The following is a 57671-nucleotide window of genomic DNA, read 5'->3' on the forward strand; positions in this document are numbered from 1 at the left end:
TGCCCACAGCAAGGGACTGAAGAACATCATGGTCTCCAACGGCTTCCAAAGCCCGGACTGCATTGAAGAACTGACCGGACTGATTGATGCTGCCAACATTGATCTCAAAGCCTTCAATGATGATTTCTACCGAAACACCTGCGGAGGCCGTTTAAATCCGGTCCTCGACAATCTCAAGCATATGAAGAAAAACGGCTGGTGGGTGGAGGTAACCACCCTGCTCATCCCCGGAAAGAACGATTCCCCGGACGAGCTGAAACAACTGGCCGCTTTCATAGCCGATGAACTGGGCAGGGAAGTGCCGTGGCACATCTCCCGTTTCCACCCGGATTACAAAATGCAGGATTGCCCGGTCACGCCCATGGAAGCCCTGCAAAAAGCAAGAAAAACCGGGACCAATGCCGGCCTTGAATACGTCTACATCGGCAATGTTCCGGGCAATGACAATTCAGCCACCCTCTGCCCGGACTGTAAAAAAGAACTAGTCAAGAGGTTCGGCTTTGAAATGACCAATGTGGGACTTGCTGACGGCATGTGCAAGTATTGCGGGTGCAAAATTAACGGTGTATTTTAAGTAGTTATATATATAAGCAGTGCAGATAATGAATTAAATTTCAAAAAAATAAATTTAGTTCTTGCCAAGCAAATACAATTCACGTAGTTCCCTTTCTGCACGAAACAAGTCGGAGCATGGCGCAGTCTGGTAGCGCGCTTGCTTTGGGAGCAAGATGCCGGGGGTTCAAATCCTCCTGCTCCGACCAGTAAATTCAAGCCCTTACGTTATACTTTACGTAAGGGCTTTTTCGTTGTTGGGGACTCAATTGGGGACTTTTTTGAAAATGTGAAACAAAACGTGATGAGATTGCCTAAGTATCGACGCAGGCCACACCACAATTTTAATACATATTTTCAGACAGATAGACTAAAACTGCATTTTCTATCTAAATACATTCTTGCCATCAGTAGACTTGGCTGAAGAGCAATATGCCGCATAAAGGAAAAAGCCAGCCTCGGGGAGGCTGGCTTCCGTTGTCTGAGATGTAACTAACCCAATTATTTACCTGACAATATTTCAGAAACCTTACGCAAGTTATCAAAATTACCTTTTGCAAAGGTTTCATCGTACTCTTCTATTCGATCTATGGCTGTAGGATCATTTAAAACTTCATTGATTAGCCGTAATTGTTTGTCAAGCTTGTCTTTTAAATGTGGTATAATCAATTCCTTCTCATGTATTTCGGCTAATATTTTTTCATTATCGCTCAAATCTTTTACAATTCTATCTTCGATAGTTTGAATCTCTTTCCACTCTCTTTCTGACAATTCTTCTGGCTTAGAACTTGGGAATGTAATTTTATATAATATGGCATCAAACAAACCAAGCATCTTATTATACTTAGTAGATTTTGAACTAGCTTCAACTATTGAATTTGCATGTTCCACCATCAATTTATGATCGCTGTCCTTTACCCATTCTTCTTTCTCTTCTTGTAAAAACTTCTTTGCTTTGTCATTAGAAAAATACACACCAAACTTACTCGAAAGCTGCAATCTGTAAGCTAAGTTTTGCAAACGATTCTTCGCATGCTCTTCAACACCTTTTAAATCATGACTATCTAAAAAAGACACGCTATTATATTCAACAAGTAAATCTCTTGCTAGTCTAGCGGCATATAAGTCACTCAACGAAGAAACAAGCCTACGTCTATCGCGTTCTGAAGATACCAAGGAAGTTTGAATACTTGTTTTTTCTCTAAGATTCATAGTATTGAGAAAGGATTGAGATGCTTCACTTATTAAGGCATCTACATATTGACCATCAAGTTTATCTTTAAATTCACTCCATTTTGTAGAGCTATAATTTTCTGGTTTATCCAATTTATACAACCTTTCTAATTGCCAAACAGAAAGTCCAGACTTCATAATTAAGAGTTCAAGAATACTACTAAATTCTTTTACTGCCGCATTGGAAAGGTTATTCCATTCATTTTCACTGAGAAACTCAAATTTTCCAGAATTTAATGCCAAATATACTTTTGATCTTTCAGCTGAAGACACATCATATATTGATTCATAATTAAAATACTCCTCAACTGCTTTCTCACGTAATTCAATCCACTTCTCAGTAGTTATAAACCATGGTTTTTTGTTTTTTTGAAGATCTCTATATTGCTTACAATACCAATCAATATACATAGAAAAACTTTGCCAAAGGATGAGAAGTAGATAAAATCCAAACGGAGACCAAAAAAGAATAAATTCAGCTAGACTAGGCCCACCATCCTGCCCAAAAGCCTTAATCGCTTGCCCATTTCGGTACGCAATATGAAGACTTGAATCATTTAAAGGTGAATCTGAACTTAAAACTATGGAAATTTTACCTTCTGGAGGTAACTCAGGATACACGATCTCGATTCCATTAGAATTTTCAAACGTCTTCTCAACATCCGACGAAGAATGCTTGTTTAATTGAAAATGCTGAATCTTACCATTTACCTTTATAATAATCTTTTCGGCATGCTTATTTCCGACGTTCACAACTTCAAGCTGTTGAATATTTGCAGTCTTCCCCGATGTAAAAAAACTTGTTGGAATGCTATCAGATAAAGTAAATCTTAACTCAGGCTCTTCTTTTTGATAGTCATAAATCACTATCCCAGCAACAACACTAACAATCAGAGTAATAACTGCACCCAAAATTTTATTCATCATAAATGATCTTTATCTAAATTAAACGGTTAGGTTTTAATATTTATTAAGCTAGTCCTACTAAACTAAAAAGAATATTTCGGTTTACTTCGTATCGCAACCTCAAGACTCTTTTTGAATGCATCACACATACACCCATACCGATTTAAAAGAAAATATGGAATACCGAGGGGGAGTCCCTGAAACTTACCTAAACCAGCACCCGCAAACCTAAGAATCACACCAAAATTTTCAGCACCCCAAACCAGCAGGGCCGGACTAAAGCACGGGGAACCATTCACCCCCAAAAATCCCTAAAAATACCGGAAAGAATGTCCCCAATGCGAAAATTTATTTAATTAATTCAATGGTTGCAACATTCGATAACGGCTTTGGGAGCAAGATGCCGGGGGTTCAAATCCTCCTGCTCCGACCACCTAAAATTCAAAGGCCTTACGTTTATAACGTAAGGCCTTTTTTGTTTGCGAAGGATATTGTGTCAACTTGGACACATATCACGCTAACTATACTTAGAATCGTTCTTCAACTTAACATTAACTAGAACAACTAACTATGGAAGAAGAGTAAGGCAATTTTTTTCCCACTTGGCATACGGAGTGAGAGATGGATGTGACTATTGGTGACTTAATAAGATTTAATGAGTTCCTAGATTCGACAATAGACCCCAAAAATTTAGATGAGGAATTCATTACCTTAAGACAAGTCGAACTAGAGGGCATATCAAAGAATTCCGATGTTAAACATTTTCCTCTGATTGCCTTAAGCTATGCGAAATTAATGGAACTGACCGTTTTATTAGCGGGAAAGTATGCCGACAATTGCCGAACCACGGATTTTGGGGATCTTGTGGTAAACCCCAGACACATAGACGTGTGCATCTTAAATACCAGATTGATAACAGAAGATTACGGCATTGCTGAAAGTATTCCACGCTGGTTCAAGACACAAGTACATGAGTGTACTGGTAGCCAATACTCTGAAGACCTGGGAAGAATGGTCGTTGACCCATCTTTGCTATCCCATTTTCTTGAAAGAGGCCTACTGCTGAGAATAGTAAAAAAAGAAAGGCATACAAGATTAAGTGATCAGTTCCGGGATTGCATTCCATATGATGCTCAGTCCGCTTTTTCAAAAGAAATCGCGGAATTTATCCCAGCCGCACACAACCCGGTAAAAGAGCTTGATCTCGACGACAGGATAGGCAAAGGCCTCGATGTTGCACCATGGCTTGCCCGCAACACAGTATTGAATATAGTTAAAAACACCTTAAAAACCGATCTTATGAATGTGTTACGTGAGGTCATGTCAGCTGACTACCTGACAACAATTAATCAAAAATTTGAAAAGGCACATAACTCCCTAGCCTATGTAAACATGGGAAGGAAAAATTTCGCTAATTTTCCATATGATGAAGAGGTGCCCTTAACAGAGTGGACTGAGATCAATCGCACCTTGTGCCATTTCAACCTAGACGGCTATGGTATGATTCAGTCAGAATTAGATAAGAGCCTTTCCAATCCATGCTACAAAAGCCCTTTCCTGAACAGGTTGTTGTATAGCGTCCCTAAAGCACAGGACACAAATGATCAGAGACATCACGTAAAGTTTCAGCATCATCTGACAAACCACCGCTGCCATAGCGAACTGGCAATATAAATTAATTAGCCTTCGGGGACACAATAATTAGGAAGCCCTCACGTTTTATGACGTAAGGGCTATTTTTGGGGACTTTTTAAAAACTTAGAATGGCGTTGTGGTGTGAGGGTACGGGCTGACACCCACCTATAACCTTAATGCTTGTGCTCAGGATAATACTCTTCCAGCGCCTTAACACTTGCTTTCAGTTTCTTCACTGTTGCCATATCGGCCTTTTGCTTAGCCTTCATAGCGTTGACAATAACAGCATGATGGCGCTTTAACCGTTCCACATAATCCTTTTGGGAAGCCTTGACTCGCTGCGTGAGAAAGTAGTTTGAGATGGTGGAGATAATGTTTTGAGCATGATGCTCCTTGTTCATCACCCAACGGATGAACTGCTGCCGGGACTGAACATCAGTCTTGTCAGCCAACTCCTGAAGCATATTTACAGCCTTCTTCACGGTCTTCACATCTTCAAGCATTGCCTCAACACGGGCATGGTCGTCATAAATGCCGCAGGGTACCTGACAATGGGCTGATGCCAATACGGGCAGCAGAATCAGAAATGTTAGAACGGATATGCCGGAAATGGTTTTATGCAACACAGTGATTCTCCTTGTTAAAAATTTGAACTTTAATAGTCCATACCATGTATTTGGACGCACAGACAATCACTTCGCTCAGACAAAGACTCCTGCTACATATAGAAATGCCAAAATAGAGCCGTTTCAGTTCAACTTCCGTTCGGCTTGAATCGCTTAATAAATTTCCTGTCGATATAGTCTTTGACCCAGAAAGCGAGCGGGCCTCCAAAGCTCAACCCGTTTTTGTGCAATATGCCTTTCCCGCCCCCGGTATTGAATATGAGAAGATAGGAACCGCCCGGGGCGAACGGGTTCAGACTGCGGCCTTCGAGTTGGGCCCGCACATTATGGAGGAGCACAGGGTTCTGGCGTACGGCATAAACGCCCACTTTATCCAGTGGGGTCGGTTCGAAGCAGATACAATCGCCTCCACCGAAAATTTCCGGATGGGAAATGGATTGCAGGTAGCGGTTGACCATTAGCCCGCCATCCTTTCCAACGGGCATGTTTGAAGCAGCGAAAACCTTGGAAGGATTCACACCTAAGGCTAGAAAAATAATGTCTTGTTCATAGTGTTGCCCGTTTTGCAATATGACGCTGCCAGTTGCCACACACTCCACGTAACTACCCTGAACAATGTCGATTCCGCGTTTGTTCAGACTTTTAACTGCAAGGTTACGCACCCTGTCCGGCAGGTTGCGCAAAAATGAACTGCCCGTGAAAATCTGGATTTTCGCACCGAAGCGGCCCTGCTCTTTGACCGCAGCCAAAGCGTTGCCAGCAACTTCAAGGGCCGCAGGACCACCACCGCATATACCGATGCGCACCGCCCGTTCCGACGCGATTTCCTGAATCCGCAAGCGGGCCTGCAAAAGATTTTGTATGGGTTTTACGGTATAGATATCAGTGCTGTCCTTATCCGCGAGACTACTGGATACGTAACTTCCAAGATTGCAGGAGAGCACGTCGTAGGGAACTGCCTGCCCCGATTCAAGAAGCACCTGCCGCTTATGCGGATCTATACGTGCAACCTTACCGAGAACAAAAGTACCGCCCCGGCTTTCCACCATAGACTTAACGGGAAAACTGATTTTGTCGGAACTGTAAACACCTCCAAGCAGCCCCGGGCCCATCCCCGAATAGTAATGACGCTCATCCGGGCCAATGACCGTAACCCGGTGTCCATCCGCACTGATGTCCGGAATGGCTTCCATGAGCATCATATGCGCGTGGCCGGCACCGGCAAGGACAAGTTCTCCCATAGTAACTCCTGAGATAACCAGTTTTGATTACAATGATTATTAGCTATGTTTTGATAAGGTTTTGTTTAAGCACATGGTAAAGCTTTTGATTTTGCACCTCACTTGACTTTGCTGAATAAATCAAGTCCTTTCATTAAATGCAATATAAAAACAAAACATTGCTTAAGTTAATATCTATTTTACTACTTTTATCCTGCCCTCTTATGTTTGGGAATACAGGATGTGGAAATGGGCAGATCTTTCCTGAAGAACAAGCCAAAGCCTTACAGTCTTCTCTTGATAAATCCAGAATTACCCTTGGATTTCCGGGTGGAATGCTCGGCGTAAAGCAAGTACAAGGTGCAATATGGATGGGCACCAGTGGAAACGCAAATCTAAGTGGCAATGTTGCTTACATCGAAGACAACAATATATTATTTAAAATTCTAAACTTGTTCGTATGCCCAGCATATGCCAGCAGCACACCTATAGTAATGAATACAAATATGTATACACGTATAGGGAGCGTTACAAAAACTTTTACGGCTGCACTTATCATGAAGCTTGCTGAAGAAGGCAAATTGAACCTTGACGATAAAGTGGAAGATTGGATGGGTGCCGGATACTACCCCCGCAGCAACATAGTAACAATCAGGCAATTGCTGAATATGACTTCCGGTTTTACTAATTACACGCAGACACCTAGCTACTTTGCGCAATACACAGCCACCCCGAAAGGAACTTTTCAGCCCGAAAATCTAGTTAATTACGCAAGAACCAGCGTAAAGCCAAACGAATTTTATCCCGGTACAGGCTGGCATTATTCAAATACAAACTACGTCATTCTAGGATTGATTGCCCAAAAAGCAGGAGAAGCAGACTTTAAAACCCTGATACAAGAAAAAATTCTAGACCACTTAGATTTACAGAACACATACGTCCCGGAGACTGATGACAACACAATACTGAATCCCCATGTAAACGGTTATGAAAAACAGGGAGGTTCATGGATGGACACCACCGACCACTCCCCCAGTGTTGCTTTTTCCGCAGGAAATATGATTTCAAAGTTATCGGACATGCTGAGCTGGATTGAATCCATCCACGAATACCAAATACTGACCAAAGAGTCAGTAGATCAGATGATGACCTTGGTTGCAATTCCGGGCGGGACTCCCTGGAATGGTGAAAATTTTGGATATGGACTCGGCATAATGTACAATAAAGGAGCCACAGGACACAACGGCGATATTGATGGCTACAAAATTTGCTTATACAAATACAAAGATCACTATTTTGCAGTAGTAATTAATACCGACACCGCACCTGCCGGTGATGCAGAGACCGTTTTCTGGAATGCAGTGCGGACGCTTTACCCCAACGACAACATATAATCCTTTTTCACTTTCTCTCTGATCATTTCACCACCTACACCAAGTAGACGGCAAACTATTTAACTGATCCAGAAACGGAGGATATTGATCTGGCAGGGAAAGGTAGAATTCATTCACCTCATCGGCCCAATAATCGGACAGAGTCAGCCTTAAGCTACCCCTCATCAACATCATAAACCCGAATCTTATTGCTGCGCGGAAATTCCTTCTTCAAAAGTTTCTTAAGCAGCTTTTTCAAGCCCTTGAAATCTTCCGTATAACGTTCATTATCGAATCCGTCCTCGATAACTAAAAATGAATCCTCGCCCTTGCGCAGAATGACCACGGACCGGTCACGCTTGTAGGTCCGTAAATCCAGCCCGCATCCGACCTGAATTTTCTTGAGCTTGCGCATGACATTTTCTATTGCTGAAGCCTTATCAATCATGCTTTTGATGATATGTCCGTCCGTAAATTAGTGTCAATGCGCTCCTCTCCCCAATCTGAATTAATAATACATTAAGAATTCCTTTTGGAAACGCTATGTGCTAATGCTTTAAAAACAAAATAAATCCAACCTTATCAATTAACCAGACCAAATAGATTCAAGAATTGTCGAGTATGGCGCACCAATACCCGAGAACATATACTTACATATTTATTTTCTGTGCCTTTCTGCTGCTCAGTTCGATACCTCTTTCCTTTGCAGCGAATGAAGCACAATCCATGGTAGACGGGTTCAATCCCGAAACCATCAAGAAAAAAATTACGCTTAATGAAGCAGAGCTTGCATGGCTCAAGCAGGATAGGACAGTCACAGTAAGGGTTGGCGACTGGCCGCCATTCATGATGACTGACAACGAAATTTCCGGAATATCAATTGATTACCTTGATCTAATCTCATCAATTCATGGGATCAAATTCAAATACGTAACCCAGAACGAAGTCTCATGGCCTGAGGCATTACAATCCATTCGCGCACATGATGGAATCGACATGGTTCCGGCCATTCAGCAATCCGAGGACCGCAAGGCTTTCATGTCCTTCAGTGTTCCCTACCAGACCCTGCCTTGGGTTATTATAACCCGCGATGACGCTGAATTCGTGGGAGGACTAAGCGACCTAGGGAACAAATCAGTCTCAATTCAAGACCGCTTCATCCTGCAAAAACAAATTGAAAAGCAATACCCGGATCTTAAACTCAAGATAGTAAAATCAAGAACCCCCACCCTTGATTCACTCAAAGATGTGGCAACGAAAGAGGCCTACGCTACGATCAATGCTCTTCCGGTAGTTGTCTACTTTATCAAGCACTATGGACTTTCAAATCTGAAGGTGGCAGCCCCTGCAAAATTCGATGCACTCACGCTGTCTATGGGAATCCGTAATGACTGGCCGGAGCTGGCTTCCATTATCTCCAAAACAATCCAAGCCATGTCACATAAGGATGTAGCAGCAATACATAACACATGGCTCTCTGTTCATTATGAACCGGGCATCAGCACTGTGGAAGCAGAGAGATATGCATTTCTCGGTTTAATGACCTTGGTCATCGTAATAATCCTGTTTGTGACCATAAATCGGACGCTGAAAAAGAAGATCGCTCAACGCACAGAAGCCCTGCGAACAGAACTGGATGAACGTAACCGCATCCAGAGAGACTTAAAAATAAGCGAAGAACGCTACGACATGGCCTTACGGGCTGTGAGTGACGGACTTTGGGACTGGAACTTGCAGACCAATGAAGTTTACTATAGCCCCCGCTATTTTGAGATGCTTGGCTATGATTCGGACGAACTTCCTCACGAATATAAGACATGGTTCCATTTAATGCATTCGGACGACAGGGACCGGGCTTCCGAAATCGTGACCGCTTATTTAAACGGATTTCCCGAAAGTGATAAAGACTCACTGTTTTCACTGGAATTCAGAATGCTGACTAAGGACGGGGACTGGAAATGGATATTATCGCGCGGGCGGGTTCCTGAATTTGACGAGCAAGGGAATCCGGTCAGACTGATCGGCACCCATATGGACATAACGGAGCGAAAAAAAACAGAACAATTAATGGTTCAGACAGAAAAAATGATGTCCATCGGCGGTCTGGCTGCAGGCATGGCCCATGAAATAAACAACCCTCTTGCCGGCATTCTGGGTCATAGCCAGAATATGAGCAACAGACTTTTCAGTCACACAAAAGCCAATATCCGGACAGCCGAAAAACATGGTATCAAACTGCAGCAGATTCAGGACTATATGAATGACCGTGATATCCCCAGGATGCTCGAAGGCATTCGAACAGCGGGTGGCCGGGCTGCCAAAATCGTCTCCAACATGCTCAGTTTCAGTCGGCAGAGTGAAAAAGAGTACTCTCTGCATGATATTACTAATCTTCTGGAGAAAGCCATTGATCTTTCCGCCAGTGACTACAATCTGGAGAAGCTATATGACTTCAGACAGATAGAAATAATCCGCGAATATGAATCCCAAATTCCGCCGGTTTATTGTGAAGGAACCGAGATACAACAGGTCTTCATGAATCTCCTGAAAAATGGGGCGGAAGCGATGATGGAGAAGGACTATGAGTATGAACAGGATTCTCCTCATTTCATCTGCCGGATACGTAAAACCCGGGAAGCTGCCATTATTGAAATTGAAGACAACGGTCCCGGTATAACACATGAAACCCGCTCCAGAATTTTTGAACCTTTCTACACAACCAAAGAAGTGGGCAAAGGCACCGGGCTAGGTCTTTCAGTTTCATACTTCATAATAACAAGCCACCACAACGGCAGCATGAGCGTGGACTCCAGTCCCGGAAACTGGACCCGCTTCACTATCAGAATTCCGTTTAAATAAGCTCACAGGCATACAAGCGGTAAAGCCTATTGATCAAAACCTATCCTTCTGCACAGGAAGGGTAATAGTGAACCGCGCGCCTCTTCCCGGAGCAGAACTGACCGTAAATGTTCCGCCATGATTCTGAGTGATGATGAAATACGAAACCGAAAGTCCCAAACCGGTTCCAACACCGGCAGGCTTGGTGGTAAAAAACGGCTCAAAAATCCTTTTCCGAACCTCGGGCTTTATTCCGGGTCCATTATCCTCAATCTCAATAATAACAGAATCTCCACGACTACGTGTTCGCACATAGATATGCGGCTTTGTACCGGAAAATCCATATTCACTCATGGCCTGTGCAGAATTTTTAAAAAGATTAAAAAAGACCTGTTCAATCTCGGTCTGCGAACAAATTATACTCGACACATCCGGGGAAAACTCACGCACGATATTGATATGCGTAAAGTCATATTTCCGCTTAAGATCATAATCCTTAGCTGAAAGCTCCAAAGATTCTTCAATCAAATCATGAACATTAACAGTTGTTACTACATCCTTCCCGGGCTTGCTGAATTCCAGCATGTTGGAAACAATTCTGGCTGCACGCATTCCGGAATCCTTAATCCCCCCAATAATGGAACGAATTTTCCGGGACTCAAGATATGCCTGCATGGCCTCAAGCGAACACCCGGCCTCATCTGCGGCAGTTATGTTGGCTTTTATTTCAGGGGAAAACTTACGTTCCAGATTCTGTGCCCCCTGCATTATTCCGCCGAGAGGATTATTGATTTCATGGGCCATTCCTGCGGCAAGGCCTCCCACGGACATCATCTTCTCGGTCTGGACCATAATCTCTTCCATGCGCACCCGGGACGTAACATCATCAATCCTGACCACCACCCCTTTGACTTCAAAACCACGTAAGGGGAAAGCCGTAATATCAAACATCTCTGATGAATCTTCACTGATTGCGGTCCGTTCAATAGTTTTGGGAGAATTGAACTGCTTTGCTTCAGCAATCACGTCAACAATATCTTCACGGCCGGAAAAAAAGACCTCAACGTTTTCAGGCTCAATTTCAGTTGTATCCAGATCGAACAACTCCAAAGCACGATTGTTACACTGGCAGACATCCATATCCTCATTAACCCAGATCAGGGCTGAGGGCATGGAATCAATAACACTCTGGAAATAGCTTTTCGAAACAATAAGATCATGCTCTCGATCACGAACCTGTTCAGCCATGGAATCAAAAACCCTGCCCAATTCATCCAGTTCAACAAATCCGCTCTCTTGTGAAGCTGATGTGGGATAGTCACCCTTGGCAACAGCAGATAACTTCCTGACATAGCCCACCAGCGGAGTCACCACATCTTCACGGAACTCCTTCTTCAAGGCAAAAAGAAGCACCATAAAGAAAAAGACTACCAACAGACCGATCAACAAGCCAAGAGCGATGACAGGCTGAAACAGGTAATAGGCCGTGCACCCGACCAGAAGCTTCCAGCCGGTTCCGGTTATATTCACAACACGGCCAAATGAAAGAGTGTTTTCTGCCCTGTAGAATTCCACCTCCTCAGGTGCCAGACTCTTTTTAAAAATATCCAGATTTCCAACATTAGCCTGTATCTTAACCAGCTCCCGGTTAGGGTGGACAATTAGATTACCATACGAATCTGCAAGAATTATTATCCTGTTGGAAGACAGGAAGCCGTAAATAAATTTCTGCAGGGCACCGAGATCAAGTTCGGCCACAAGTTTACCTCCCCCCTGAACCGGTATACTGACATAAACTACCAGCTTGCCTGAATGAGCAGAAATCATAGGTGAGGTCAATATACGTTTTGATTTTTCCGAACCGCTAAACCGGATTGGGAAATCGACCCCCTTAATGCCATGCGGAGCCACGGCTATGATGTTTTCATTTTTATCCAGCAGGATAAGACGGTCAAACTGCCCGAAACGGTCATGCAAACCGCTAAAATAAGTACGAAGGCTATGAACATCACCATCTCCGCTCATTATGGCCACAGAGCGCAGCACATCCTCCGCACCATCAATATAAAATTCCACATTGCGGGACAGGGATCTTGAAAGCTGCACGATCTCACGTTCCATGGTGTTAATCTGATTCAATCCCACAATAGAAACCAAAATGACAGTCATGATTAACCCGGGCACAAGTATCCATTGGACCAGCTTGCCCTGAAAAATTTCAACAACCGAATCCCTGCTCATTTCTCTCTCTTTGATACTGTGACAAAATGTCCATCTTTAACCGTCACAATATGTCCGTTACGCTTTACATCCCCGAACTCATTAATCTCAAAAGGCCCTATCAAACTATCATCAAAACTGATCCCCGGAACTACGGCGACCAACCCTTTTGTGCTCCCGCCATTCCTTTTTACAGCTTCCGCAAAAACCTGCACTGCCTGATAACCGAAAACAGCTGCAAAGTTGGGAGGCCAGCCAAAACGCTTAATAAACCTTTCTCTGAACTCCGCATATTCTCCTTCAGGCTCATCTTCAGCGAAATGGACCACAAAAAGTATCCCTTCCACACTTTTGCCGCCAGTCTGGACCAATTCTTTGGTATATCCCCACATACTGCTCATGATTGTCCAATCCGTCTTATTCAGGGTACAGAACTGGGCAAATACTGCCAGATCACGCGCAGAAGTGACCATTACCACTGCGTCAGGATTCATACTCTTCAGTTCATCGACAATTTTTTGCCAATCTACAGTTTTTTTTTGCTTGCCAATACTTATCTCGCCAACAAGATTTCCGCCTTTTTCTTCAAATTTTTCAATAAATACTTTTTTATAGGATTCGGAAAATGCCTGATTTGAAGTGTCCCAGACAACTGCCAGTTTCTTCTTGCCAAGCTTATCCACTGAGTATTCAGCAAGCCCTTTGGATAAATCCGTAAGAGTTGGGATTACCCTGAAAAAATTGTCTTTAATCCCCTGCAACAAAGGCGTTGAGGTAGTGGGAGCAATATAAACGACTCCGCTGTCCTTCATACCTTGGACAGCCGCCATAGATTGTGAACTGGTCATATGCCCAATAATAACGGAGGCACCTTCGGCAACAAGTTCCCTGTCTGCTTTAACAGCCCCTTCAGGAGTATTCTGGTCATCACGGACAATAAATTCAATCTTGCGTCCGTCAATTCCGCCAGCTCCATTGATATCCTCAACGGCCAGCAAAGCACCGTTACGCCCCTGAACACCGAGATCGGAATATTTACCTTTAAGGGTTCCTGAAAACCCCAGACGTATAGGATTATCAGAACATGCGCTCAACGGCAGACAAATGAGCAATAACCACAACAAGACGCCATTTTTACCAAATTGAAAACTAGCTCTCAACATTCACTCCTCCTGCATTAAGGACATAAAGAGTCACTCTGAGTATAACCTGAAAGGGCAGTGAACGCCAATAATGATAAACAAAAAAACATGTTCCTATATAATCAAAAACGAGCTCCAAGATGTCCCGGACTACCTTCCGGAACCAATTAATTTCAAACCTTGTTGACCAGTTCTCAGCTTAGTCGTATTTTTCATATTATATATAACCACTGAAATTGACATCCGGAGACCGCATGGGACTGATATTCAAACGTAAAAACGCAACAAAACCGCCGTTGCTCTTTGTCAGCGATGTTCGCCGTGAATTCCTTATCGCCGATATTACCCGCAATTCAGTCCCAAGCGGCATGTACTACCTGCTCATGGGTGTGGCTGTCATCATCGGTTCTATCGGTCTGACAGCAGACAGTCCCGCCGTAGTTATCGGAGCTATGCTGGTCTCACCGTTAATGACCCCGATATTCGGACTTTCACTAGGGTTGGTTCGTGGAGAGATGAGCCTCATCCGCGCTTCTGTGTTTTCGGTAGCTGCCGGAATTCTCATCGGGATATTGGGAGGCATACTTATCGGAAGTCTTCCGATCTTCTTTGAACTGACTCATGAAGTAATATCAAGAACAAAACCGAACCTGCTTGACCTTGGGGTTGCCGCCTTTGCCGGAATTGCCGGAACAGTTGCCCTCATTGATGAGAGGGTCAGTCCGGTCATGCCCGGAATCGCCATTGCAACCTCTCTTGTCCCGCCGCTTTGTGCCAGCGGTCTTTGTCTCGCTCTACATCAATACTCTGACGGATGGGGAGCATTCCTGCTCTTCTTTGCCAACTTTCTGGTTATTCTCTCAGTCGCCAGCGGACTCTTTATTATTACCGGATTTATCCCCCACTCAGAAGATGAACCCCTGCCGCGACTGATAAAGCATTTTTCCATAAGCACAATAGGGTTGATCATTGTTGCGGCCTTCCTGACTAAATCCCTCGTGGAAGTAGCCCTCTCCCGTCAGGTTGATAACAGCTTACGAACTGTGGCAACCCAAGCAATTACCTCAATTCCCAACACAACAATAGAAAAAATAAGCCACGAATTAAACGAAGGAACTGTAAACGGCTTCATAACTCTGAATGGCCCGGCCTCACTTAAAGCCAATGCCATAAAAAAAATGGAGGAAACTGCTGCCAAGACTTTGAATAAACCGGTTAAAATAATAGTCCGCACCAGCATCACCCAGAGTATTTCATCTTCACCGCAATCAACAAGTGCCCTTCTCAATGCACATGCGAAAAAGCAGCATATTAAACTGGAACAAAGCGCCATGATCATGGAGCAGGCAGAGCTGTTGCTCCGAAGTATAATGTCTGAATACCCGTGGTACACCCTTTCAGGCATCAACTATGCAAAACTCAAAAGCGGTCCGGGGTTGATCATTGAGATAAGCGGCCCCGAACGCCCTATGCCGGAGTCGGTTGAAAAATTGGAAAATATGTTGCGCAAGAACACCAGGGTCAACGACCTTTCCCTGATCATCCGTTACTACAAAAGCTATGACATAACCCGCAACGGAAGAAACCTGTTTGGAGTACATTATTCAGGAAAAGAATCCCCGCAAGCTAAAGAGATTGAGCAACAAACCATAAAACTAATAGATGAAATACGAAATATTTTCCCTATCCATGTTGAAGCCCAGCAAATGAAAAACGGCTGGAAAATCATGGCAGACGTTACCGGAGCACGGCTTGTTCAAAGCAAAGAAATTAAAAAAATAGAGGAAAAACTTGCCAACAAGTTTTCGACCCGGATCAAGCTTTACGTATATTCAAAAACAGAAGGAGTTGTTGAGAATGACGGTCTCAAGCCCCTTGAGTTCTTCAACACCACTCACCAGATAAAACGTCTTGATGTGAAATAATTAATTTCTGCTGCAAATCTCAATCGCCAGAGACATCAATGTTTATTTAGATCACTCTGGATGCCTTCCCCGCTATTTGTTATGATGGTCATAATTATAACACCTAGATATGGGAAAAACGATTGAAATACTATCACAAATTGATTCTTTTAGGCCTGATCATGGTTCTTGTTTGGACTGGGTCCATATTTTTCTTCTACAATAGAATAATTCAGGCTGAAAAAGATAACACATACAAATCCGCCCTTAGAGAAGCAGAGGTGGCTTTTGAAAAAGACCTGACCTACCGCCGCTGGGTGGCTGGACTGGGTGGTCTTTACGCCGAAGTTTCATCCAAGCTCAAGCCAAACAAACACCTCCATGTGCCGCAGCGCGACGTTACCACGACCGGCGGCAAAGTAATGACCATAATCAATCCTGCTTATATGATGCGTATGGTTTACGGAATGATGGATAAGGAAGCAGGATTGCATGGACATATAACCAGCCTCACCCCTATCCGCCCCGGCAACGCCCCATCTGAATGGGAAGCCGAGGTCTTAAAATCATTTAAAGCCAACCCTGTTGATTTTCATGCACTGGCAACGGAAAACGGTAAGCCGGTTCTCCATTTCATGCGCCCCATGATCACTGAAAAGACCTGCCTCAAATGTCATGCACAGCAGGGGTATAAGGAAGGCGAAATCAGAGGCGGGATCAGCGTGACAGTACCTATGTCAGGATACCGGCAAGCCATGCAGGCTTTCGTTGCTGAGACAAATAATTCATTCATCACCATCTGGATCGCCGGAATCCTGTCCATAGTCATCGTTTTCAATACCCTGATCAAATATGAACATGCTCGCAGCAAGGCCGAAGAAGAATTGGGCAAAACCAAAAACTATCTGGCTAATATCATTAACTCCATGCCATCAATTCTTGTAGGAGTTGATCCGGACGGAAAGATCACCCATTGGAATATGGAAGCGGAAAAAATTAGCAGTATCAGCTCCAATGAAGCTGTAGGCCTCCCTTTAGACCAAGCGCTGCCTGAGATGCAAAACGAACTGCAAAGAGTTCTTGCAGCAATGAGAAACAGAGAAATCGAAACAGACTCAATGCAGACTAAAACCGATGTCGGAACTACTCGCTACGACGACATCACTATTTATCCTTTAGTAGCAAATGGAGTTGAAGGAGCGGTAATTCGTATTGACGATGTGACAGAACGGATGAATCTGGAACAAATGATGATCCAATCTGAAAAAATGATGTCTGTAGGCGGTCTGGCTGCAGGGATGGCCCATGAAATCAACAATCCCCTGGCCGGAATTCTCGGGCATACCCAAAATATTGAAAAGCGTTTGTTCAGTGACATGGAAAAGAATAAAGTTGCAGCCGCTGAATGCAACATCTCACTTGATAATTTACGCCGTTACTTAGACAAACGCCAAATTCCAAAGATGATAGACGGGATTATGGAATCAGGAAACCGTGCAGCCAAAATTGTCTCCAACATGCTCAGCTTCAGCCGCAAAAGCGATAAGATAAACAGGCGCTATCAATTAGCGGAACTGCTGGATAAAACCATTGATCTGGTAGCCAACGACTATAACTTGAAAAAGCATTATGACTTCAGAAAAATAGCCATTGTCCGTCAGTACGATGAAGATACTCCTGCGGTTTATTGCGATGGCAATGAAATTCAGCAAGTATTCCTGAACCTGCTCAAAAATGGTGCTGAAGCTATGATCGAAAAGGATTACGAGCAGGAGCGCCCCAAATTTATCTGTAGAGTAAAAACAGAGGACGGTATGGTCATAGCCGAAATAGAAGACAACGGCCCGGGTATCTACATAGAGCCTATAAGTAGAATCTTCGATCCATTTTTCACCACCAAAGAGCTCGGCAAAGGCACTGGTTTGGGCCTTTCGGTATCTTATTTCATCATTTCCGACCAGCACAGCGGGATCATGGAAGTTGACTCAGCTCCCGGTGAATGGACCAAATTCACCATCAAGCTTCCCCTTTAATAACCAGCCACTCCTCATAAAGCTGCTCTTTAGAAAAGCAGAAAGGCCCCGCGAACGGGGCCTTTCTTATATACAGTGAGATACAGCGGTTAAGCTGCGTATGTTCTACTATTTGAAAGCCATGGTAGCTTCAACAGCTTTCTGCCAGCCTTCGTACAGCTTTGCAGATTCTGCTTCTTCCATTTTGGGATCGAACTCACGGTCGATGCCGAAGTTCTTTTTGATGTCGTTCTTGTCGGACCAGAAACCAACTGCCAGACCTGCGAGGTAAGCAGCACCGAGAGCGGTGGTTTCAATGCACAGGGGACGCTCAACGGGAACACCGAGGAAGTCGGACTGAATCTGGAGCATCAGGTCGTTAGCAACTGCGCCGCCGTCTACGCGGAGTCTTGCCAGCTCAATGCCGGAGTCAGCTTCCATTGCGGAGAGAACGTCTTTGGTCTGGTAGCAGAGGGACTCGAGGGTAGCACGTACAAAGTGTTCTTTGGTGGTACCACGGGTCAGGCCGAATACTGCACCGCGAACTTCGGAGTTCCAGTAAGGAGCGCCGAGACCAACGAAAGCGGGAACCATGTAAACGCCTTCGGAGCTCTGTACGCGGGTTGCGTAGAGTTCGGAATCTTTAGCGTCACGGAACATTCTCATACCGTCGCGCAGCCACTGAACAGCGGAACCTGCTACGAAGATGGAACCTTCAAGAGCGTATTCAACTTTACCGTCAACACCCCATGCGATGGTGGTCAGCAGGCCGTTCTTGGAAGGAACTGCTTTTTCACCGGTGTTCATGAGCATGAAGCAACCGGTACCGTAGGTGTTCTTAGCCATACCTTCTTCGAAGCAAGCCTGACCGAACAGAGCTGCCTGCTGGTCACCGGCCATACCGGAGATGGGAATTTCGAGGCCCTGAAACTTATCTTTGTGGGTGTTACCGTATACTTCGGAAGAAGGCTTAACTTCGGGAAGCATGGAAGCGGGAACGGTGAGAGCTTCGAGAATTTCTTCGTCCCACTTGAGCTCGTGGATGTTGTACATGAGGGTACGGGAAGCGTTGGTGTAGTCAGTTACGTGAACTGCGCCGCCGGTGAGCTTCCAAACCAGCCATGTGTCGATGGTACCGAAGAGGAGGTCGCCTGCTTCTGCTTTTTCGCGAGCGCCTTCAACGTTGTCGAGAATCCATTTTACTTTGGTACCGGAGAAGTATGCGTCGATGAGCAGACCGGTTTTTTCACGAACAATGGGATCAAGACCTTTTTCTTTAAGTTCGTTGCAGATGTCCATGGTCTGGCGGGACTGCCATACGATTGCGTTGTATACGGGCTTACCGGTATTCTTGTCCCAAACAACGGTGGTTTCACGCTGGTTGGTGATACCGATAGCTGCGATTTCGGCAGCAGGAACGTCAGCAAGAGCTTCAGCTACTACGGACTGGACAGAAGACCAGATTTCCATAGCATCGTGCTCAACCCAGCCCGGATTGGGAAAAATCTGAGTGAATTCTTTCTGGGTAACTTTCTGGATCTGACCAGCTTTGTCGAAGATGATTGCACGAGAGCTGGTGGTACCCTGGTCAATTGAAAGTACGTATTTCTTTTCCATTTTAAATTCCCCTTTTGGTAATTAGGGGTGAAGGAACCCTTCACCCCGTATTATCATTTAATTTCTATCTATCAATCGTGAGATTTAGCCAACGAGAGCTTTGTAAACCAGAGCACCTGCAACACCACCGCAGATGGGTGCTACAACAGGAATCCAGGAGTATCCCCAGTCGCTGTCGCCTTTACCGGGAATAGGCAGGATGGCGTGAGCAATACGAGGACCGAGGTCACGAGCAGGGTTGATAGCGTAACCGGTGGGACCACCAAGGGAAAGACCGATGGCCAAGATGAAGAAACCGACTACCAGGGGGTTGAGGCCCTGAGAGAATTCGTTGGCACCGATACCAAGAATGATGAAGACCAGGAAGAAGGTACCGATAAATTCGCAGAGAAAGTTTTCACCGGTGCAGCGGATAGCGGGGCCAGTGGAGAATACAGCCAGTTTCAGGCCAGCATCCTGAGTGGGCTCCCAGTGGCATTTGTAGGTGAAGTAGCAGATTACAGCACCGAGGAATGCGCCGATCATCTGGCCGGCAATGTAGAGGGGAACACTTGCCCAGGGGAAATATCCGCCAGCAGCAAGACCGATGGTTACGGCAGGGTTGATGTGTGCACCGGAATATTTACCGGCTACGTAGATTGCAAATGTTACTGCCATACCCCAACCCATGGTGATGACAATCCAGCCACCATTCTGGCCTTTGGATTTTTCAAGCAGGCAGTTGGCAACTACGCCGCAACCGAAAAGGGTAAGAATCATTGTACCAATTAATTCGCCTAAGAAAGGACTCATAATCACTCCCACATCTCTTAAAGCAGTTAAAACACAAATTCGTTTCTTTTCGGAAACGAATACCACCTCGCGCTCGATTATCTCTCACGCTTTTCCATTTCCTATGAGTTAACACTATTTTGTAACAAACAAAAAATCAACCCCATAATGTTCAAAATCGAAAAGAAATTTTCACTTTAAGCTTTCGGTTTAGCAAAAATAGTTTGATATTAAACAGTTGCAACATCTATTTCTAAAATATATTTTCTCTTCCAACACCTCCTTCTCCGCTAGTAATGCGGGTTTTATGACACACAACAACGTCTCCGGTCCTTTTATCTGAAACGAAAACGACACACAGCCGTAAACACAAAAGGATTCATGTAGACACTTATGCATGCTAAATGAACACCTGTGTAAAGAAATTGAAATCGAATATACTCAATTTCCAACATGGGCACACTATTTTTTTGCACTAAAATGAAAAAAAAGAAGCCGTCGGCCCAGGCGACCGACGGCAAAGGGAAGTGGTGACGGGGGTAGGGAAGCCCCCCATCGTTCTTTGGAGAATATGGTGCACTAAAAACAGTGCGAAATATGTTTATGCAATAGTCCGGTTGGGCGTTGGTGCAGTAGGGGTACATCAACACCCGTACCGGGGAAATCGCAATATATTATATGTTAGTCTACAATATAGTTCTTAGCCAGCTCCTGGAACTGTTCAATCTGCTCTTTAATCCAAGCCTCATCTTTACCAAGCTCTTTAGCCATGATTTCAGCAGCTTTGGGTGCAACTTCATTGGCAGCCTTAGCGTCGATGATCAGTGCTCTGGTCCTGCGGGACAGGGCATCACCAACGGTCTGTGCCCATTCGTGACGAGCAGCCCAGACAACTTCGAGCCAAGAGTAAGGCAGTCTTTCATGCATGCGTGCATCAAGCTCGGGGTATTCTTCAGCCAGAGCCATGATCTCAGCAGCTTCGCTACCGTAAACATGCATGTGATCGTTGTGATCGAACTCTTCAGTGTAACCGTGCAGCTTAACGTTCTTGGTCACGCAGGGACGGAAAGGCAGGCCGCCCATCTGAATTGCGTTGTCAATGCAGTCTTCAGCCATGTGTCTGTAAGTGGTCCACTTACCGCCGGCAATGGTCAGCAGCTTATTGGGAGACACGGTCAGGTAATGGTCCCTTGAAAGAGCGGAGGTGGATTCGGAATCACCTGCAGCAATAAGGGGACGGATACCGGTGAAAACACTGCGTACGTCAGCGCGGGTCGGAGCCTTGGCAAGGTATCTTGCGGAGTGCTCAACGAGGAAGTTGATTTCCTCTTCAAGAGGCTTGGGTTCCATGCAGACACCGTCAAGAGCGGTATCAGTGGTACCTACAACAACCTTGCCGTGCCAGGGCACGAAGAAAATTACGCGACCGTCATCGGTCTTGGGAACCATAATACCGGTTTCACCACCGAGGAATTCACGGTCGATAACAATGTGAATACCCTGACTGGGTGCGATGAGTTTCTTGTGGTCGGGGTTATCCATGTTCATAACGTCATCGGTGAAAATACCGGTGGCGTTGATAACAGCCTTGGCTTTGAGCTCATAGCTTTTGCCGGAGAGCTTGTCTTCAGCCTGAACACCGCAGACATAGCCGTTGGAGTTCTTAACAAGGTTGGTAACCTTGGTGTGGTTCATGGGGCAACCACCCATGTCAGCCATAGTACGGGCAAGAGTCAGAGCAAGACGAGCATCGTCAAACTGACCGTCGTGGTAAGTCACGCCGCCCTTAAGGCCCTTGGCAAGAACGCCGGGAACTTCCTGCATAACTTTACCTTTAGTAAAGATCTGGGAAGGACCGAAGCTGTATTTTCTAGCCAGCATGTCATAGCATTTCAGGCCGATACCGTAGTAAGGAAGACCCCACCATTTATAGTCGGGAACAATGAACTTCTGGTTGTAGCACATGTGCGGAGCGTTCTGCTTGAGAATACCACGCTCGTACAGAGCTTCCATAACCAGGGAAATATTACCCTGCGCAAGGTATCTGACACCACCGTGAACCATTTTGGTACTACGGCTGGAAGTAGCTTCGGCGAAGTCGCCCTGCTCAAGAAGAAGAACGGAATAACCACGGGCAGCAGCATCAAGACCGGAACCAAGACCGGTAGCACCACCACCTATAATAATGAAATCCCAGACTTTTGAGCTGTCTTCCATCTGCTGAATATAATCTGAACGTTTCATGCAACACCCACTCTATAAACCAACCGCGAACGGTGGATAAAAATTGTAATGAACATATGAACCCGAAACCGAAGAAAAGCCTTCCGGGAGTCGGATTCCTCCCACGCATCATATTTCAAAACGAAACGCTGAAAATTTCTAAAGCCACCTCTTTCCGTTTCGCTTTTGAACAAAATGTGACATATTGAAAACAATATGACAAGAATTTATTTTCATTTTGCAAGACTTTTATATAAAAAGAAAATAAAACCCAGACCTTACGACTGAAAATACATTTTCGATCAGCGAATCAAAAAAAGCACCCATTTATCGTTATCAGCGACCAAAACCTTTTAGAATCTTTTAATTTAGCTTGTTTTTCATTTAAGAATAGCAGTATGATCAATAAACAACTCCACCGGAAAATAAAACAAAGTGGTTTACCTTGCTTGTGAACGCGAGTGCTGCTAAAGAAAGGTTATTAACGATCAATTTTCATTTTACATTAAATGAATACCTTTGGGTAGAAAAACAACCAAAAATACCGAAGTCTCTCATTATATAAGCAAAATTGTTCGGTGGCGAAAGGAAGGAGCGGTCGTTTTGACTGAAAGACAAAAAAGAAAACAGAAAGGCATGAAGTTCAACCTCGAATCATTATCCAAAAGGCAACGGGAAATCTTTAACATTGTAAATGAAAGAGGCTTCACTCCAATTGAGTCCCTTGCACAACATTTTGAAGTAACTCCCCAGACAATCAGACGGGATATCAACAAACTCTGTAAAAACAACCTTTTGCAACGCTTTCATGGCGGAGCAGGCAGGGCTTCCAGTGTTGAAAACGTTGATTACAGTGCACGCAGGAACATCCTGCATCAGGAAAAACGGCTTATTGCGGAGATGGTTGCCAAGCATATCCCCGAACATGCTTCCATGTTCATAAATATCGGAACAACCACCGAAGAAGTCGCCAAAGCCCTTTCCAACCACAAATCCCTGCGCATTATCACCAACAACCTCAATGTTGCCCAGACCATGAGTAACAACGACTGCGAAGTAATCGTAGCCGGGGGCATGGTCCGCCAGCGCGACAAGGGGATCACCGGTGAAGCCACTGTTGAATTCATAAAGCAATTCAAGGTTGATTACGGCATTATCGGGGTTTCCGGCATTGATGAAGACGGTACCCTGCTCGACTACGATTACCACGAAGTGCGTGTAGCCCGTGAAATCATCAACAATGCCCGCAATATTTTTCTGGTCACCGACCACACTAAATTCAACCGCAACGCCATGGTCCGCATCGCCGACCTCGGTGAAATTGATGCAATATTCACCGATAAGCGTCCGCCGCAGGTCTTCTGTGACCTTATGAAGAGTAAAGAAGTGGAACTCTACGTTACTGAACGAGATTCCGAAGACGAAGAATAAAAAAAAGGCGGCTCACATGAGCCGCCTTTTTCATTTGAATGTTCATTTTCAAAAGAATGATCACATTAAACACTTGAGTCCACCCATAGCCCATGGGCAATGTCCGCAGGGAACTTCCACTCCCAGACAATCATACTCGAATTCATTACTGCGCCCGATGATATCATCACAGGGAACCATGGGGCAGTTGGAACAATACGGATATTCGTATTCAAGGACCTCGACACGGAAGGCCTCATAAGGTTCGGACTTCCAGATTTCACCCATCCCAGATTCAGCAATATTTCCGAATTTCTTCTGACGAAGCAGTTTTTCACTGCCGTCCAGATAACAGGTGCAGCTGTGCCAGAGAAACGGGCAAGGCGAGACCTCACCTTTTGAAGTGATGAATGCGGCCCCGTCTTCTATAAATGAACAGCGCAGTTCGTTTTCAGCCATGAGCGGCGGCAAACGCAATTCTACGCCCAATTCTGCGGCCAGTTCTTCAGACCGGGAATAGATTTCCTTCAACTCCCGATACTCTTCTGCCTGGCTGCGCAGATCCCAATCAGCAAGCCTGCGCAGGTTAATCCAGACATCGCGGCTCTCAGCTTCGGCACGCATTTCGCGGATCAAGTCAAAAAGCTGCTCGCGCTTCATACTCCGGCCCGGAGTCCAGACAAATCCGAAATAATTCTGCAAATCCTGACCGCGCTCGCAGGCAATGTTCTTCCACTTGTCAAAAAGCTCAACTGCTGCGGGAGTGTTAGGGTTGAACAGGGACTGTTCCTGCATGGATTTGTGATAGGCAAGCACATGTGAACAAAGAATGAACTCCACACCCTGCCCTGCAGCCCAGCGAATCACATCAGGCAATTGCTTATAGGTATCGGCCATGAGCACAAATTCCGCACCCAACCTAATCTTTTTCCCGATCTCCTGTGCTGCCTGATTCAAAAGTGAAAAGGTGTGCGCCAAGCGATCAGTGCTGGACTGTCCATGCAATTCCCCTTCAGTGGCTGAGGAATCCAGTGAATCAACAGAAACACAGAAGGTATCCACCCCGGACTCAACCAACTCCCGGGCCCGCTGCTCTGTAAAAAGCAATCCGTTGGTCTGGAAACCGATGGAACCTTGCTTTGTCATGTGTTCACGGGCAAAAGAAGCAATGGCTGCAAGATCAGGATGCAGCAAAGGCTCTCCGATACCGTTCAGGACCAACTTCTCGCAATGCTCCAAGGCCGGACCGAGTTTTTTAAAGTCTTCAATACTCAGATCCAATTCAGAAATATCGCTTTCCGGCGCATATTTTACACACATAGAGCAATTCATATTGCAACGGGTGGTCACCTCCACTTGAAGCCGTGCAGGATAATTACGAAAAGCTGCGGGAAAAAATTTTAAGGGACTGTCAGCAATTCTTTTCAGCATGCCACCCATCCTTATATATTAAGTTCAAATTAATTTTCTTTTTTTGCCAAACAGCAAAGCTACGAAATTCCATAATAAGTCGAAAAAGTCAAAGCGCAAGCCTCAAAACGAGCTTAAAAGCCCCTTGACCTGACCCGCATTTTCATGATGAAAAACTTTCAGCACAATCAATTCAACTTTACCCGCAGCATCCTGCAGCGGATATGACTTTAATCAAATACAGAGGACGAAATGGAAAACATCACACTTCAACCGACCATGCTCACTCCCCTCGGCGGAGTTGAAGCACCTGCGGACACCCATGTTTTCACCCCTAAAGGCGTCTGTGCTAAACTGATCCGCTACAAAGTGGAAGGTGACAAACTTACCTATGTAAATTTCACCGGCGGCTGTGACGGTAACCTCAAGGCTATCTCCGCCCTTGTGGAAGGAATGGAACTTCCCAAGATCATTGAGACTCTTGAAGGGATCACCTGCGGCAAGAAATCCACTTCCTGTGCTGACCAGCTTTGCAAGGCTCTGCACGAATACATGGAAAGTTAAGACGATTTTCATTGTCACGAAAAAAGGCGGTTGTCATTGACAACCGCCTTTTTTATTTGCCTATCGACTTAAAATTTAAGCTTTAACAATGGCGTGAACCTGCTTGCGCAGTGCTTCCTTACCGTCTTTCTGCATCAGGTGGTAAAGCGTCATGATCGTGGCCTGACTGAACACAGTGTTGCGGAAAGCATAGAACTTGGCAGACTTGATATCAGCCTTGTTCAGACCATAATCCTGCATGGCAATTTCTTCCATGGCCGGGATGAGCCACTTGGCAGCAGGTACGGTCAACACCCAGTCGTGGTCGCCAAGGTGGGTAACAAAAGCTTCCATGCTGCGCTGCAGAGGAAGAGTCTTGCCGTCGGCAGCAAGCAGGCCGAACTTGACCGGGTCGACATCAGCAATGATAGCAGCAGCCTTGAGCCAACGCACCGGACCTTCTTCGTCTTTGGAAAAACCGGGATGATTATGGGCACATGCCTGTGCGACACAAACTTCAGCGGGAAGCCCGCGCACGATAGATTCCGCAACTCCGAGAACATGGTGTTCTCCGGTACCGGCAAGCTTATTCTCATTGCGACTGGAGCCGTCTTTCTGCCACTGAAAAACCCACGGCTTATGCAGGTCGTGCAGGATCTGGGCAGCAACAATCACATCACGATCAAGGTTGAAACCGTAAATTTTATCGTAGTTGTCGTAGAGAGCCAGAGACATCTCAACGTTAAGGGCTGTGTGAGTGGCGAGTCCGCCGGGATAGCTATGATGGCTGGTATATCCGCTGCCGGGAGCGGTGTAGAAAGGCTGGTTAGCTTTTTTGGAGGAACCGTTTTCAGGCAGAAAGGCATCGTAGGAAACACCCTTGAGCCAACCGTTCTTTTCGAGTTCCCGGTAAACTTCCTTCTTGCGACCGGAAACAGCACTCATGAGTTTGGGAGCAGGATTAGCAATGATATCCTGCACTGCCTTGCGCAGCTTGGGGTTCTTGATGCTCGCAGCCTGTCTCTGAATATACTTCCATGACTCCATGACCGCGCCGGAATTTTCAGCCATCTGCTGCGGGGTCAGTTTCATGCATTCTTTAATTGTAAACTCAGTGTAGGAAGCCTCAGCCATGGCGGGCATAGTAGAGGCGGCAACAGCGGCCCCGGCAACAATACTCATCTTCAAGAATTCGCGTCTTTCCATAATATTACTCCATTTTAGTCAGGATTAAACCACCCCTCCGTCCACAGAATATATGCGCGATATTTTTGACAAATAAATTACGGGAACACCCCGTTTAGATGACAAGATTGTGTCATTTATAAAAATACGAAAGAAGGCTAAATATTAGCAATAATCACTGAAATAAAGATTGAATCCCATTACCTCGGGAATACTGGACTTGGGCAGATCCTCATAAGGATTCTCTGGTTCAAAATCTGAATAGGCTATTGCTGAGCACCCGATATTGAAAAACATCAGCCCGACTAGGCAGAAAATCGCAAAAAATGCGATAATTGATCTGAAAAGCATACTTAACTCCAATGCAAAAATACAAAGCTGATCTGACCATAAAACAGCCAAAGCAGCGATTCCATAAATGGAAGCTATCAAAAGGTAAATGATGAATTTGCAAAATTTATAATCTTAATGTTGTTTAAACAAAAAAGAACAAAGTCCGCCCCATTTAGGAACGGACCTTGCCTTTACTGGTGTGAATTCTTCGTGAATCAAAATTTTCTATTTCTGCACGTCTCTCAGCCTGGAAAAAATTTCCCGAAAACTTTCAATGGAAGCAGCCCCGGTAACATTGCCATGTCCTTCGATAACAAAGGTCGGTGCGGCATTCACCCATTTATCGCGGGCTAGCTGGGTGGTTTCCTTCAGCTTATCCAGATAAGCACCCTGCTCCAGTGCTTCTTTAAAAGCCTGCTCATCAAAACCTGATTCACGCGCTGCATCCAGCAGAACATCCATATCGCCGATGTTTTTACAATCAGTAAAAAAGGCTTTGAACACAGCTTCATGGTATTGGTGATAGCCCCCATGTTCCTTGGCAAACTCCCCGCCCATAAGTGCAAGACGGGAATTACTCATAATCTGCTGAGGACCGAAAAAAACATCATAACGCTTGCCGCGCTGATTTATCTCTTCAAAAAACAGTTCCGGCTTCATGCCCGGGAAATATTCATCCAGCCGTACGCCCCCTGCCGGGGTATCAGGATGAATTTCATAGGGCAGCCATTCATCTTCGATGGCGAATTCCTGCTGCAATTTTTCGACAATACCTTTGCCGATATAGCAGTAGGGTCAAATATAATCTGAAAATATGGTAACTTTGATCGGTTTCATGAAGGCCTCCATGGATTGTATGATCGAACTTACCAGAGGCAAACCTGATAGCAATCAGCTTTTTGGATGATTAAATAAAAAAGGGACGCCCTGCAGGACGTCCCTTAGACACTTATATAGATAAAACTACTTCAGACCTTTCTTGTTAGCAAAGAAAGTCACAGTACCGGGCCAGTCGGAGAACACACCGATTACGCCGACATCTTCAGCAAGAACATTCAGCAGAACCAAAGTATCAGCATCCTTGGTAACGATATCGTTTACAGACTGGTAATACCATCCGCCGCCGTTTTTGAGCAGACCGGAACGTTCAAGGGACCAGGCAATAATATCCAGTCCGGCAGCTTTGGCTTCCTTGGCATAGACAGAAGGAACCATCTTGCCGTTTTCAACAGTAACCAACATCCACAGCGGAGGGGCGATGATCTTTACGCCATCGGCAACTAGCTCTTCCATGGAGGGAGACCATGTTGCAGGGTTCTGGTAATCGAAGCTTTTATCATCGTAACGGTCATCAAGGAAAACTGCCTGCTTACCGAAAGCAGGATCATTTTTGAGCCAGTATTTGACGTCATCAAGATTGAAGGACTGGGCGAAAACGTTTTTCGGATCAACTCCCGCAGCCTTGTACTCATCAATCATCTGCTGCGCATACTGCTGCTGAGTGTAGTCCCCCTGAAAAGGCATGGCGACACTGGGGCTTTTCAGCTCAGGAGTCATCTTCATGCCCAGCTTTTTGAAAAGCTCGATACTTTCAGCGTGGGTCATGACTGTACCGGTACCGGAATAGCGGTCAGTCCTCCAACTAGGAGTAGCATCAAGAAATTCCGCAACAGTTCTGGCTTTAGAATTGGAAGCATCCATCTTACCCTGCAGCTGCTTGAACTCGGCGAGGGTAATATCGCTGGTACAGCATTTAGCAGAAGCAGGCTTGATCATATTTCCGTCCGCATCATACTCGGCAGGCTGGAAAGGCTGGGTACACTTGGCGGCCAACTCGGGAATAAGCAGGATATTGGTGGTTGTGGCAAGGTCGCACTGGGAATGGCGGCAAACCAACTCACGGTCCTTGGTGAAGGTCACATCACATTCACAAATCCCGGCTCCCATAAGGGCCGCAGCTTCATAGGATTCTTTGGTGTGTTCGGGAAACTGCATGCAGGCCCCGCGATGGCCGATGGAGAAATCTGTACGCTGCATAGGTGCGTCCTCATTCTTTTTCAGCTCGTTTTTCAACTTTCCCTCGTCCAAATCATTAACAAGATAGTAAGGACGGGGCCCGACCTGAATTCCACTATTCTTGGCAACACAGCCGGACCCGACAAGTACAAGTCCGGACATACCTACCATGAGCACATAGTTGGCTAATTTACGAAAATCCATTGTTCACTCCTGAATGTTTTTCATATTACTACAGTCAAATTATCCTCAATCTTAAAAGCGTACGCACCTCAAAAAACAAAATTAATTCGCGAATGTTACAAACGCGTTAACATCACTATAACTTCATTTCAACAATTTTCGTTAACGAAAAACAAACTTAATGAAACCATATTTTCAATTCAAAATTTTCAAAGATGAAAACGAATTGCCGCTCTCCATGAGAGGTGGTATCATTAAGTATGAATTTTCAATTTTCCACCGCACCAAAAATCGTCTTCGGCTCGGAAAGCGCCCGCTCCATTCCCGAGCAGGCCAAAACGATGGGCAACAATGTTTGCCTTGTAACCGGGAAATCCCCAAAAAGGATTCATTGGCTCATTGATGAATTACAGGACAGGGGATTATCCCTGCATACTATTTCCATTGCCGGAGAACCGGACACGAAACTGATTGCCGGACACGCAGCAGATGCCCGTACACAGGGTTGCGACATTGTTGTGGCTGTAGGCGGAGGCAGCGTGCTGGATGCAGGCAAAGCCATTGCAGCACTAATCCCCAACAAACGGGATGTGCTGGACTATCTGGAAGTGGTCGGCAAAGGCATGCCCCTGACTGAAAAACCATTACCGCTGATTGCCGCACCTACGACCTCGGGCACTGGTTCGGAAGTAACCACCAACGCGGTCCTGCTCTGCGCCGAGCACAAGGTCAAAGTCAGCCTGCGTTCTGCGGACATGATCCCGGACATTGCAGTGGTCGACCCTCTACTGACCCTTTCCGCTCCCCCGGCAGTTACTGCCGCCACCGGACTGGATGCCCTGACCCAGCTCATGGAATCATTTGTATCAAGATTCGCCTCGCCCATGACCAATGCACTCTGCCGAGAAGGTTTGCAGCATGGGGCGCGTTCAATACTCCGTGCCTACCAAGACGGGCAGGACATAGAAGCCCGCACGGGTATGGCTCTAGCCAGTCTCTTTTCCGGCATCACTCTCGCTAATGCAAAACTTGGTGCCGTGCATGGATTCGCAGCCCCGCTTGGCGGAGAATTCAAGGCCCCGCACGGAGCTGTTTGTGCAGCCCTGCTGCCCTATGTAATGGAAATAAATATCCGTGCCCTGAAAGAACGCGATCCACAGCACCCGGCCCTTGCCGCTTATGATGAAATCGCGCAAATCCTGACCGGAAACAGCACAGCTCAAGCCGTGGATGGAATTGAATGGGTTAAAGATATCTGCACGGAAATGAAAATTCCCGGGCTGGGGGAAATCGGGGTTCAAGAGAAAGATTTCAGGTCCCTTGCCACTAAGGCCGCACGGGCCAGCAGCATGAAAGGCAATCCCGTCGAACTTACCGAGAAAGAATTGCTGAAAATTTTAGCAAACGCACTTTAACGGAAAAGGCTTACCTGATGTCAGGCAAGCCTTTTTCTACATCCATGTTCACGACATATATCCTTACTTTGAATTAATACGTCGGGCCGTGAATCCGTTCACAGCCTTATGCATAAGACTGAAATCTATGCGCTTGAGCCAAGCAACTCACTGGCGGAAGTAGTTGCGCTCTGCTGCTGGTAAGCTCGCATAGCCATACGCTGCAAAACAGACTGGCCGGACTGGCCGTTTTCTTCAGCGTTCTGCTGGTTCATTTGAGAATTTTCACCGACTATACCTGCAAGTGAAGTGTCCCCATTTGCAAATGCCTTCTGCAACTCATCTAAAGTAACTACGCCGTCCTGATTGAAATCATATTCGTCGTATTCCTCTTCAGAATCTTCACTGCCGGAAGAGCTGCTGGATGAACTACTGCTTGCTACAGCATTCCCCATACCTTCCGGCGGGGTCATGCTGGCCTGCAACTCTTCAGCTGAAAGGTTGCCGTCACCATCGATATCAAGGTTGTTGAATAATTCATCACTCAGCCCGGATTCTTCAGCACTAATCATGCTGTCACCGTCGCTATCAAGCTCTTCCATCAAGGAATCAATCAAATTCTGGCCGGGGTTATCGCCCATGGAAACAGACATCTTACCCATCATGGCTTTCTGCTGCTGCCTGCTTTCCAAATCCGCAACCATTTCTTCCTGTGAAAGCGAGCCGTCACCGTCAGAATCAATCTCAGCAAACATTTCCCCCAAGAAACCTGCTTCAGCCGAGCTTAGTTGACCATCGCCATCACTGTCCTGATCACCGATAATAGAACTGACGAAATCTTCCGAGGAATCAAAATCCTCAGGACGTTTCATCTGATTCATCTGATCTGAAAACAGCCCACTTACTGATGAGCTGCCTATACTGGAAACGCTCATGGTATCCTCCTGATCATTTTTTCCAAAGAGGCAATATTTGCCTGTTCCTTTGTCTGACCGGGGATGCAGCAACAACAGGACCGAACCTTATTAAGAAATATTAACCTGATATATTTTTTTATTTCCAAACTAACAGAGCTTTCACAACTCCTATTTCATCCGCATATAAATTTTCAAAAACTTCTGCTCATATGTTATGATCTGGTAAGGTCTAAAACCCATTTTCAGCCGGAGGAAAGATATGTCCATCCATAAACACTCCTTTGTATTCATTCTGTTGGCTGCGGCCATTTTGCTTTGCCATGCCCACCCCGCCACAGCCTATGATGACTATGATTTTTGGATACAGACACCAACCGGCTGGACACACAACACCCAAGGACTTTCCGAGGACCTGAAAAAACAGGTAATCTCCCCGGACCGCAACGCCTTCATTGAAGTCTATGCAGCGGCAGGCAACAATCCCGGCCTGCAAACCATCGCCGACGGCATGGAACGGGGAATCCTCCAGCGTGGCGGAGCCTATTTCCAAAACCGCATCACCAGTCGCAATGTGATGCAGGATAACCATCCGGCAATCTTCCGGGAGTACAGTTCATATTACAATGGTAACCAATTGCACGCCTACGCAATTTTCACCTATGCCAACGGCGGGGCTGTCGTAGCTATCGGGGTCTTTGCCGAGGCCCTTGCCCACCAATACCAGAACCTTGTTTACCAAAGTATTAACAGCCTGCGCTTCTCTCCGCCCCACAGCGCAGGAAGCAGCTCTCACAACGGAGCTTCACCATATGGAGGTTCAGGGAATGCATGTGAAAAGCTTGTGGGTAAATGGAGATGGTTTACCGGGTCACAAGCGGAATTTTATGCAGGTGGAAGCATGCCCGGAAACGGTAACAGCTGGGAATGTATCGATCCTGCACATGGCAAGGTCAAAGTTGTCTGGGGCAACGGCAAGTGGGTGGACATCCTGACCATCTCCGCTGACGGCAGCAGGGTCGACGGACATAACCAGATAGGCAACCGGGTCTGGGGAACAAGGATATCCGGTCCGTCACAGTCTGCATCCCCCCCGGCACAGCATGTGGAGACTCCCCAACAGCCGACCCCCAAAATGAACTTCGCCAGAAAAGTGAGGGGCAATCTGGCAGCTAACTGGCGTCTGGCCCACGGCAGCCTTAAGGCAGGCACCGCCGACAGCAGAGGTGAGTGGGAACTCAGTACCGTATCCGGAACCACCCTGCGTTTTACTGATCCATACAAGCGAGGTCAGCAACGTTATCGCGTAAAAATCTTGACCAAAGACGGGCAAGTAGTGGAAGAAAGGATTGTAGGCATGTCCGAACATATCACTGTCAGCCCCGGCATTTATAAAATTCAAGTATTCGCCGAAGGCGGTTACGCTGGCTGGAAGTGTGAATGGCATTAATCAGGTAGACCATTTAACCGGCAGCAAATGCAGGACCAACATGTGGGGCATATATTCGAGCCTTCTGGCAGCCTTTAAGCGCAAACGTAAATGCTCGCAATGCGGCAAAATCACCATTGTCAGTCTTAAAGACAAGGACAAAGCGGTAAAATGCGATAAATGTGGAAAATCCCTACCACCGCAAGGACCTTCCGCTTAAAAATCAGCCTTGAAAACCAAAACGGCGAAGCCTGTGCTTCGCCGTTTTTTTATTTACTCTTCCTTGCAAAGACAGATTCCACACTCAAAAAAGCACTGTTTTTACAAAAGGCATTATTGTAAATAATTACTTGAGGAATACACAGCATGCAGCACTGCAAAAACACCTACCCCACTCCGACGGCCCTACTGTTCTGGGTTATAATTATCAGCATATTCGCAATCGCATGCCCCGCTTCAGCCCAGAAACCAACCTTCGGTCCGGCCTTGTTGCACGATGTAGATAAGCCGGAAGAAAAGAAGAATAAAAAGCGTTCGCTGATCATGCCGTATGCTTTCCGCTCAGATCAAATCGGATTTGCAGGCGGTGTTGCCGCAGGAATTAGTGGTTTTCAGGATGGACAGATGAGTATTGCCGGAACCGCTTACGTATCAGGCAAGGAAGCTCTTTCCGGCATCGCCAGTATCAACAACGCCCGCATGCCCTATACAGACAGGCTCTTTCTCGACTTCATCACCATGGACGGCACATATCCCGACCTTTGGGTTTATGATGCACCTCAGGATAATCCGCGCGGCGGCTCAAACGATTCCAAACAAACCGACCGCTACCGGGGACGGGGCATAGACAACATGTTTGAAGCCACTTTCAAATATGTGCTCCCATGGGGGCAGGCCGAAACCACTCCGATTATCACCTACAACTTAAAAGACGGCCTCCCCGTTGAAACAGATTCCTCAGCTTGGAAGGAAGGATGGAATCCTCTTGAGAACGGACTAACCTATCTTGAGTTCACCCCCTTTTATCGACATCAGGATGTTGACGATGGAGACGGGCAAGGCAAACATCACTACAAAGGTATCGGAGCAAGACTCGGAATCCGTTACGACAACACCGATTTCCCCTTGAACCCATCCTGCGGCAGCAAGCAGCGCTTGCAAATTTCACAAGGATTTGACGGCCTGACCCACGCCGATGCATGGACTTCACTTGAATTTGAATATGGCAAATTCTTTTCACTTGGCGAAAGTGACATGGCTAGACAACGGGTTATCGCCCTCGGCTTCTGGACCAGTGCTGTAGCCTCTGACCAACAACCTCCACCATGGGAAGGAGCTACCTTAGGAGGCCGCTATCGCATGCGCGGATTCGACGACAACCGTTTCTGGGATAAGGCCGCCATCTATTACAGCGCCGAATACCGCTATATTCCCAAATGGAATCCCCTGAAGGATCTTAAGATAGTAAAGGTGGACTGGCTGCAATTCATCGCCTTCGGCGAAATGGGCCGGGTAGCCCCGCAGTGGTCCATCAGCGAATTGCATACAGACATGAAGTATGATGCAGGATTCGGACTTGCCGCCTTTGTAAACAAGTATCTCGGGCGTATGGATTGGGCTTTTTCCAAGGAATCTTGGCATATCAGAGTCGGAGTCTCTCAATCGTTTTAACTATTGATATTTTTAAGAAATTTAAGTTTTTAATTTTTTTCAAAAAACTTGTTGACATGTCCGACACATTTCCATAGAACCTCTCTTCGTGACGTCGGGATGTAGCGCAGCCTGGGAGCGCACTTGAATGGGGTTCAAGGGGTCGGAGGTTCAAATCCTCTCATCCCGACCACGTCAAAAAGAGACCCCAAGGGTCGTAGCCGAAACGACTGCGACCCTTTCTTTTGACAACTCAGGATACTTTAAAATAGTCACCTAAGGCTTTCGACGAAGCTCCCGCATAGCGGTTGAGCGTGTCTACAAGACATTATCGCTAAAGAAAGCCACCATATAAAGGTGCTTCCGTGGCTCAGTCGGTAGAGCGCGTCCTTGGTAAGGACGAGGTCAGCAGTTCAATCCTGCTCGGAAGCTCCACAGCAATTTAAAAGCCCAGCTTTAGAAATAAAGCTGGGCTTTTTGCGTTTGTCTGCACAGAATATTCTCTATCTTAAAGAAACCATCTACCCAAAACGTTCACCTATTTATTTACAATCTTGCTAAGAGTTCAGGGCACTTAGTATAATTTCAAAACAACCTTATCTATGACTTTCAACCTGTTGACATGTCAAAGACATTGCCATCGAACTTATCTTCGTGACGTCGGGATGTAACGCAGCCTGGAAGTATGTTTAAATAAGGCTCAATGTTAGTGCCATTAGGGGGACGTTGACAAAAGTTCGACCGGCAGCTCTCCTGCCCTGTATCTAGTTGCCAAAAAAAGCAAACCAGCCTCACACGTAGCAGTAAACTTTTTTTCTTTTTTATGAATTTCTTCCTCAATGTTTTCCAAAAGAATTGTATCAATATCTTGAAACTCAATTGTAGAATCTTTAGAGGTCATTGCATCACGTTTAAACATTTCGTAAGTAAAATCGCTTGTAAGTTCTAAACAAGCATACGCCAAGACACCGACCTGAAAGACTTCTGAGTCAAACCAATATTCTGTAAAGCCATATCCTGAAATCCTGTCATCCTTTATTCTAAGCTCTTCATTTAAACCTTTATATAAAGCATTATCGAGACTTGGCTCTACCATAACATTCTTCTCCATAGCATCACCAAGGGAAAAAGCTTCTCCCACACTAGTGTGCCATCTATCCGCATAGACATCGAGGTCTGACTTACGTTTACAAACAACAACCTCAGGCCCATCACCTTTATTCAAAAGGACATGGCAACAAATTCCAAATGCTGCTGTTAATGGATAGTATTTAGCAAGATCTTCTGCTTTATTAGGACGTTCAAATTCAAATCCAGTCTGAACAAGTTCACGCTGAACCGCCTGCATTACTAAATGAGTATAATAGTCGCTTATATAAAATTCAAATTTTAATGTATCAGCCTCAATCCCTTCACTTCTGTTAACACCTGATAAATATAAACCATACATTCGAGAGTTATGCCTTTCGAGGCCTGAGAGACGCTTATCTAAAATACTCTGAGCAACAGCTTGTTTTTTCTTTTCGATAAGATTGGCCAAACCTTTTATACCCAGCTTAACTTCAAGCGTGTTGAGATCCCATCCTCTTCTAAAAACGACCTCATCCTTTAATGGAAATCCATACTCCCTTAATTGTTGAGATAGTTTATTTTCAAATCCAAGAAAGAAGTTAAGATTATGCTTCTTTAAAGTAATATCTCTAGAATCATATTCAGGGGCAGCATGATCGAAGACATCAATTACAGGGGGAATCTTATTTTCATATCCCTTCAAATCAGTCTTCAGGATTTGAATTGTATTTTTTCTTTTACGTCTTTTAAATAGTTGGACCAGTTCTCCGAAACAATACCCAATAAAAGCCGGTATACTCCAAGATACAATTTCGTTTTGAATTGTTTCAAAAAAACCACTCCACATACATACTCCTTATAAGAATTAATTTTTTAACGCATAAAATAAACATTCCAACTCTGACTCTCAAAAGCAACCAGAACAGGCTTAGTCACTTGGGTAACCTATTTTTCCGCCCAAGTCATATCTATAAATAATTCAATCATCACAATTTTACCGTGACAGGATAACCGCCCTCAGCACAAAATCCTCTTTTTCCCAAAAGAAATTCTCCTTGTCCAAATTTATCTAACAGTTTCAAGGCATACAAATTCAACGACGTTTCTGGGGTTCAAGGGGTCGGAGGTTCAAATCCTCTCATCCCGACCACGTCAAAAAGAGACCCCAAGGGTCGTAGCCGAAACGACTGCGACCCTTTCTTTTGACAACTCAGGATACTTTAAAATAGTCACCTAAGGCTTTCGACGAAGCTCCCGCATAGCGGTTGAGCGTGTCTACAAGACATTATCGCTAAAGAAAGCCATCATATAAAGGTGCTTCCGTGGCTCAGTCGGTAGAGCGCGTCCTTGGTAAGGACGAGGTCAGCAGTTCAATCCTGCTCGGAAGCTCCACAGCAATTTAAAAGCCCAGCTTTAGAAATAAAGCTGGGCTTTTTGCGTTTGCTACACAGAAAACCCTTAATCCTTCCCGGCATCCTCCGCTCGGAACGCGCTATTCTCTTCTTTAAACCTTTTCATGGGTTCAAGACACTTAGGGTATTCAAAAAAATATTTACATATCAGGATTTCAACTTGTTGACATGTCCGATACATTTCTATAGAACCTCTCTTCGTGACGTCGGGATGTAGCGCAGCCTGGGAGCGCACTTGAATGGGGTTCAAGGGGTCGGAGGTTCAAATCCTCTCATCCCGACCACGTCAAAAAGAGACCCCAAGGGTCGTAGCCGAAACGACTGCGACCCTTTCTTTTGACAACTCAGGATACTTTAAAATAGTCACCTAAGGCTTTCGACGAAGCTCCCGCATAGCGGTTGAGCGTGTCTACAAGACATTATCGCTAAAGAAAGCCACCATATAAAGGTGCTTCCGTGGCTCAGTCGGTAGAGCGCGTCCTTGGTAAGGACGAGGTCAGCAGTTCAATCCTGCTCGGAAGCTCCACAGCAATTAAAAGCCCTGCTTTAGAAATAAAGCAGGGCTTTTTTGCGTTCTTATTCTATCTGAAAAATTTGCCGTAGCGCTTGTATTTTAAATAAGATATAAAACAAAACAGACTCAAACCATGGAGCTTACAATGAAAAAGATATCCGCTCTGGCTTTTGCGCTCATACTTCTACTGACAACAATGACCGCCATTGCTAAAGATAATCTCGTAGTCCATTGCTCTGACACCCCGGCCAAATGCCAGCAGCTGGTAAACGCGCTCAGCACGAAGTACATTGTCAGGCTCGTGAACACCGCCCCTCAGAGCAATTCCCCGGCGAATACCGCGGCTCCCAACATGGTCACCACCATTCAATGCCCGATTTGTCGAAACCCTATCCCCATTGACACGACTGAACTTATTCAAGGAAAAGCCTTCTCATGTGCAATATGCAGAGCTGTCATTTCACTAGCTCCAGAGTCAACAACTTCAGCTCGTGAAGCTTATAAAAAATTCCAAAGTTTAAAAAAATAAATTTCACAATAAAGGAAAGCCACTCACTCCCCGATGTCTTCCGCCCAAAGCGCAGGCTTTTCAGCTTTCAGACGTTCCATCAGCTCAATGCATTTGGGGTGATTCAGTATGTCCACCTGTACACCTCTGGACTCAAGGAATTCCTCATTACCACCGAAATTACGATTTTCCCCGATAACCACCCGGGAGATACCGAACTGTACTATTGTACCTGAACACATCATACAGGGCGACAATGTGGTGTAGATTGTCGTATCCTTATATGTTTTCTGCCGTCCGGCATTACGGATACAATCCATCTCACCATGGGCAATGGGATCGCCTTTCTGAACCCGCTGGTTATGTCCGCTACCGATGATTTTCCCGTCACGGACCAACACCGACCCGATAGGCAACCCGCCTTCATCAAAGCTTTTCTTCGCCAGCTTGTAAGCCTCTTCCATAAATTGCATATCTGACATGTATTCCTCCTGACTTAACATACCGTTATCCTTCAGAGTATAGATCTTTTGAGATTTCAGCCAGTGCTAAATCATTTCACCCTGCCCAAGAGCATAAACACCAGAGCCGTACCCGCAGTTCCTGCAGCGGCAATCCAGAGAAATCCGCTATAACCCATGGAATCCACAGCAACACCGCCAATAAGCGGCCCTAAAAACGAGCCCATGTGCACGGTGAACATCATCATATTAACGTTGAAACCGCGAAAACGGGGTTCGCTGACCACAAACATCAACGAATTGAGGGCCGGAGCACTTAAGCCCATGCCTATCCCGAATACAACAGCTATGGGCAGAAGCATAGATTCATCATGCAATCCGTTAAGCAGCACAAAGCCCCCGGCAGTAAACGCGAAGGCAGTCACGATCAACCTGCGCTTGGAAAAACGATCAAACAAGGTCCCGCCGAACAGCCGGATGGCGATCATCACCCCCATCTGTAATGAAAAGAAATACCCAGCCTGAGAAATTCCCCTTGAATGGGCAAAATCCTGAAAGAGAAAAAACAGCCCGGTAAAAATCATGAAGTAAACGCCATTAACCGTAAGAACGGAAAATATCTTCAAACGCATAAGGTTGGTGTAGGACTCACGGGCGGAAATGGCTCCTTCTGAACTCTGTCCATGCTTTTCCATCTTCGAAGTACGGAACTGTAAAAACAAGGTCAGCAAAAATGCCAGTGGAATGAATCCGGCCGTTCCGGCATAAATCCATGCCGGACCTTCCACCAAGGCCCCTACCTGCTCCGAAACATGGGGCATGACCGCATAGGGTAACAGCAAGGCCGTGGAATAAAGACTGAACGCCGACCCCACATTTTCCTGACTGACCATGGACACTAGAATTGTCACACACGGGGCCAAAACCATGAAAATTCCCACCCCCTGTCCGATGCGCAGCAACAGGAGTGGTAAAAAATTATGAATATATAGATAGCCGCAGCCGCTGATACATACCAGCACCATGCCCGCAAACATAAACCTATAGGCATTAACAGCGGTAATACGGTTGCTGACCGTGGCATACATGAACATACCGGACAGGGAATAAACACTGATCAGCAGGCCGGCCAGACTCTTGGTGAACCCCAATTCCTGCAGATAAACATTCAAGCTGTAATATACAGAGATGTTGCAGACGGCCATAAAAACCAGACTGCATAAGGTAACAAATTCAAGGAGAGGAAGGGACTGCTTTTCAGGCATGCACTAAATCCGGTTAGGGTTTTGATCCTCCTGTGATAAACGACTATGCCTTTACTGCCAACGCATAAATTGCTGGACCGTACAAAAGATGAGGAGTAATCAGGTCAATGAATAATGGAGTAAAGCAATGACCATCACATCCACAATAGCACTGATATTTGCAGTTTTAATTTTTGCACTGATTCCCGGACCGGGGGTTATGTCCATCATCGCCCAATCGGTTTCACGCGGCTTCAAGTCCACAGCCCTCTACTGTCTGGGCGTAGTCAGCGGCGATCTCTGTTACCTGCTCATGGCAATTTTCGGCATGGGCTTTGTGGCCCAGAAACTGGGTACAGGGTTCATGATTTTGAAATGGGCCGGCGCGGCCTATCTGGTATATCTGGGAGTCAAAAGCTGGCTGGCAGCTCCGCCTGCTGCGGACTGTTCCAACCTGCCCATAGAAAAAGGGTTCGGCAAAACCTACCTAGCAGGGCTGTGCGTATCATTGGGTAACCCCAAGCTGATTGCATTCTATTGTGGGTTCCTACCCGGTTTCATGGATTTGCAGGCCCTCACTTCAGGTGATGTGGTTGTCGTAGCCTGTTCAGTAATACCCACAGTACTGGCAGTGCTGCTGGTATACGCATGGCTGGGAGACCGTAGCCGCGCAGCCATTCGCAGCCCGAAAATATGGAAAATCGCCAACCGCTGTGCCGGGTCGGTCCTGATCGGTTCCGGGGTGGCTGTTGCTACTGAGTAATCAATAAAAAACGGGGTGTATGATACACCCCGTTTTTTATTTCAACACATAATTCAAAGCCAACTCAACATGGGCCTCAACCGTATCAATTAGCGGCACAGACACATCATCCGGCTTGACCAGCAACCCAATCTCTGTGCAACCGAGTACGATTGCCTCGGCACCCTGCTCTGCCATTTCTTCGATGATTCTCGCATACCCTTCTCTGGTATTATCCATAATCTTTCCGCAGCAGAGCTCATCAAAGATTGTGCGATGAACCATGGACCGCCCATCACAATCCGGCACAATAACGTCCAGACCGTATTTTTCTTTAAGCGGACGTGACAAAAAATCCTGCTCCATTGTAAAAGCCGTCCCCAGCAGGCCGAGCTTGAAAGCTCCACACTTTTTCGCTCCTGCGGCAATAGCATCGGCCATATGCAGCAAGGGGATATTGACCGCCGCCTGAACTTCAAGGGCAGCCTTGTGCATGGTATTGGTGGCAATGATCAGGGCATCGGCTCCTCCGGCCTCAACACTTTTGGCACCCTTGACCAATCCGGCAGTGATACTTTCCCAATCGCCCTGTCCCATCTGTTCTGCAAAGGGCGCAAAATCAACACTGTGCATGACCATGCGGCAGGAATGAAGGCCGCCCATTTTATCGCGTACGCCCTCATTGAGCAGCTTGTAATATGATATTGTTGATTCCCAGCTCATACCGCCAAGAATTCCGAGAGTTTTCATAACTTCCTCCTTGGATTCAAACTTCCAGAATCGTATAGCAAAATAATCTGTACCGGAAAACACACAACAAACTTAAATATCATCAGCACAGATCTCCAATAAATGGACTTTATTTTGGAACCTGATAACATTGCCGAACTAAACGCAACACAATCAAACACTCTATTGCAGGAACCACATGGAACTCATCAACTTCATCATTAATTTCATCACCGCCATGAGCCTCGGCGAACAACTCTCCATCGCCACCGGACTCATCTATATATTATTGAGTGTACGCCAAAATCCGCTCTGCTGGCCCTTCGGCATTGTCAGTGTAGCAATCTGGATGGTCATTGTCTTTCAGGGCAAGCTTTATTCCGATGCCTTTCTGCAATTCGTATATGTGGTGCTCGGATTCTACGGCTGGTATCAATGGCTGCGCGGCGGCACAGACAATACCCCGCTCAAGGTCCAACGCGTGGACCGCAAACTTGGGATTCGCCTAACCCTTATCGGACTGGCCGCTTTCATCCCCACCGGATATCTCATGGAGAACTACCTGCAAGCCTCCTTTCCGTGGTGGGACGCTTTGACCACTGTACTTTCCCTCATCGCCCAATACCTGCTGGCCAAGAAATATATAGAAAACTGGCTGCTCTGGATCACTGCTGATGTCATGTATATCGGTATTTACTACGCTAAAGGCTGGGTCGGATACAGCGGACTCATGGCAGTATACACAGCCATGGCCGTGCTCGGATTCATCAGCTGGCTCAGGTCCTACCGCGCCGAGCGGGAGTGTGAATGCTCCGCGTAGTACTTACGGGCTCAGAGTGCACCGGAAAATCCACCCTCGCCGCCAAGCTGGCCGAACATTACAAAGTGAAATCCGTGCCCGAATACCTGCGCGAGTACTTCGAGCTTAAAAACGGCAACCTGACCGTGGAGGATGTGATACCCATTGCCCGGGGCCAATTTCGCCTTGAGACAGAAACTGCGGCCAAAGGCTATAATCCGCTTATCTGTGATACGGACATCATATCTTCCATTGTCTACGCCAAGCACTATTTCGGGCAATGTCCCGACTGGCTTAACTATAAGTTTAAGAAGCTTGGCCCCAGCATCTACCTGCTCTGCGACATCGATGTTCGATGGCAGGCGGACGGACAGAGGGACATGCCGGAAGAGCGGGAATACATGCATAATCTGTTCATTGCTGAACTGAATTCCCGAAACATCCCTTTCCAGACCATCAGCGGGCCTTTGGTTCACCGAACAGTTAAATCCATAGAACTCATTGATAAAGCCCTTGCTGCATCTACAAAATAACGTTGTTCCATTCACTCTACAGTCACAAAGCTGCTAATATTGAATGCATCTTTCAAATAGTGAATCAATTCATAAGAAACAGACACCCAATCGTGAAAACAATCACAACTTACCTATTATGCTTAGCAAAACGTTTAATATTGATTGAATGATCAAAAGAAATCCCGGCACATAACAAAAACATCAATTTCCCGTACTCATATTTACGCATTCATTAATCCTACAATAATCAAAACCTTGATCTTAGACGAGATTTATGTAAGGTAGATCAGGTTTTATAAGAATGAGAAAAAAGGAGTATTGAATGCGCCAAAAACTATTGATTGTTCTAGCTATCGTGGCTTGCTTTGCCTTTGGAGCAACCATGGCCCATGCAGAAAAACTGACCCTCGGCCTGAAAGGTGAACCCACCTCTCTTGATCCTCATTTCCACAACGTATCAGCAAACAACATGCAGTCCCTGTATGTTTTCGACAAGCTGGTCCGTCAGGATACCAGACAAAAGCTCAAGCCCGGCCTGGCTCTTTCCTGGAAACCTGTTTCCGACAATGTATGGGAGTTCAAACTCCGCGAAGGCGTCAAATTTCACGACGGTTCCCCGTTCACTGCTGAAGACGTAAAATTCACCATTGAACGCATCCCCAACGTACCCAACAGTCCTTCTTCCTTCACCGGATTTGTTTCCAACATCCAGAAGATCGATATTGTTGATCCCCAGACCATCCGTTTCACCACCGAAGCACCTGCTCCGCTTCTTCCCCGTCAGATGGCGGCTTTCCCCATCATCTCCAAGAAGAACGCTGAAGGCGCTTCCACCGAAGATTTCAACTCCGGCAAAGCCTGTATCGGTACCGGTCCTTACGCACTGGTCAAGTGGGAACGCGGTGACAAAATCATCTACAAGCGCAACGATAACTACTGGGGCGAAAAAATGCCTTGGGAAGAAATCATAGTTCGCCCCATCACCAACGACGGTACCCGCGTTGCAGCTCTGAAATCCGGCGATGTTGACATGATCAACTTCGTACCCCCGGCAGACGTTGACGGTCTGGCTGAGAATAAAAAGGTAACTCTTTCCGAGTCTCCCTCCACCCGTCTGATCTACCTGCACCTCGACACTGATCGTGATGATTCCCCCACCGTTACCGGTAACAACGGTGAAAAAATCAAGAACCCCCTGAAAGACTTCCGTGTACGTAAGGCCATCTCCAAGGCTATCAACCGCCGCGCAATCGCCGGTCGCATCATGGACGGTCTTGCAGTACCCGCGAGCCAGATGGTTCCCGACGGATACGAAGGCACCAGCAAACGCCTCAAGCCTGAAGCATACGATCCTAAAGGCGCCAAGGCTCTGCTCGCAGACGCCGGTTACCCCGAAGGTTTCAAACTGGTTATCCACGGTCCCAATGACCGTTACGTAAACGATGCTGACATCGCTCAGGCAATCGCCCAGATGCTGACCAAGATCGGCATCAAAACTGAAGTTAACACCATGCCTAAGAGTGTATACTTCGGCCGCGCTTCCGCCCTTGAGTTCAGCTTCATGCTCGTAGGCTGGGCAACTGATACCGGTGAACAGTCCAACTGCATCGGCGCCCTGCTGCACACCTATGATAAGGAAAAGGGCTTCGGTTCTTCCAACCGTGGTCGCTACTCCAACCCCGATCTTGACGCTACCCTCGAAAAGGCTCTGGTCACCGTTGATCCTGCAAAGCACAACGAGCTGATCATCAAGGCCACTGAAATGGGCATCGGCGATCTGGGTATCATCCCCATCCACTATCAGGTAAACGTTTGGGCTTCCAAGAAGGGTCTTGAGTACGACGGCCGTACCGACGGTTACACTCTGCCCCGGAACATCAAGACTGTTAAATAATACGCCTGCATAATTAACTAATCAAAAGGGGCGTACATAGTGCGCCCCTTTTTTAACTGGAGCAAAATTTCATGCTCGCATTTTTGATACGAAGAATTTCACAATCCATCGTCGTACTGCTGGTCATGTCTGTACTGGTTTTCGGCGGTGTATTCTGTATCGGGAACCCGGTGGATATCCTCATCGCTCCTGACGCCACCCCGGCGGAAAGGGACCGCGCCATCAAGGAACTTGGTCTGGATAAGCCCCTGCCCGAGCAGTACATGCGCTTCCTCAAGGACGCAGTGCAGGGCGATCTGGGTAATTCCTTTGTCTACAACGAGCCCGCGCTCAAGCTGATCATGCAGCGTATGCCCGCAACCATGGAGCTGGCCGTGACCGCCATGCTCATGGCCGTATTTTTCGGTATTCCGCTGGGCATGGTCGCCGGTATCAAGTCTGATACACTACTCGGGCGAAGTATCATGCGTTTCTCCATACTGGGCTTCAGTCTACCAACCTTCTGGGTCGGACTGATGTTCATTATTATCTTCTCGGTTTATCTGGGCTGGCTGCCCTCGGGAGGACGTGGGGAAACAGTAGAATTACTCGGCGTTCCGGTCAGCTTTCTCACTTGGGACGGTATCCGCCACCTGATCCTCCCGGCCATGAACCTCGCATTATTCAAAACCTCGCTGGCCATCAGGCTCAGCCGTGCCGGTGTACAGGAAAATATCCAGATGGATTACGTTAAGTTCGCCCGCGCCAAAGGACTTAGCAATACCCGCATCATCGGGCTTCACGTCATGAAAAATATCATGATCCCGGTTGTTACTGTTCTGGGTATGGAATTCGGCGGACTGATCGCTTTCGCGGTTGTTACCGAGACCATTTTCTCTTGGCCCGGTATGGGTAAGCTGGTCATCGACTCCATCGGAGTCCTCGACCGTCCGGTTATCGTTGCTTACCTGCTCATCACCGTGACCATGTTTATCATCATCAACCTCATCGTTGATATCATCTACTCCATTCTGGACCCCCGAGTCCGCTTGGGCGACCAGAATTAGGAGATTTCACTATGGCAGAAACACAACAGACGCAGCAGCCGGAAATGTCCGCAGCCGAGACTACCCCGGAAAAAGACGAATCCCTGCTCCTGCAATCACTGAAAGAATACTTTGAAAGCAAGACCGCAACCATCGGGCTGATCATACTGACCCTGATGGTGGTTGTCGCGCTCATGGCTCCGTACTTTTCCCCGCAGAACCCGTACGACCTGATGACCATCGACATCATGGATTCCAAGCTCGAACCGGGTGAAAAATCCATGGACGAATCCGTGACTTACTATCTAGGAACAGACAGTCAGGGTCGCGATATGCTCAGCGCCATCCTCTATGGTCTGCGCATCAGCCTCGGCGTAGGTGTGGTCAGTACCATCATCGCGCTGGTCATCGGTTCCATCATCGGTCTCTGGGCCTCGTTCATCGGCGGGCGCACGGACTCATTCATCATGCGTGTGGTCGACCTGCAGCTAAGCTTCCCGGCAATTCTGGTAGCCCTGATCCTATTGGCAATACTAGGTAAAGGGGTGGATAAGATCATCCTCTCGCTGGTCGTTTGCCAGTGGGCCTACTACGCCCGCGCCATCCGCAGTAACGTGCTGGTGGAACGCAGAAAAGAATACGTGGAAGCGGCCAAGTGTCTCGCCCTGCCCCAGAACAGGATCATGTTCGGGCACGTGCTGCCCAACTGTACCCCGGAGCTGATCGTTATCTCCACCGTTAAGGTAGCAGGGGCCATCGCCCTTGAGGCAACCCTTTCCTTCCTCGGACTGGGTATGCCCATCACTCAGCCATCTCTGGGTCTGCTCATTGCAAACGGTTTCAAGTACCTGCAATCAGGTTACTACTGGATCAGCTTCTACCCCGGTGTGGCCCTGCTTATCCTCATCGTTTCCATCAACCTTGTTGGTGACCGCTTACGTGATGTTCTGAACCCGAGGTTGAAAAAATGAGTAAAAACATTCTCAGCATACAAAATCTTAAGACCTACTTTTACACCCGTGCCGGGGTCGCCAAGGCAGTTGACGACATAAGCCTCGACATCGGCAAGGGCGAGATCGTCGGCATTGTTGGTGAGTCCGGTTCCGGTAAGTCCGTAACAGGTTTCTCGGTCATGGGTCTGGTGGACCCTCCCGGTGAAATCGCCGGCGGCTCCATCAAATACAAAGGACAGGAAATCATCGGCCAGTCTGAAGAAGAATGGCGTAAATTCAGGGGCGCAAAGGTCTCCATGATCTTTCAGGACCCCATGATGACCCTCAACCCAGTCCTGCGCGTCGACACCCAGATGATGGAAGCAATTACCGCTCACGAAAAGGGATTACCCAAAGCTGAAGTGCGCAACCGCTGCATCGAGGCCTTAGCCATGGTAGGTATCCCCTCCCCTGAGGAAAGGATCAAGTCATACCCGCACGAATTCTCCGGAGGTATGCGCCAGCGCGTTGCCATCGCCATCGGGCTGCTCAATAAGCCGGACCTGATCATTGCCGACGAACCGACCACCGCACTGGACGTAACCATCCAGAGCCAGATTCTTTCCGAAATGCAGACTCTCTGCCGCAAGACCGGAATGGCCCTGATCTGGATCACCCACGACCTCACAGTTGTCGCAGGTCTGGCCCACAAGGTCGCGGTAATGTATGCGGGACGGATCATCGAGCAGGGTAATGTTGAGGAAATCCTCGACCATCCCATGCATCCGTACACCCACGGCCTGATCGGTTCAGTCCCCAGCCGCAACAAACGCGGCGAACCGCTGTTCCAGATCCCGGGCATGACACCGTCGCTGATCAACATTCCCGAAGGCTGTTCCTTCAGGATGCGCTGCCCCTACGCCGACGACCAGTGTCTGGTCGCCCCCGAGCGGACCGAACGGGAAAATGGACGCGTAGTACGCTGCCATCATCCTTTGTAGAGGATCAAAAATATGTCAGATAAAAATACACCTTTCATGAGCTGCAAGGACTTGAGCAAGGTCTTCGTCAAAAAGCTCGACTTCGCGGGCAAGATTGCCCAGAAGCTGGGCTCAAAACTGCGCGAAGAGCGGGTTCAGGCTGTGGACAGCGTCAACCTCGACATCATGCCCGGTGAAGTGCTGGGCTTGGTTGGCGAATCCGGTTGCGGTAAATCCACACTGGGCCGCATGCTCTGTGAAATTCTCAATCCCTCAGCCGGGGATATTTTTTACAAGGGCCAGAACGTGAAGAAAATGAGTTCCAAGGAACACATGGACTACGCGCGCAACGTACAGATGATCTTTCAGGACCCCTTTGCCTCGCTGAACCCGCGTAAAAGGGTCAAACAGATCATCGGCGAAGCACCGCTCTACCACGGGCTGACCGATAAGGCCGGATTCGACAAATATCTCGCCGATGTAATGCTCCGCTGCGGTCTGGACCCCAGCTATAAAAACCGCTACCCGCATCAGTTCTCCGGCGGTCAGCGCCAGAGGATTGGGATTGCAAGGGCCATGGCCATGCAACCGGAATGTCTGGTCTGTGACGAGTCCGTAGCCGCACTGGACGTATCCATTCAGGCCCAGATTCTGAACCTGTTCATGAAGCTGCGCAAAGACCTGAACCTGACCTGCCTGTTCATCAGCCACGACTTAGGCGTGGTCGAACATATCTCAGACAGAATCGCGGTCATGTACCTCGGTCGCGTTGTAGAGGTCGGAACAGTTGAAAAGCTTTTCAGCGAGCCGTTTCACCCCTACACACAGGCCCTGCTGAACGAAGTGCCCAGACTGGAGAAAAGGGACGTGGACTTTGCCCCGCTCAAAGGCGAAATCCCCTCCCCCCTCGATCCACCCAAGGGCTGTCACTTCCACCCCCGCTGTGCCCACGCCATGGATATCTGCCGTGAAAAGGCCCCGCAGGACAAGGAAGTCGCTCCCGGTCACCGCACTTGCTGCCATCTGGAAGTTAAGAAGCAGGATGATCAGAAAAAAGATGAGTGGATTAGTTTGTAGGGATTGTTTTAATAGATACGAAAGAAGAAACTCCCCCGTAACCTGATGGTTATAGGGGAGTTTTTATTTAAATCTATAACTCAATCTTCTGATCAAAAAGTTGTTTTCACATCTTCTTTGTATTATTGAATTTATGTTTACATACAAAAATATCAGTAAATATGCAGGAGAATATAAATGAGCCAAGCAAACAACAAACGATCCAGGGACTTTCTACTCAAGCCTTTTGATTACTTTTTTAAAATGGAAGCAGCAGGCGGTATCGCTCTGATGTTCTGCACTGTTGTAGCAATGATCTGGGCAAACTCCCCTTGGGCTGATTTATACCATTCTCTCTGGCAGACGAAGCTGACCTTCGGCATCGGTGAATGGACTCTTTCTAAAGCGCTGATCCTGTGGATCAATGACGGCCTGATGGCTGTCTTTTTCTTCGTGGTCGGCCTTGAAATTAAACGAGAATTGCTCGTCGGTGGCCTTTCAACTCCCAGCCAGACGATAATGCCAGTTGCTGCGGCTATAGGCGGCATGGTTATTCCTGCACTTTGCTTCTTTTTCTTCAACGCAGGCAAAGAGTCTATTGCCGGTTGGGGAATCCCCATGGCAACGGATATCGCCTTTGCTCTCGGCATCATGTCTCTCTTAGGCAAGCGTGTTCCCATCGGGCTGAAGATATTCCTTACAGCTGTTGCTATTGTGGATGACATTGGAGCGATCCTTGTTATCGCTATTTTTTACACTTCCTCCCTTAATCTCGTAGCCCTCGGCCTTGGCCTTGCCGGTATTGCTGTTATGGCCATGTTCAATGCTGTCTGGGGAATCAGGAACTATATCCCCTACCTTGCAGTTGGAATCCTTGTCTGGTTTGCGTTCCTCATGTCCGGCATCCACGCCACGATAGCAGGTGTTCTGGCAGCTCTTACTATTCCGGCCAGTACTCGCATGGACTGCACCGGATTCATTGAAAAACTCCGTGAAGCAGCAGACAACTTCGAACTGGCAATAACTCCCGGAAAAACAGTTCTTACCAACAAAGAGCAGCAGATAGCCCTGCATACAATGGAAGAAGCATATAACGACAGCACTACCCCTTTGCAGAACCTTGAACACGCCCTGCACCCATGGGTGGCCTTCTGCATCATGCCGATCTTTGCCCTTGCCAATGCCGGGGTAGCTTTAGAGGCAGACATCTTCCAGGAATTAGTTTCTCCGGTCGCACTTGGTATTTTTTCCGGTCTGGTGATCGGTAAGCAGATCGGTGTTACCGGAGCCTGCTGGTTAACGCACAAGTTAGGGCTTTCCGCTTTCCCAAGCAGGACAACTCTCGTTCATCTCTGGGGCGCAAGCTGCCTTTCCGGTGTTGGATTTACTATGTCCATTTTTATCGCCAACCTTGCATTTGAAGATGCAGCAAGACTGGTAGAACTTTCCAAAATTGCAATCCTGTTCGCTTCGTTAACAGCAGGTGTACTGGGTTATGTCATTTTAAGATATATCGCGCCGGATGCTTCAAAATCAGAGGCTTAAATCAGGAGGTAATTGATGGACCCATTAATTATTCTTGTTGCGTTCGGCTGTGGTTTTATTGCCAGCCAATTGAAGCAACCACCTCTAGTCGGCTATCTGATAGCCGGCTTTTGGCTTTCGACCCAAGGATATGAAACAGGTCCAATCATTCACACTGTTGCCGAGATCGGGGTGACCGTCCTGCTCTTTTCCATCGGCTTAAAACTTAAAATAAAGGATTTATTTAATGCTGAGATATGGGCCGGAGCGTCTTTACACCTATTAATCTCTATAACTCTATTCAGCATAGGGATCATGGCTTTGGCAGCTTCCGGTCTGAACTTTTTAGCTGGAATGGAATGGCAGACAGCAATTCTCGCAGCCTTTGCCTTGAGTTTTTCATCTACTGTTTTTGCCATAAAAATTTTGGACGAAAATGGCCGTGCGGCATCACTCAACGGTCGAACCGCCATTGGGGTGCTAATCATGCAGGACATCTTTGCAGTCCTGTTCATGACATTCTCCACCGGAAAACTCCCATCGCTGTGGGCAATTGCGGTTCTTGCAGGACTCCCTGTTGCCCGCTGGCTTTTCATGCGAATCTTAGATCACATAGGCCACGGGGAACTTCAGGTTTTATTCGGATTCTTTCTGGCATTTGTGGCGGGAGCCGAAGCCTTCGAAATAGTGGGCATCAAAGCAGACCTTGGAGCCCTCATCATGGGTATTTTGCTGGCTCCCCACCAGCGGGCTGGAGAACTGGCTGACTCCCTTATGAATATCAAGGACTTTTTGTTAATCGGATTTTTTCTCGAGATCGGATTATCAGGATTGCCTACGTTACAGACCTTAGGGGTAGCACTGCTCCTGATTCTCGTTCTGCCGATTAAGAGCGGATTTTTCTTTTTGCTCTTCACTAAGTTCAAACTCAAAGCACGAACAGCCTTCATCTCGGCTCTCAACCTGTCCAACTATAGTGAATTCGGCCTTATTGTCGGCGCCCTTGCAGTTTCGCAGGGATGGTTACCGGATGTCTGGCTGCAAACAATAGCACTGGCCCTGTCCATTTCATTCCTGATTGCTTCTCCCTTTAACAAGAATGCTGATGCCTTATTTGAGTCAGCAAAGAACTTCTTGAAAAAGTTTGAAAGCACCGAAAAGCATGAAGATGAAAAGCCGTATGAATTGGGTGATTGGCAAATAGCAATTATGGGTATGGGCAGAGTCGGTACTGGCGCATATGACTACTTCAGGGAAAAATACGGCCCGGTTGTAATCGGGCTGGATTTCAATGCCGGCGAAGTCAAACTACATCAGGGAAAGGGACGAAATGTAACTCTGGTTGATGTTACAGACCCTGATTTTTGGGACAAGATTTGTGTGAAGAGAAAAAAACTCGGCCTGATAATCCTTACTATACCGAGTTTGGAAATACAGTTGCACACGATCAAAAAAATGAAAGCACGCGGGTTCAACGGTGAATTTGCCTCAGTGGTTCATTATGATGATGAAGTGGAAATTTTGCGGGAAGCAGGGGTTAACACCTCATTCAATATTTATGATGAAGCGGGGATTGGACTTGCATCCCATGTCGGACGAGAGCTTGATCTTTCTGAAATTAAGGCAAAGTAAGGGGACCCATAAAAATTAACTCCCATTACTCAAGGGCAGCTTGATAACAAAACGCGTCCACTTACCTTTTTCCGAAAAGACTTCCATTGTCCCGCCATGTTGATCGACGATAATGAAATAGGAAACCGAAAGTCCCAAACCCGTTCCTTTACCTGTAGGCTTGGTGGTATAGAAGGGCTCGAAAACACGCCTGCATTTATCTTCATCCATGCCCGGACCATTGTCCTCCACATGGATAACAGCCATGCCGTCTTCCTTTATCGTACGGACGGTTATCATTGGTTTTTCAACGGCAAATTCCTTATCTGACAGTGCTTCAGCAGCATTCTTGAATAAATTCAAGAACACCTGCTGCAACTGGCTCCCCTCACAAAAAATGGGAGGAATTCCCGGCTGATATTCTTTATTCAAGGATATGTTTTTAAAGTCATAATCCTTTTTTAAATTATAGTCGCTGGCGATCAGCTCCAAAGATTTATCCAATAAATCTGAAATGCTGTAATGCGAAAAACCTTTACCGCCCCTGCGGCTGAAATTCAGAACATTCCTTACAATTCTTGCGGCCCTTTCCCCGGAAGAATGGATTCCCTCTATCATTCTAGGGATATCACGCTTCTCAAGATAGCTATGCATCTTATGGAGATCAAAATCACATTCCCGAGCAGCATCTCTGTTTTTCTGCATATCGCTAAGCAACCGCTTGCGCATATTCTGCACGCTACCCATAATAGCGGCCAAGGGGTTATTAATCTCATGTGCCATCCCAGCTGCCAATCCGCCTACAGACATCATCTTCTCTGACTGAACCATCATTTCTTCAAGCTGAACCCTTTCGGTGACATCATCTATTCGTATGACCGCCCCTTCCACTCCGTCAGCAACCAGCGGATAAATAGTTACATCCTCATATCTAATCTTCCCATCTACAATCCTGACCCGCCTGATATCAGCAACAGGGACCTGTGTTTTGACTGCATGGCGTATCCGCTTCATTTCGTCTGCAAGATAAGGCATTACGTCATCAAAATCCCTGCCCACGGCATCCGCCTTCAAAATCCCGGTAGCTTTTTCAGCCTGTATATTCCACTGCGTCACCCCACCATTCACATCCACACTGACCAGAATTGACGGCATGGAATCAATGATGGCGGCAACATAATTCCTTGCCTGCATCAGATCGTGCTCAAACTGCTTACGTTCTGTAATATCGGAAGCAAGCGCAATAACGTGGATTCCTTCAGGGAGTTTAAAACTGCTCAACTTAACGTGCACAGGAAACTCACGCCCATCTTTATTACGTGAAACCCAATCAAAAGACTGGGTACCCTCCTCAACACACCGTCTTACCAGATCTTCCGCCTTTTCCTGTGAAAAACCTTTACCGGACATATCCTCAATTGAAAGCGACAAAGCCTCTTCAGCTGTAAAACCAAAAACTTTTTCAAAAGATTTGTTTACATCCATAATACGGCCTTCAGAATTATGAATAAAAACGGAATCGGGCAATGTATCCAGAAGAGTCTGCAAACGCTCGGTTGCTGCCAGAAGGTTCCTTCTGGATGAATAAAGGGCTGTGCTCATTTTGTTAAAAGTATCAGCTAACTCTCCTATCTCATCCTTTGTCTGTATCGATACGGAAACCTCTTCTTCTCCTTTGGACAGCTCACGGGCAGCATCGGTCAAGGAAAGGAGTGGTTCGGTTATGCTGCGGCTCACCATAAAAGCCGTGACCATTACCCCGAGAACAATGCATGCAATGGTAAAAAAAGCGTAACGGGTCTGTGTGGCAACCTTCGCAATATTCGTCGCTTCAGAATAACCAAGAACAAGCGTCCATGGAGCGTAGCGCAGCTGGACTTTCACATTCAGGGTCGGCACACCTTCCGGGCCATAAAGGGATGAATAAAAGAACTTTTTAGCAGGGTTATAAAACTCATTCTGACCAATTCCCGGACCATAAGCAGTTTCCACATATCGGGAAATATGTCTGTCTATTCCAGCCTTCTTCCACACTGCCTCACTAATCTCAAAAGCAGGAACAAGCACCAATTCAGGATGCTGCGTATCCGCCAGGCGGAATCCTACATTGTCAAAAAGTATTGCACTGTAGGCAGCTTGGCCAACAAAATCTCCCGGCATCAGCAAACTCTGTAAAGAAGCAGCATTATACCTAAAACGAAGAACCCCCAGAATTGTCCCTGCCGTATCTCTAATGGGACAGCTGAAATACAGGGAAGGCTGATTATTGGTTTTGGAGATCCCCACGGAAGAAACATAGGGAAGCCCCGTTTTCAAAGGCTCTAGGAAGTAATCCCGCATGGACTTGTCTGACCCGATGTCGGGACCATAAGTATCGGCAATAGCTTTTCCGCTCAAATCAAGTACGGCAATAGAAGTTATATATGTCTGATCGCGTCTTTTAAGAGAAGTCAGCAGCCCCATGACTGCCAGTTCTTCCGGGGAACCGTCCCGGATTTCCTCAGGGATAAGCAAAAATTCCGCAAACTGCGGAATTGAAGCTTCTGTTCGTACAGTAGAAAGGTTGGACAGGATAAATGAATCAACAGCAGCAGCGGTCTGCGAGGCAGCAGACAACATAACCTGCTGGCTATTCTCGGTCAGTGCATCTGAAGTAACTTTCTGGTCAAGAATAGCAAGCACACAGAGAGGCAGGAGCGAAACAAACAGAAAGGCGCTCAGTAATTTTCGCCGCAACCCTGCAGGCCTGAAAAATAAAAAAAGTGCGACACCAAGCAACAGCAAGGCAAGAAGAAACAGAATATAGCCTGTTAATCCAAAAACCGGGACAGGCAATACTGATGCCCAATCATATGCATATGCCGGATTGCAATGCATAATAAACAAAAGAGTAAAGCCACTGCTGAACATGGCTAGGGATCGGAATCCATTGTTCATCTATGTGCTTCCCCTGCACCACGCACAAAATCCGGAACCAGAATATTATCCAGATCAGGGGCTGTGGATGCATCACCGACACTGATAAAAAAATCTATCTGCTTTTCACCGGTATTGAACAGGGAAATGGATTTATCAGACTTCGTAAATGCTAAAACATTGTCTTTTCGAGAAAGGAAACGACAGCCTTCAAGTGAAATATCTTCCGGTTTCTGCCCGGTAGCCTCGGCTATTATAGGATCACACTCCTCGCGGTTAGCCAGCCAGTACTCCTGAGCCTCAAACCATGCATCCACGAAAGCCTGAACATCCTTCGCCCGCTCGGATACAATACGTCCCTGAAAAGCAATAACATCAGGAATCATTCCCGGAGTATCCGCTGTAGTAAAAAGTACCCTGTAACCTTCATCGGCCGCCTTGGAGAGGAATGGCTCCCACGTATATCCTCCTTGTATTTTTTTCGGCATAGTCTCAAGGACTATTTCAGGACCGACATCAACCAGACTGAGATCAGTACGGGAAATGCCATATTTACGCAGAAGGGTCGTGATAATGAATTCACTTCCGGACAATGCTCCCTGAATGCCTATCCGCTTTCCAACAAGGTCTTTAGGACTTTTAATATCAGCCGTTACAACCAGCCCCTCACCGCCCTCAGAATAGTCAGTTGCCAGTACAATTTTCATATCCGGCACATTACTTTTTAAAAGCTCATACAATCCTCCATGAGCTCCATCAATTTTCGAAGCGGCAAAATCGGAAAAAATATCCGTGTATGCGGAGTACAGGACAGGTTCAACATCCACTCCATGCTTTTCAAAAAAACCTTTTTTCTCCGCAATAACGATCGGATACCACCCAGTCCATGGGAACCAGCCGACCCGCAACGATTTGGTTTGCTTTATTTCTTCACTTTGAGGACACCCTGAGATCACTACAACAGAAAAAGTCAAAACAAGTGCAATAAAAATCACGAAAACATTCCGCATGACCACTCACCCTCGCTATTCTTCTCTGTAACTGAAACATTTCTCCACTATTAAATAAATGCCACACCTTTAAGACAAAGTACACCCTGTGAAAAGAATACACTGAAAGAACAAAACCAAATTCACCAATTAGAACAAAAAAAACTCCCCGAAACAAATGCACCGGGGAGTTTTTGTATTCATGGTTACAATCCAATATCTAATTAAAACCAACCTCAACCGGGCTGATAATCTTCAAAACAGAATCCTGCTTGAACTCATCCTTGTAGGCCTTAGCTATCTCATCCACGAGCTGCTCGGCATCTTTGTCCGGGGAGACGATCATGAGCACCTTACTTCTTTCAGAATAGGTTAAACCACTTTTACTGCCCCAGAAACCCTGAGCATCGAAGACGGTGTAGCCGTCACTAAACTTGGGAGTGACTTCCTTGCTCAGAAAATTCTGAAAACGTTCTGAACTGACATGTTTTTCGCCATCCTGATAGGTCTGGCCCATGTACAGCTCATAGCGGTTCCATTTACCTGTTGCGCAGCCGGACAAGCCAAAAGCCAACAACAGGACCACAACAGCCAGAATTCGCACAGAATTACGCATAAGAAATCACTCCTCCAAGTCTACGACAATACTCCAACCCGAAAACCAAGCCCAACTAAAAGGTTTTGGGATTCTTGCCCTAGCTCTTAGGCGAGCGGTTTTCCGCGAGTCTTAGAGATAGCGACAGTGGAACACCCCCTTTTGCAAAAGGGTTTAAGCCGCCGGAGGCAAAATCGTTTAATTCTTAAAAGCGCGTAAGCGCATCTATATAAAGACTTCAGGCTCACGGCGTGCGCTGAAATTATCAGACAGCCACTGGGAAACTTCGAGCAAACGGGGCACTTCCAGCTTGCGGGCTTCAAAAGCACAGACCTTAACGCAGGCACAGCAGAAAATACACTTATCTGGATCAGTCTCCACCAATGAACCTACGGAAATAGCCGCTGTGGGACAAACCCTTTCGCATGCTCCGCAAAGCTGACAATTATCATTGGAGATGGGCGAAGCTGAAGCCTTGGGCGAACGATCCTTGTACGGACGGTCACCGGGGACCTCCACGCTGGAAAGGGTTCCCTCTGCAAGCTTGGCAGCAATCGACTTACCGAAATCGCGGGCCTTGCCCAGATCATCTTCATCAGGACGGCTGACCGCAATAGGAGTCTTATCGGTAGAAAAGGAATGCTCGCCGATAAAGGCAGCTCCGGCAACAGGGCTGAATCCGGCCTCAGTGGCGAGATCGGTTAGCTCAATGAGCGCATCTTCGTAGGCACGGTTACCGTAAACAACAACGGGAACCACAGGAGTACCACTGGACTTCAAAGCCTTGAAACGCTCCACAGCAGTAAGCGGAATGCGGCCGCTGTAGACCGGAGCACCGATTATCACCAGATCATTATCAGCACAGTCGCAGGCCTCAGGAACTCTGTCTGCGCGGGTGACATCGATTATCTCTAAATGCTCGGAGCCGACACCTTCAGCAATGGCATCCAGAATACGGCGGGTGGTCCGGGTGGGGGAAAAACAAATCACCTTTAATTTATTACAGGACATAAAAAACTCCATATCAGATTACTAAGTAAGACATCCGCCAAGTGACTTTACTTTCAGAAAGTTTAAGTACAGGCGCAATGGGGACCTTGTAAACAGTTTTGATATGGCGCACATCAATTCATCTGGTTTTTTTCAGCATAATAAAAAGGTTATGGCATACAGGAATCTTTTGTGCGATATAAAAACAATGAGCGGCAATACAGACATATTGAACATAAGCGCAGCCATCTTAGCCGGTGGCGAAGGCCGCCGCATGGGCAGGACCGATAAGTCCTGTCTTGAAATTTCAGGAGAAAAACTGGTCAACAGGATCATCCGCTCACTTGACGGTCTTTTTGCGGAAACATTTGTCATTACCCGCACCCCGGAAAATCACCCGGACCTTGATGTGCGGTTGCTGGGAG

Annotated in this window: 46 protein-coding genes and 6 tRNA genes (2 of these 52 running past the window's edge); 29 read left to right on the forward strand and 23 right to left on the reverse strand. The window is 46.7% G+C overall.

The features are described 5' to 3' along the window. Together amrS and ACO05Z_RS16080 are read left to right on the forward strand one after the other, a co-directional pair. Window positions 1-574: the 3' portion of an AmmeMemoRadiSam system radical SAM enzyme gene (gene amrS / locus ACO05Z_RS16075; RefSeq protein ID WP_421903199.1), read on the forward strand. It extends 440 nt beyond the left edge of the window; the window shows 574 of its 1014 coding nt (coding positions 441-1014); the start codon falls outside the window, past its left edge; it ends in the stop codon at window positions 572-574. 110 nt (window positions 575-684) lie between these two features. Further along, a tRNA-Pro gene (locus ACO05Z_RS16080) sits at window positions 685-761 on the forward strand. 292 nt (window positions 762-1053) lie between these two features. Here the strand turns inward: ACO05Z_RS16080 and ACO05Z_RS16085 are convergent. Beyond that, complete coding sequence (locus ACO05Z_RS16085; RefSeq protein WP_421903200.1) at window positions 1054-2712, reverse strand: hypothetical protein; 1659 nt, start codon at window positions 2710-2712, stop codon at window positions 1054-1056. Between the two features lie 600 nt (window positions 2713-3312). Between ACO05Z_RS16085 and ACO05Z_RS16090 the strand changes: the two genes are divergently transcribed. Then, window positions 3313-4365 (forward strand): hypothetical protein, encoded by a 1053-nt coding sequence (locus tag ACO05Z_RS16090; RefSeq protein WP_421903201.1) that lies wholly within the window; start codon window positions 3313-3315, stop codon window positions 4363-4365. Between the two features lie 134 nt (window positions 4366-4499). Here ACO05Z_RS16090 and ACO05Z_RS16095 read toward each other — a convergent pair whose 3' ends face one another. Then, on the reverse strand, window positions 4500-4952 hold the full coding sequence (locus ACO05Z_RS16095) for a superoxide dismutase, Ni (protein ID WP_421903202.1): 453 nt from the start codon (window positions 4950-4952) through the stop codon (window positions 4500-4502). Window positions 4953-5080: 128 nt separating this feature from the next. Further along, on the reverse strand, window positions 5081-6193 hold the full coding sequence (locus tag ACO05Z_RS16100) for an NAD(P)/FAD-dependent oxidoreductase (protein ID WP_421903203.1): 1113 nt from the start codon (window positions 6191-6193) through the stop codon (window positions 5081-5083). Between the two features lie 137 nt (window positions 6194-6330). Here ACO05Z_RS16100 and ACO05Z_RS16105 point away from each other — a divergent pair, with 137 nt between their 5' ends. Continuing rightward, window positions 6331-7566, forward strand: a complete 1236-nt coding sequence (locus tag ACO05Z_RS16105) for a serine hydrolase domain-containing protein (RefSeq protein WP_421903204.1) — start codon at window positions 6331-6333, stop codon at window positions 7564-7566. A gap of 154 nt (window positions 7567-7720) precedes the next feature. Here the strand turns inward: ACO05Z_RS16105 and ACO05Z_RS16110 are convergent, their stop codons facing one another. Then, window positions 7721-7993 (reverse strand): hypothetical protein, encoded by a 273-nt coding sequence (locus tag ACO05Z_RS16110; RefSeq protein WP_421903205.1) that lies wholly within the window; start codon window positions 7991-7993, stop codon window positions 7721-7723. A 173-nt stretch (window positions 7994-8166) separates the two neighbouring features. Here ACO05Z_RS16110 and ACO05Z_RS16115 point away from each other — a divergent pair, with 173 nt between their 5' ends. Then, a complete protein-coding gene (locus tag ACO05Z_RS16115; RefSeq protein ID WP_421903206.1) occupies window positions 8167-10404 on the forward strand; it encodes a PAS domain-containing protein in 2238 nt (745 codons plus the stop codon). 33 nt (window positions 10405-10437) lie between these two features. On the opposite strand, the gene ACO05Z_RS16120 is transcribed toward ACO05Z_RS16115, so the two are convergent. Together ACO05Z_RS16120 and ACO05Z_RS16125 are read right to left on the reverse strand one after the other, a co-directional pair. Next, window positions 10438-12624: a sensor histidine kinase gene (locus tag ACO05Z_RS16120; RefSeq protein WP_421903207.1), complete on the reverse strand. Its 2187-nt coding sequence runs from the start codon at window positions 12622-12624 to the stop codon at window positions 10438-10440. Next, the gene (locus ACO05Z_RS16125) at window positions 12621-13766 is read right to left on the reverse strand and encodes an ABC transporter substrate-binding protein (protein WP_421903208.1); all 1146 of its coding nucleotides are present in this window, start codon (window positions 13764-13766) and stop codon (window positions 12621-12623) included. Before ACO05Z_RS16125 ends, ACO05Z_RS16120 begins: the two co-directional genes overlap by 4 nt. 233 nt (window positions 13767-13999) lie before the next feature. On the opposite strand from ACO05Z_RS16125, the gene ACO05Z_RS16130 reads away from it, so the two are divergent. Beyond that, on the forward strand, window positions 14000-15670 hold the full coding sequence (locus tag ACO05Z_RS16130) for a DUF389 domain-containing protein (RefSeq protein WP_421903209.1): 1671 nt from the start codon (window positions 14000-14002) through the stop codon (window positions 15668-15670). Window positions 15671-15792: 122 nt separating this feature from the next. After that, a complete protein-coding gene (locus ACO05Z_RS16135) occupies window positions 15793-17682 on the forward strand; it encodes a c-type heme family protein (RefSeq protein WP_421903211.1) in 1890 nt (629 codons plus the stop codon). 108 nt (window positions 17683-17790) lie between these two features. Here ACO05Z_RS16135 and glpK read toward each other — a convergent pair whose 3' ends face one another. The 3 genes from glpK to ACO05Z_RS16150 all read right to left on the reverse strand — a co-directional run bounded on the left by glpK (window position 17791) and on the right by ACO05Z_RS16150 (window position 22293). After that, the gene (gene glpK / locus ACO05Z_RS16140; RefSeq protein WP_421903212.1) at window positions 17791-19278 is read right to left on the reverse strand and encodes a glycerol kinase GlpK; all 1488 of its coding nucleotides are present in this window, start codon (window positions 19276-19278) and stop codon (window positions 17791-17793) included. Between the two features lie 84 nt (window positions 19279-19362). Then, window positions 19363-20070 (reverse strand): MIP/aquaporin family protein, encoded by a 708-nt coding sequence (locus tag ACO05Z_RS16145; RefSeq protein ID WP_421903213.1) that lies wholly within the window; start codon window positions 20068-20070, stop codon window positions 19363-19365. A gap of 660 nt (window positions 20071-20730) precedes the next feature. Beyond that, entirely contained in the window at window positions 20731-22293 is a 1563-nt protein-coding gene (locus ACO05Z_RS16150) for a glycerol-3-phosphate dehydrogenase/oxidase (RefSeq protein ID WP_421903214.1), read from the reverse strand. 615 nt (window positions 22294-22908) lie between these two features. Between ACO05Z_RS16150 and ACO05Z_RS16155 the strand changes: the two genes are divergently transcribed. Next, window positions 22909-23703 (forward strand): DeoR/GlpR family DNA-binding transcription regulator, encoded by a 795-nt coding sequence (locus ACO05Z_RS16155; RefSeq protein WP_421904194.1) that lies wholly within the window; start codon window positions 22909-22911, stop codon window positions 23701-23703. Window positions 23704-23763: 60 nt separating this feature from the next. Here ACO05Z_RS16155 and ACO05Z_RS16160 read toward each other — a convergent pair whose 3' ends face one another. Beyond that, the gene (locus ACO05Z_RS16160) at window positions 23764-25113 is read right to left on the reverse strand and encodes a radical SAM/SPASM family putative metalloenzyme maturase (protein ID WP_421903215.1); all 1350 of its coding nucleotides are present in this window, start codon (window positions 25111-25113) and stop codon (window positions 23764-23766) included. A gap of 231 nt (window positions 25114-25344) precedes the next feature. Between ACO05Z_RS16160 and ACO05Z_RS16165 the strand changes: the two genes are divergently transcribed. Then, window positions 25345-25656 (forward strand): TIGR03905 family TSCPD domain-containing protein, encoded by a 312-nt coding sequence (locus ACO05Z_RS16165; protein WP_421903216.1) that lies wholly within the window; start codon window positions 25345-25347, stop codon window positions 25654-25656. Between the two features lie 75 nt (window positions 25657-25731). Here ACO05Z_RS16165 and ACO05Z_RS16170 read toward each other — a convergent pair whose 3' ends face one another. The 4 genes from ACO05Z_RS16170 to ACO05Z_RS16185 form a co-directional block, all read right to left on the reverse strand. Next, entirely contained in the window at window positions 25732-26841 is a 1110-nt protein-coding gene (locus tag ACO05Z_RS16170; RefSeq protein ID WP_421903217.1) for a metal-dependent phosphohydrolase, read from the reverse strand. Between the two features lie 144 nt (window positions 26842-26985). Further along, window positions 26986-27171, reverse strand: coding sequence for a hypothetical protein (locus ACO05Z_RS16175; RefSeq protein ID WP_421903218.1), 186 nt, complete (start codon window positions 27169-27171; stop codon window positions 26986-26988). A gap of 207 nt (window positions 27172-27378) precedes the next feature. After that, window positions 27379-27936, reverse strand: a complete 558-nt coding sequence (locus tag ACO05Z_RS16180) for a DsbA family oxidoreductase (RefSeq protein WP_421904195.1) — start codon at window positions 27934-27936, stop codon at window positions 27379-27381. Between the two features lie 180 nt (window positions 27937-28116). After that, window positions 28117-29373, reverse strand: a complete 1257-nt coding sequence (locus ACO05Z_RS16185) for a glycerophosphodiester phosphodiesterase family protein (RefSeq protein ID WP_421903220.1) — start codon at window positions 29371-29373, stop codon at window positions 28117-28119. Window positions 29374-29612: 239 nt separating this feature from the next. On the opposite strand from ACO05Z_RS16185, the gene ACO05Z_RS16190 reads away from it, so the two are divergent. Then, entirely contained in the window at window positions 29613-30767 is a 1155-nt protein-coding gene (locus tag ACO05Z_RS16190; RefSeq protein ID WP_421903221.1) for an iron-containing alcohol dehydrogenase, read from the forward strand. A gap of 125 nt (window positions 30768-30892) precedes the next feature. Here the strand turns inward: ACO05Z_RS16190 and ACO05Z_RS16195 are convergent, their stop codons facing one another. Next, a complete protein-coding gene (locus tag ACO05Z_RS16195) occupies window positions 30893-31681 on the reverse strand; it encodes an EF-hand domain-containing protein (protein WP_421903222.1) in 789 nt (262 codons plus the stop codon). 241 nt (window positions 31682-31922) lie between these two features. Here ACO05Z_RS16195 and ACO05Z_RS16200 point away from each other — a divergent pair, with 241 nt between their 5' ends. The 4 genes from ACO05Z_RS16200 (at window position 31923) to ACO05Z_RS16215 (ending at window position 35174) form a co-directional block, all read left to right on the forward strand. Further along, on the forward strand, window positions 31923-33110 hold the full coding sequence (locus tag ACO05Z_RS16200) for a hypothetical protein (protein WP_421903223.1): 1188 nt from the start codon (window positions 31923-31925) through the stop codon (window positions 33108-33110). Window positions 33111-33455: 345 nt separating this feature from the next. After that, window positions 33456-34760 (forward strand): BamA/TamA family outer membrane protein, encoded by a 1305-nt coding sequence (locus ACO05Z_RS16205; RefSeq protein ID WP_421903224.1) that lies wholly within the window; start codon window positions 33456-33458, stop codon window positions 34758-34760. 95 nt (window positions 34761-34855) lie between these two features. Continuing rightward, window positions 34856-34932, forward strand: a tRNA-Pro gene (locus tag ACO05Z_RS16210). 166 nt (window positions 34933-35098) lie between these two features. After that, a tRNA-Thr gene (locus ACO05Z_RS16215) sits at window positions 35099-35174 on the forward strand. Between the two features lie 280 nt (window positions 35175-35454). Here the strand turns inward: ACO05Z_RS16215 and ACO05Z_RS16220 are convergent. Next, complete coding sequence (locus ACO05Z_RS16220) at window positions 35455-36657, reverse strand: hypothetical protein (RefSeq protein ID WP_421903225.1); 1203 nt, start codon at window positions 36655-36657, stop codon at window positions 35455-35457. A 469-nt stretch (window positions 36658-37126) separates the two neighbouring features. Here ACO05Z_RS16220 and ACO05Z_RS16225 point away from each other — a divergent pair. The 4 genes from ACO05Z_RS16225 (at window position 37127) to ACO05Z_RS16240 (ending at window position 38265) form a co-directional block, all read left to right on the forward strand. Then, a tRNA-Thr gene (locus ACO05Z_RS16225) sits at window positions 37127-37202 on the forward strand. A gap of 227 nt (window positions 37203-37429) precedes the next feature. After that, a tRNA-Pro gene (locus ACO05Z_RS16230) sits at window positions 37430-37506 on the forward strand. Window positions 37507-37672: 166 nt separating this feature from the next. Then, a tRNA-Thr gene (locus ACO05Z_RS16235) sits at window positions 37673-37748 on the forward strand. Window positions 37749-37881: 133 nt separating this feature from the next. Beyond that, window positions 37882-38265, forward strand: a complete 384-nt coding sequence (locus ACO05Z_RS16240) for a hypothetical protein (RefSeq protein ID WP_421903226.1) — start codon at window positions 37882-37884, stop codon at window positions 38263-38265. 23 nt (window positions 38266-38288) lie between these two features. Here ACO05Z_RS16240 and ACO05Z_RS16245 read toward each other — a convergent pair whose 3' ends face one another. Both ACO05Z_RS16245 and ACO05Z_RS16250 read right to left on the reverse strand, forming a co-directional pair. After that, the gene (locus tag ACO05Z_RS16245) at window positions 38289-38726 is read right to left on the reverse strand and encodes a nucleoside deaminase (protein ID WP_421903227.1); all 438 of its coding nucleotides are present in this window, start codon (window positions 38724-38726) and stop codon (window positions 38289-38291) included. A 71-nt stretch (window positions 38727-38797) separates the two neighbouring features. Further along, window positions 38798-39970 carry an MFS transporter gene (locus tag ACO05Z_RS16250; RefSeq protein ID WP_421903228.1) on the reverse strand — a complete coding sequence of 391 codons (1173 nt, stop codon included), beginning with the start codon at window positions 39968-39970 and terminating at the stop codon, window positions 38798-38800. A 127-nt stretch (window positions 39971-40097) separates the two neighbouring features. Between ACO05Z_RS16250 and ACO05Z_RS16255 the strand changes: the two genes are divergently transcribed. Continuing rightward, complete coding sequence (locus ACO05Z_RS16255; RefSeq protein ID WP_421903229.1) at window positions 40098-40712, forward strand: LysE family translocator; 615 nt, start codon at window positions 40098-40100, stop codon at window positions 40710-40712. A 36-nt stretch (window positions 40713-40748) separates the two neighbouring features. Here ACO05Z_RS16255 and ACO05Z_RS16260 read toward each other — a convergent pair whose 3' ends face one another. Continuing rightward, window positions 40749-41441, reverse strand: a complete 693-nt coding sequence (locus ACO05Z_RS16260; protein WP_421903230.1) for an aspartate/glutamate racemase family protein — start codon at window positions 41439-41441, stop codon at window positions 40749-40751. A 178-nt stretch (window positions 41442-41619) separates the two neighbouring features. Between ACO05Z_RS16260 and pnuC the strand changes: the two genes are divergently transcribed. From pnuC to ACO05Z_RS16305, 9 genes are all read left to right on the forward strand, one after another. Then, a complete protein-coding gene (pnuC, locus tag ACO05Z_RS16265; RefSeq protein WP_421903231.1) occupies window positions 41620-42240 on the forward strand; it encodes a nicotinamide riboside transporter PnuC in 621 nt (206 codons plus the stop codon). Beyond that, window positions 42228-42752: an AAA family ATPase gene (locus ACO05Z_RS16270; RefSeq protein WP_421903232.1), complete on the forward strand. Its 525-nt coding sequence runs from the start codon at window positions 42228-42230 to the stop codon at window positions 42750-42752. The genes pnuC and ACO05Z_RS16270 overlap by 13 nt, the downstream gene beginning before the upstream one ends. 304 nt (window positions 42753-43056) lie before the next feature. Next, window positions 43057-44628, forward strand: a complete 1572-nt coding sequence (locus tag ACO05Z_RS16275) for an ABC transporter substrate-binding protein (RefSeq protein ID WP_421903233.1) — start codon at window positions 43057-43059, stop codon at window positions 44626-44628. Window positions 44629-44699: 71 nt separating this feature from the next. Next, window positions 44700-45674 (forward strand): ABC transporter permease, encoded by a 975-nt coding sequence (locus ACO05Z_RS16280; protein ID WP_421903234.1) that lies wholly within the window; start codon window positions 44700-44702, stop codon window positions 45672-45674. An 11-nt stretch (window positions 45675-45685) separates the two neighbouring features. Next, window positions 45686-46624 (forward strand): ABC transporter permease, encoded by a 939-nt coding sequence (locus ACO05Z_RS16285; protein ID WP_421903235.1) that lies wholly within the window; start codon window positions 45686-45688, stop codon window positions 46622-46624. Beyond that, window positions 46621-47586 (forward strand): ABC transporter ATP-binding protein, encoded by a 966-nt coding sequence (locus tag ACO05Z_RS16290; protein WP_421903236.1) that lies wholly within the window; start codon window positions 46621-46623, stop codon window positions 47584-47586. The genes ACO05Z_RS16285 and ACO05Z_RS16290 overlap by 4 nt, the downstream gene beginning before the upstream one ends. A gap of 12 nt (window positions 47587-47598) precedes the next feature. Then, on the forward strand, window positions 47599-48642 hold the full coding sequence (locus tag ACO05Z_RS16295) for an ABC transporter ATP-binding protein (protein ID WP_421903237.1): 1044 nt from the start codon (window positions 47599-47601) through the stop codon (window positions 48640-48642). A gap of 177 nt (window positions 48643-48819) precedes the next feature. Continuing rightward, entirely contained in the window at window positions 48820-50166 is a 1347-nt protein-coding gene (nhaA, locus tag ACO05Z_RS16300) for a Na+/H+ antiporter NhaA (RefSeq protein ID WP_421903238.1), read from the forward strand. 15 nt (window positions 50167-50181) lie between these two features. After that, window positions 50182-51777 carry a cation:proton antiporter gene (locus ACO05Z_RS16305; RefSeq protein ID WP_421903239.1) on the forward strand — a complete coding sequence of 532 codons (1596 nt, stop codon included), beginning with the start codon at window positions 50182-50184 and terminating at the stop codon, window positions 51775-51777. Window positions 51778-51792: 15 nt separating this feature from the next. On the opposite strand, the gene ACO05Z_RS16310 is transcribed toward ACO05Z_RS16305, so the two are convergent. From ACO05Z_RS16310 to ACO05Z_RS16325, 4 genes are all read right to left on the reverse strand, one after another. Continuing rightward, window positions 51793-54693, reverse strand: a complete 2901-nt coding sequence (locus tag ACO05Z_RS16310) for a PAS domain S-box protein (RefSeq protein ID WP_421903240.1) — start codon at window positions 54691-54693, stop codon at window positions 51793-51795. Continuing rightward, a complete protein-coding gene (locus ACO05Z_RS16315; protein WP_421903241.1) occupies window positions 54690-55667 on the reverse strand; it encodes an ABC transporter substrate-binding protein in 978 nt (325 codons plus the stop codon). The genes ACO05Z_RS16310 and ACO05Z_RS16315 overlap by 4 nt, the downstream gene beginning before the upstream one ends. 214 nt (window positions 55668-55881) lie before the next feature. Next, window positions 55882-56277, reverse strand: a complete 396-nt coding sequence (locus tag ACO05Z_RS16320; RefSeq protein WP_421903242.1) for a DUF3574 domain-containing protein — start codon at window positions 56275-56277, stop codon at window positions 55882-55884. Window positions 56278-56481: 204 nt separating this feature from the next. Then, entirely contained in the window at window positions 56482-57267 is a 786-nt protein-coding gene (locus tag ACO05Z_RS16325) for a 4Fe-4S binding protein (RefSeq protein WP_421903243.1), read from the reverse strand. Between the two features lie 187 nt (window positions 57268-57454). On the opposite strand from ACO05Z_RS16325, the gene ACO05Z_RS16330 reads away from it, so the two are divergent. After that, window positions 57455-57671, forward strand: partial view of an NTP transferase domain-containing protein gene (locus ACO05Z_RS16330; protein ID WP_421903244.1) — the start only. 1625 nt of this gene lie beyond the right edge of the window; the window shows 217 of its 1842 coding nt (coding positions 1-217); it begins with the start codon at window positions 57455-57457; its stop codon lies beyond the right edge, outside the window.

Origin of the sequence: Maridesulfovibrio sp., assembly GCF_965230075.1 — a bacterium.
Lineage (GTDB): Bacteria > Desulfobacterota > Desulfovibrionia > Desulfovibrionales > Desulfovibrionaceae > Maridesulfovibrio.

Bases quoted from the DNA above. Each gene is read 5' to 3' on its own strand.
- ACO05Z_RS16185 (WP_421903220.1), bottom strand. From the start codon at position 29,373: ATGGATTTTCGTAAATTAGCCAACTATGTGCTCATGGTAGGTATGTCC.
- ACO05Z_RS16205 (WP_421903224.1), top strand. From the start codon at position 33,456: ATGCAGCACTGCAAAAACACCTACCCCACTCCGACGGCCCTACTGTTC.
- ACO05Z_RS16305 (WP_421903239.1), top strand. From the start codon at position 50,182: ATGGACCCATTAATTATTCTTGTTGCGTTCGGCTGTGGTTTTATTGCC.
- nhaA (WP_421903238.1), top strand. From the start codon at position 48,820: ATGAGCCAAGCAAACAACAAACGATCCAGGGACTTTCTACTCAAGCCT.
- ACO05Z_RS16125 (WP_421903208.1), bottom strand. From the start codon at position 13,766: ATGTTGAGAGCTAGTTTTCAATTTGGTAAAAATGGCGTCTTGTTGTGG.
- ACO05Z_RS16320 (WP_421903242.1), bottom strand. From the start codon at position 56,277: ATGCGTAATTCTGTGCGAATTCTGGCTGTTGTGGTCCTGTTGTTGGCT.
- ACO05Z_RS16290 (WP_421903236.1), top strand. From the start codon at position 46,621: ATGAGTAAAAACATTCTCAGCATACAAAATCTTAAGACCTACTTTTAC.
- ACO05Z_RS16160 (WP_421903215.1), bottom strand. From the start codon at position 25,113: ATGCTGAAAAGAATTGCTGACAGTCCCTTAAAATTTTTTCCCGCAGCT.
- ACO05Z_RS16245 (WP_421903227.1), bottom strand. From the start codon at position 38,726: ATGTCAGATATGCAATTTATGGAAGAGGCTTACAAGCTGGCGAAGAAA.
- ACO05Z_RS16115 (WP_421903206.1), top strand. From the start codon at position 8,167: ATGGCGCACCAATACCCGAGAACATATACTTACATATTTATTTTCTGT.
- ACO05Z_RS16295 (WP_421903237.1), top strand. From the start codon at position 47,599: ATGTCAGATAAAAATACACCTTTCATGAGCTGCAAGGACTTGAGCAAG.
- ACO05Z_RS16220 (WP_421903225.1), bottom strand. From the start codon at position 36,657: ATGTGGAGTGGTTTTTTTGAAACAATTCAAAACGAAATTGTATCTTGG.
- ACO05Z_RS16325 (WP_421903243.1), bottom strand. From the start codon at position 57,267: ATGTCCTGTAATAAATTAAAGGTGATTTGTTTTTCCCCCACCCGGACC.
- ACO05Z_RS16190 (WP_421903221.1), top strand. From the start codon at position 29,613: ATGAATTTTCAATTTTCCACCGCACCAAAAATCGTCTTCGGCTCGGAA.
- ACO05Z_RS16240 (WP_421903226.1), top strand. From the start codon at position 37,882: ATGAAAAAGATATCCGCTCTGGCTTTTGCGCTCATACTTCTACTGACA.
- ACO05Z_RS16310 (WP_421903240.1), bottom strand. From the start codon at position 54,693: ATGAACAATGGATTCCGATCCCTAGCCATGTTCAGCAGTGGCTTTACT.
- ACO05Z_RS16150 (WP_421903214.1), bottom strand. From the start codon at position 22,293: ATGAAACGTTCAGATTATATTCAGCAGATGGAAGACAGCTCAAAAGTC.
- ACO05Z_RS16120 (WP_421903207.1), bottom strand. From the start codon at position 12,624: ATGAGCAGGGATTCGGTTGTTGAAATTTTTCAGGGCAAGCTGGTCCAA.
- ACO05Z_RS16285 (WP_421903235.1), top strand. From the start codon at position 45,686: ATGGCAGAAACACAACAGACGCAGCAGCCGGAAATGTCCGCAGCCGAG.
- ACO05Z_RS16260 (WP_421903230.1), bottom strand. From the start codon at position 41,441: ATGAAAACTCTCGGAATTCTTGGCGGTATGAGCTGGGAATCAACAATA.
- ACO05Z_RS16155 (WP_421904194.1), top strand. From the start codon at position 22,909: ATGAAGTTCAACCTCGAATCATTATCCAAAAGGCAACGGGAAATCTTT.
- ACO05Z_RS16280 (WP_421903234.1), top strand. From the start codon at position 44,700: ATGCTCGCATTTTTGATACGAAGAATTTCACAATCCATCGTCGTACTG.
- ACO05Z_RS16250 (WP_421903228.1), bottom strand. From the start codon at position 39,970: ATGCCTGAAAAGCAGTCCCTTCCTCTCCTTGAATTTGTTACCTTATGC.
- ACO05Z_RS16270 (WP_421903232.1), top strand. From the start codon at position 42,228: ATGCTCCGCGTAGTACTTACGGGCTCAGAGTGCACCGGAAAATCCACC.
- ACO05Z_RS16200 (WP_421903223.1), top strand. From the start codon at position 31,923: ATGTCCATCCATAAACACTCCTTTGTATTCATTCTGTTGGCTGCGGCC.
- ACO05Z_RS16130 (WP_421903209.1), top strand. From the start codon at position 14,000: ATGGGACTGATATTCAAACGTAAAAACGCAACAAAACCGCCGTTGCTC.
- ACO05Z_RS16255 (WP_421903229.1), top strand. From the start codon at position 40,098: ATGACCATCACATCCACAATAGCACTGATATTTGCAGTTTTAATTTTT.
- glpK (WP_421903212.1), bottom strand. From the start codon at position 19,278: ATGGAAAAGAAATACGTACTTTCAATTGACCAGGGTACCACCAGCTCT.
- ACO05Z_RS16165 (WP_421903216.1), top strand. From the start codon at position 25,345: ATGGAAAACATCACACTTCAACCGACCATGCTCACTCCCCTCGGCGGA.
- ACO05Z_RS16090 (WP_421903201.1), top strand. From the start codon at position 3,313: ATGGATGTGACTATTGGTGACTTAATAAGATTTAATGAGTTCCTAGAT.
- ACO05Z_RS16170 (WP_421903217.1), bottom strand. From the start codon at position 26,841: ATGGAAAGACGCGAATTCTTGAAGATGAGTATTGTTGCCGGGGCCGCT.
- ACO05Z_RS16100 (WP_421903203.1), bottom strand. From the start codon at position 6,193: ATGGGAGAACTTGTCCTTGCCGGTGCCGGCCACGCGCATATGATGCTC.
- pnuC (WP_421903231.1), top strand. From the start codon at position 41,620: ATGGAACTCATCAACTTCATCATTAATTTCATCACCGCCATGAGCCTC.
- ACO05Z_RS16105 (WP_421903204.1), top strand. From the start codon at position 6,331: ATGCAATATAAAAACAAAACATTGCTTAAGTTAATATCTATTTTACTA.
- ACO05Z_RS16145 (WP_421903213.1), bottom strand. From the start codon at position 20,070: ATGAGTCCTTTCTTAGGCGAATTAATTGGTACAATGATTCTTACCCTT.
- ACO05Z_RS16085 (WP_421903200.1), bottom strand. From the start codon at position 2,712: ATGATGAATAAAATTTTGGGTGCAGTTATTACTCTGATTGTTAGTGTT.
- ACO05Z_RS16175 (WP_421903218.1), bottom strand. From the start codon at position 27,171: ATGCTTTTCAGATCAATTATCGCATTTTTTGCGATTTTCTGCCTAGTC.
- ACO05Z_RS16275 (WP_421903233.1), top strand. From the start codon at position 43,057: ATGCGCCAAAAACTATTGATTGTTCTAGCTATCGTGGCTTGCTTTGCC.
- ACO05Z_RS16195 (WP_421903222.1), bottom strand. From the start codon at position 31,681: ATGAGCGTTTCCAGTATAGGCAGCTCATCAGTAAGTGGGCTGTTTTCA.
- ACO05Z_RS16110 (WP_421903205.1), bottom strand. From the start codon at position 7,993: ATGATTGATAAGGCTTCAGCAATAGAAAATGTCATGCGCAAGCTCAAG.